We start from the raw sequence: 57,671 nt of genomic DNA on the forward strand, positions 1-57,671 counted from the left end.
GTCCCGCCGCTTATCGACGCCGCGTACACCTCGCGGGCGACCTCCTCCGCCCGGCCCCCGTCGTGGCCGACACCCAGCACGATGCGGTCCGGGGAGATGGTGTCCTGGACCGCGAAGCCCTCGCGCAGGAACTCCGGGTTCCACGCGATCTCCACGCTCGTGCCGGGCCCGGCCAGGCTGTCGGCAAGTTCCTGCAGATCGTCTGCGGTGCCCACCGGCACGGTCGACTTGCCGAAGATGATGTGCTCACCGTGGAGCAGCGGCACCAGATCCTCGATCACCGCGCGGACATAGGTCAGGTCCGCGGCGTAGGAACCACGCTTCTGCGGGGTGCCCACCCCCAGGAAGTGCACGTGCGCGAAGTCCGCGACCCGCTGGTAGTCGGTGGTGAAGTCCAGGCGGCCGGACTCCAGGTTTCGGGCGAGCACCTCCGGCAGGCCAGGCTCGAAGAACGGGACGGTACCCGCCTTCAACGAATCGATCTTGGCGGAATCCACATCCACGCCCAACACCTCGTGGCCGAGCTCGGCCATGCAGGCGGCGTGGGTTGCACCCAGGTATCCGGTGCCGATGACAGTCATACGCATAACAACAAGTCTTACCGGTCGTACATGAACTGGGGATTAAACGGGAATGAATGTCAGCAATTGAGCGGTTCCGTCAGAGAAAATTCAGGTACGCCTTCGACGGCGTCGGGCCGCGCTGCCCCTGGTACTTCGACCCCAGCTTCCCGGAGCCGTAGGGCACCTCAGCCGGCGAGGACATGGCGAACAGGGCCAGCTGCCCCACCTTCATCCCCGGCCACAGCGTCATGGGCAGGTTGGCGACATTCGAGAGCTCCAAGGTGATGTAGCCGGAGAAACCCGGGTCGATGAACCCGGCCGTCGAGTGCGTGAGCAGCCCCAGACGCCCCAGGGAGGACTTGCCCTCGAGGCGGCCCGCCAGGTTGTCCGGCAAAGTGAACTTCTCCAGCGTGGAGGCGAGCACGAACTCCCCCGGGTGCAGGACGAAGGACTCCCCCTCCTCGACCTCCACCAGGCTGGTCAGCTCGTCCTGCCGCAGCTTCGGGTCGATGTGGGTGTACTTGGAGTTGTTGAACACCCGGAAGAAACGGTCCATGCGGACATCCACGCTCGAGGGCTGGATGTTGTCCGGGTCGAAGGGCTCGATCCCCAGGTCGCCGGATTCGATGGCTGAACGGATGTCACGATCGGAGAGAAGCACGTCGGCCAGTCTACGTCAGCCCCGGCCCCGACATGCCCACCAGGGGAATTCCCGCCTGCGGCCGAGCCGGTGCTAAAGTGATCGTCAGCGCATGTGAGCAGCGTCGATGCCGGCGTAGTTTAGTGGTAGAACATCAGCTTCCCAAGCTGAGAGTGCGAGTTCGATTCTCGTCGCCGGCTCCACGAGAAGAAGGCCGGGCCCAGGAATATTCTTGGGCCCGGCCTTCTTTGCACGGGAGGAGAAATCCGCGGCGGCATGGACCTCGGGGCCGGAATGATCGGTTTCAGGCCGCGAGGTCCACTCCACCGCGGATCCGGCCCCGGCGGCGCAGCCGTTCAGCCCCGCAGAATGTTGGACATCTTCTTCCCGCGGGCGAGCTCGTCGACGAGCTTGTCCATCCAGCGGATCTGCTGCATGAGCGGGTCCTCGATGTCCTCGACCCGCACACCGCAGACGACGCCCTTGATCAGGCCGACGTTGCTGTTCAGGGCCGGCGCCACGGCGAAGAAGTCGCGCAGATCCCCCTCGAAGGTGCGCAGCTGGTCACCGGTGTAGCCCGTGAGCCACCCGACGACCTGCTCGAGTTCCGCCACGGTCCGGCCCTTGCGCTCGACCTTGGCCACGTAGAGCTGCCAGATGTCGGCGAAGGGGTAGGCGAAGAGCCGCTCCGACATCTAGGAGCACCTGACGATGGGCTGCGGGTCGTAGACCGTGGTGTTCGTCTCGCGGGAGATCTCGTTGCCGGAGAGATCGCGGATGATGCGGGTGTCGGAGGTGGTGAAGCCCGGGGCACCGCCGGAGGGGATGCAGTCGTCGCCGGAGACGGTCTGCGCCTTCGGCTGGGTAGGCGCCCAGCGGCCGCCGTTGACGGACTCGACCTCGACGGTCTTCACGCCGGTGAGCCGGACGACGACGTCGCCGCCGCCGACCGAGGTCTCGATGCGCACCGGGTACTGGGAGGTGTTCTTGAAGCGCAGGTCGATGGCACCCTCGTACACGGTGGCCTCCCGGCCAGCCGGGTAACGGGAGATGTAGTAGCTGTGCGGGGTGTGGGCGACGTCCTCCATGCCGGCGAAGTAGGCGGCGTTGTAGAGGGTGGTGGCGAACTGGCTGATGCCGCCGCCGATCGCCTCGCCCGCGCGGCCGTCGAGGATGATCCCGGATTCGACGTAGCCCTGGGCGGCGCCGCGGGGGCCGGTGAAACCGTTGAGGGAGAAGGTGGCCCCGGGCGCGACGATGGCGCCGTTGACCGTGGATGCGACCTGGGCGATGTTGACGCCGGAGGCCTCCGAGTAGCCGGAGGTGGTGAACTCGCCGACAACCTCGTCGAAGGTGGCGGTCTGCGCCATCTCGGTGGTGAATTCGGCCGGGTCGTCCTCGTAGACGGCCTCCCATTCGCGGTCCTCGGGGACGGCGCTCAGCAGGCGTTCGTTGAAGCCCTCGAGGGTGGCGTCCCAGTCGAGTTTCACGCCGTCGATGTGCGGGGTGATCTGGCGGGAACCGCCGGCGAAGCTGATGCGGGCGTCCTGCCGGATGGATTCCGTCCCCGCCAGATCCTGGGCGAGGATGACCTGCGCGGCGTCGACGTCGATCTCCGTGCGCAGTGATTCCCCGTCGGGGACGAAGGTGACGACCTCGCCCATGCGGGCGGGCTCGATGACGCCGGCGACGTCGTCGCGCCCGCGGACGGTGAGGGGTGCGGAGACGGCAGCGGCGGCGTCTCCATCGGCGGCTGCCTGGACGGCCTCCTCGCCGACGGCGGGTGGGGTGATCTCAGCGTCGACCTCCACGCCCTCCGGGTCGAGCCAGTCGGTGGTGACCGCGGTCCGCAGGGCGGCGGGGTCGACGGCCTGGCCGTTGACGGGGTCGGTGACGTCCACGCGGCCGTCGACAAGCGCGACGGCGCCGTCCGCTGGGTCGGCGCTGAGCTCGGTATGCATGCGGCCGAGCTCGGGTTCGAGGGCGGCGTCGTCGGCGGCGGAGACGATGTCGGTCTCCTTGGGGGAACCGACCAGCCCCTCCAACCGGAGGAAGGGGTTGGCCGGTTCGGTGCCGATCTGTGCGACCGTCTCCGCGAAGTCGAGGCTGAGGCCGGCCTGCGCGGGCACGAACTCGCTTGTGCGCTCGCCGGCGGCGACAGCCACGGGCCGGTCGACCACGCCTCCGAGCTCACGCTCGAGGGTCGACTGCGCCTCCTCCGGGCTCATGCCCGAGATGTCCACACCGCCGACCGTGGTGCCGCGGGGGACGTTTCCCTTGGTCAGGGTGTAATCCACCCCGTACGCGATGGCGGCGAGAGCGATCAGGCCGAGGACCACCCCGAGGATGATGCGAAGCCCCCGTCCACCGCTGCGCTGGCTGCTTGACTGACTCACACACCTCACAGTAATGGCCACGTGCAGGTTTGCCTACTTCTTTCACCCGCCGGAACCCGCCGGAACCCGCCGGAACCCGCGGGAACGGCGCCGCCGGAAGTCTCTCAGGCCCCGGAGGACAGCAGCTGGAGCTGGACGCGGTGCGCGGCGTCGTCGAGACGCTCCCCGGGAACCTCCCCGGCGGTGACTGCGGCATCGAGGGCGTCGATCGCCGCGACGAGCTGCCCGCCGCTGGAGAACAGGGGCTGATCGGCGCCGGCGCGGACGGCGGCGACGACGGCCTGCGGAAGGGAGTAGCGGTCGGTGACCGCGCGCATGCCGGTCAGGTCGTCGGTGTAGGCCACCCCTTCGAAAGGGACGCCGCCGGGGTAGTTTCCGCTGCGCAGCAGCGTGTAGGTGGCGGGGTCGAGGCTGGCGGGGGTCGTCCCGTCACCCAGGCCGGGCACGACCATGTGCCCGACCATCACGGCGCCGCCGCTCTGTCCCAGCGCGATGGCGTAGGGCGGCAGATCGTGGGCGACGACCTGCTCCACCGGCGGGGTGACCGCCAGCTGGAGATGCGTGTCGCCGCTGGCCTGCCCGTGGCCGGGGAAATGCTTGAACACGGGGGTCACCCCCGCCGCGGCCAGGCCCCGGGCGAAGGCGGCGCCGTATTCGCCGGCCACGTACGGGTCGGTGGAGAAGGCCCGGTCGCCGATGATGTCCAGGCCCGCGGCGTCGACGTCCAGCACCGGCGCGAAATCCACCGTCACCCCGTGCCAGCGTAGGGAATTGCCCAGTTCGAAGGCGTAGTGCTCCACCTGCTCCGGCGACATCGTCGCGGCCATCTCCCGGGCGGACATCCTCGGCCCGATGATGTGGTCGTGCCGCTGCACCCGGCCGCCCTCGAAGTCGATGGAGACGGAGAAGGGCCGCCCGACGGCCTCCCGCAGCGCCACGATATTGCGGCCCGGGGTGGTCAGCAGCTCGGGGTTGGCCCAGCTGGTGATGAAGATCCCGCCGACCCCCTGCTGCAGCTTCCACAGCGCGTCGTCGTAGTTGTCCACCCCGACGACCATCAGCGACGCCGCCTTCGCGCGCTGTTCCTCCGGCACGCGCGCCCGGGCGATGTCGGCGGGTTCAGGCGCCCGGCTCGTGGTGGTCGTCGTGCTCGTGGTAGCCGTCGTGCTCGTGGCGCTGGTCGACGCCGCCGCGCTCTCCGGCGCGGCGTTCTCCTGTGGATCGGCGCAGGCGACCGTGCCGGCTGCCAGCGTCCCGGCCGCGACGAAAGCGGCCAGGAGGCGGGAGGCTGGGCTGCGGTTGATGCTCACGAGGTGCGTCCTTTCCGTGGAATGCTGCGACGCAGCACAATAACAGTGTGCACGAGGTGCCGTTAGACTGGGGCGTCAAACCGACCGGAAAAAAGCGACGCCCGAAGGAATGTGATTTCCCCGTGCCCACGACGATGCTCATCGCCTACGACGGATCCGGGGAGGCCCGGCGCGCCATCACCTTCGCCGCCCGGTTGCTTGCGCCCCGACAGGTGGAGGTCCTCACCGCCTGGGAACCCCTGCACCGCACGGCCGCGCGAGCGGGCAGTATGTCCGGGCTGCACCAGGCGGAATGGGTGACGGACTCCGAGGACGGCGACCCCGCCTACGTGCGGGCCCGGGACACGTGCAACGAGGGCGTGGAACTGGCGGAGTCCCTGGGACTGGCCGCCCGCGCCCATCTGGTGGAGGCGAAGACGTCCGTGTGGTCGGCGATCGTGGACGCCGCGCAGGTGCTGGAACCGGACGTCATCGTCACCGGCACCCGGAGCGCGAGTTCCTGGAAGTCGCTCTGGCAGCCCTCCACTGCGGAGGGCGTGCTGCACAACGCGGGCATTCCCGTGTTCATTGTCCCGCCGGAAGCATAAGGAGTAGGATACGCAGCCATGTCCTCCTACTCTGACTCCGTCAGCCGCCGGTCCGTGAGTTCGGTGATTGCCAGCGCGGTCGTCGGCGTGGCTCTCGGCGTGGTCTCCGTCATCGGGGTCGCATCCTTCTCCGGCCAGGACAACGTGCCGCAGGGCAACGCCGTGCCGGCCGATGACGCCCTGCTCGGCGGCCCGGAGTACGGCACCCGCGGCTGAGTGGCCGCGCCCGGGGAACAGTCGTGCCGCACATCCTCGGCTGGGTGCTCCTCGCCCTGGTCAGCCTCCTACAGCCCCCCGGGCTGGTCGCCGCAGACACCAAACACGACCTGACGGTCGACCCCGCCGGTTTCCTCGCCCAGGCCACGCACGCGTGGACGGACACCTTCACCCTCGGGCAGCTGCAGAATCAGGCGTACGGGTATCTCTTCCCGCACGGGGCCTTCTTCGTGCTCACCGATCCGCTGCCGGACTGGATCGCTCAGCGCCTGTGGTGGCTGCTGGTCACCGGCGTGGGCTATTCGGGGTTCCTGCTGCTCACCGCCCGCATCGGCGTGGGTTCCCCCGCGTTCCGGGTGTTGGCGTCGTTTCTCTTCGCGCTCTCCCCGCGCACGCTGACCACCCTGACGGCCATCTCCTCGGAGACCTGGCCGGTGATGCTCGCACCGTGGGTGGTGTTGCCCTTCCTGGGGCCGCTGGGCCCCCTGAGCCTCCGTGCGGTCGCGGCCGCCACGATCCCGGTGGCGATGATGGGCGCGGTCAACGCCACCGCCACCGTCGCCGCCTGTCTGCCGGCGGGCCTGGTCATCGCCTGGCGGGTCCTGCGGCGGGACCGGGGGGCGGCGGGAACTCTCGCCGGCTGGCTGGCCGGTTGCCTCCTGGTGAGCCTGTGGTGGATCGGCCCGCTGCTGATGCTGGGCCGTTACTCGGCGCCGTTCACGGACTTCATCGAGTCCTCCTACGTGACCACCCGCTGGCTCAACCTCGTCGAGATCCTCCGCGGCACCACCAGCTGGGCGCCCTTCGTGGACACCGAACGCCAGGCCGGCCACCTGCTGGTCTCCTCCCCCGTCTTCGTGCTGGCCACCACCGCCGTCGCGGCGCTCGGCCTGTGGGGGCTGGCGTTGCGCACCACCCCGCACCGCCGCCTGTGGGTGGTCATGCTGCTGGCCGGCGTGGCCGTGCTCGGCGCCGCGCACGGCCCGTTGGCCGGACCGTGGCTGGTGCTTCTCGACGGCCCCCTCGCCGCCTTCCGCAACCTCCACAAGTTCGATCCGCTGGTGCGCATCCCGCTGCTCATCGGGGTCGCCGCCCTCGGGGACCGGCTGCGTATCCCCGCCACGTGGCGGGGCTTGCTGACTCCGGGGCGCCGGGAAGCGGCCGCCGCCCTGGTCGTCGTCGTCGGCGTGGCGTCGATGGCGCCGGCCTGGTCCGGCCGGCTGCTGCCGCGCGGCGCTTACGAGCAGGTGCCTTCCTACTGGCAGGAGGCGACCGACCTGCTCAACGCGCAGGCCGGCGGCACGCGGACCCTCATCGTGCCGGAGGCCTCCTTCGCCCGCCAGACCTGGGGTTGGACCCGCGATGAACCCGCCCAGCCGCTGCTCGACGTCCCCTGGGCCGTCCGCGACGCCGTCCCCCTCGTCCCCCCGGAGGCGATCCGCGGGCTCGACGGGGTGATGGCGGTGCTGCACCACGATCCGGCCGCCGGCGCCGACGTCCTGCGGCGCCTGGGCATCGGCGCGGTGCTCAGCCGCGGTGACCTGGAGGGCGGCGGGGAGGAGATCGACGTCGAGAAGCTCGCCGGGGCGGCCGGGGCGCAGATCCACCGCTTCGGGGCGGATGAACAGCTGGCGGTGGTGATCTTCGACCCCGCCGCGGATCTCGCTCTCACCGGGGACAAGCCCGTGCGCGTGGCCGGCGGCGGCGAGAGCCTCGCCGTCCTGGACATGATCCACGGGCCCGGACCGCGCGTGCTGGTGGAGGCGGACGCCGAGATCGTCACCGACACCCCGGCCCTGACGGTGCGGCACTACGGCACGCTGGCGGGCGCGGTCTCCGCCCCGCTGGCCGACCTCGACGAAGGCGTCGGGTCGCGCAACGCCGTGCCCGACTACCCCTCCGCCGGGCCGTTCACCCGCGTGCGGTCCCGCGGCGGGACCGTCAGCGCCAGCACGTCCGCGGCCGACGCCGGGAACTTCGGCGGCGCCGACCCCGCCCGCTCGGTCACCGCCGCCGTGGACGGCGAGCCGGGCACCGCCTGGTGGCCCGCCCCGGGGCCGCCGGACGGGCAGTGGCTGGAACTGGCCCCGGACGGGACGCTGCGCAACCCCGCCGTCACCCTCTCCGCCACCGCAGACACCACCGTCGACCTCAACGGCCGCACCCTGGAGATCGGCGAGGAACCCACGACGTTCCACCTGCGCGGCGACCACGACACCATGCGCGTCACGCTCACCGGCCCCGAACCCGTCGGCCTCTCCGAGATCGCCGTGGCCGGCCACCCGGTCGAACGCGTGGTCACCGTGCCGGACACCTCCCCGGACGTGCGCCAGTTCCTCTTCCAGCGTCTCACCCTGGACACCGGGCACATCATCCGCGATTTCACCGCGCCCCGCCCCATGCGGCTGGTTGTCGGCTCCCCCTCCGGCACCGTCACCGTCGACGGCGTCGACCACGCCCCCGGCGACGTCGTGGAACTGGCCCCGGGCGTGCACCGGCTGTCCACCGCGGCGGAGTGGGTGACCCTCGCCGAGGAGGGTTTCGACCCCTCCCCCGCCTTCGAGCCCACCGGCCGGGAGATCGCCGCCGCCGGTACCGAGCGGATCCTGCTGACCGGCCGGGCCGCCAACCCCGGGTTGCAGGCGAGCGTGGGGGATCTCGCGCTGGAACCCCTCGTCGTGGACGCCGCCGCCCAGGCCTTCCGCGTGCCCGCCGGCGCCGCGGGGACGGTGGAGTTCTCCTTCGCCGGCGACCCCGCCTACCGCGGGCTGCTCTTCGGGGGCGGCGCGTTGGCGCTGCTCACCGTGCTCGTGGCCACCGCGGTGGTGCTCCGCGGCGGGCGGGCGGGGTGGGCAGCGCCGGGGCCCGGCCTCGGCCCCGGACAGGGGCCCGGCCTGCTGGTGCCGGGTGCGCTGACGGCCTTCCTCGTCGCCGGCTGGCCGGGCCTGCTGGCCGCCGGGGCGGCGCTGCTGGTGCTGCGCGTCACGCTGTTCCCGCCCGGCCTCCTGGCGTTCGTGCTGGCCGGAGTGGCGGGAGCCTGGCTGGCACGGGGCCCGTGGCCGAGCGGCGACTACGCCGGCGACTCCGCCGCCCTGGCCCTCCTCCTCGTCGCGGCCCTGACCAGCCTGGTGCCCGGTTCCTCCAGGAACACGTAACTGGCGGCCGCCGCCGGCAGCGTGAGCGCCAGCGTCACCGCCAGCACGGGCCAGAAACCTCCCGAGAAGTAGTTCAGGCCCAGCAGCGGGAAGGCGAGCGAGAGCATCGCCACGTGCCACAGGAAGATGGAGTAGGACCAGCGCCCCAGTGACTGCATCACCGGGCTGGACAACCAGCGCGACCCCGGGGCCAGGGCCTCGGGCACGACGACGGCGAAAGCGAAGACCGTGCCCGCCAGCACCCGGCGGACAAACTCCCCCGGCTCCGGGTGGGTGAGCCCCACCGGGCCGAACCACTCCTGCCCGGCGACCCACGCCGCCGCGAGGGCGAGCCACCACCACACCCAGCGGACGCCCAGCACCCGGCGCGCCCAGGCGGGGGTCCGGCCCGAGAACTCGGCGGCGAGCATGCCCACCGCGAACCACGGGGCGTAGGCGACGGGCCAGATCTGCCGGTTGGGGATTCCGGCCGCCACGTCCGGGCCGGCCGTGACGAAAGGAAGCCAGGCCCACCCCAGGCTGAGCACCGCCAGCCCGAGGATCACCAGTATCCGGAGGCGCCGGGGCAGCCGCCCGACGGTCAGCGCCAACAGGGGGAGCGCCAGGTAGAAGGCGACCTCCACGCTCAGGGACCACAGGTGGGTGAGCCCCGGCGCCAGGCCGTCGGCGACGTAGATCTGGGTGAGGGTCAGGTTGGCCAGGATCTGCCCGCCGCTCAACCGGGCGGCCTCGGGCAGCAGCAGGATCACCGCGACGACGCACGCCAGGTAGGCCGGCATGATCCGGCCCGCCCGGTTGAGCAGGTAACGGCCGATGGTGGCGGAGTCGTGGTCGTCGTGGTGGTTGCGCCACAGCAGGAACGCGGAGAGCGCGAAGAACACCGGGACGAAGAAATCGAAGCGGGCGAGCAAGGAACCGGCCACCGAGCGGGGGTCGAGCCCCGTCTGGAAGGCCACGTGGGTGAGGACGACCCCGAGGGCCGCGACCGCGCGCAGTCCTTCCAGCCCGGGGAGATGGCGCGGTTTGTAGGATGGAGCGGACATGCGGCACACCTCCCGCTCGGCTGTTCGTCATCGGGGCACGCCCGGGGGCGTTTCCGGCGATCTTAACGAATAGGACCGTGCAGACATTGACTGAGAGTGCTTTCCGGCGCCCACCGATCCGGCTGCTGCTCTTCGCCGCGGCCGCTTTCCTGCTCGGTTCCCTCCTGCCGCCGCTGGTCATCGGGCAGATGAAACCCTTACCCGAGGACCTGCGGGAAAGCTTCGCCAGCCGCCCGGCCGACACAGTCATGCTCGCCCCCGCGGCCCTGGAATCCGGGACGGTCCCGGAGGAGAACCGGGACCGTCCCGGCTGCGGCGCAGGCACGTTCCCCGAGGTCGACTACTCCTGCCTCGTGGTCGAGACCACCACCCACCGCGACCTGCAGGTGGGCACCGCGGCGGCGGAGGAGTCCGGGGAGGTAGAGGTCCGGGCCACGACCCGGCTGCTCGAGGGGGAGACGGTCCTCGCCGAGGTGCGGGACTCCCTGCGCGTGGACCGCCGCTCGACCTATCCCGTGGCGGATCCCGTCAGCCGGGTGGAGACGTCCGTGACCGGTCTGGCCGGCGACGCCGCCTCCACCGGCCCCTTCGTCCGGGAGGGGCTGCAGTACTTCTTCCCCTTCCCGCCCGAGCGGCGGTCCTATCCCCGCCACGACGTCATCGCCGGGCAGCCGCTCCTGCTGGACTACGTCGGCGAGGTGCAGCGCGGGGGGCTCGAGACCTTCGAGTTCCACCACACCTTCACCGCCCTGCCCCTGGCAGACCCGGACGACAACCGCCCCCGGCCGGCGGAACCGGAGGATGGCGGCCCCGACCCGGTCCAGGCGCTCGACCGGCTCGGTATGGGGTCCCCCTGGTACGCCGTCGACCGCACGGTGTGGGTGGAGCCGAAGTCCGGCACGCTCGTGGACGTCGAGGAGCGGACCCACATCTACTTCGCCGCGGACCGTTCCGAGGCGGAGGAACGCGCCTTCGACCCGGCGCCGGAGTTCACCGTCCTGCACACCACCTCCGCCTGGGACGACGGGACCCTCACCCGGCAGCACGACAAGGCCGCCGGGGTGGTGTCCTCGCTGCGGGCGCTGCAGATTCTCGCCGTGGTGCTCAAGGCGGCCGCACTGGCGGCCGTGATCTGGGCGGTGGTGCTGCTGCTGCAGGAACGCCGGGGGCAGCCATCCTGACGCGCGTGAGCTGGCCGGTCCTGTGGGCGGGTGTGCTCATCGCCGCCCTGCTGTGGCCGCTCGCCTGGCCCGGTGAGCTGGCGCTGCGCGACATGCTGGTCCTCGACTCGCCCGCGCTGTCGCCCGCCGCGCTGGGCACCGGCGATCTGCCGGCCCGCAACGCCCCGCAGGACGGGCTGCTGGCGCTGCTCGGCACCTTCCTGCCCGCCTCCTGGGTCGCCCGCGGACTCATTCTGGCCGGGGCGGCCGCCGGCGCGGCCGGCGCGATCTGGCTGGCGCGGCTGCAGGGCGCCGGCCGCCTATCGACGCTCGCCTCCCTCACCCTCGTCCTGTGGAACCCTTTCGTGGTGGAACGGCTCCTGCAGGGCCACTGGTCGCTGGTGATCGCAGGCTGGTTGCTGCCGCTCATCGCGGCCGCCGCGCTCTCGGGGCGCGCCGGGGTGGCCTGGCTGGCCATGTGGGCGGCGTCGTTGACCCCCACCGGGGCGCTGTTCGCGTTGGCCACGGGCGTGGCCACCGGCCGGGGTCGCCGGTGGCCGACTCTGGCGGTCGGCGTCGCGTGTTCACTGCCCTGGCTGGTGCCGGGGCTGCTGGGCGGCGGGTCCGCCAGCGCAGAGTCGGCCGCGGCGTTCGCCCCGCGCGCGGAAACCCACGTGGGCACGCCCGGCACGCTGGTGGGCCTCGGCGGCATCTGGAACGCCGAGGCGGTGCCCGCCTCCCGGGAGGCGGGGTTCGCCCTGGCCGGGGTGCTCCTGTTCGCCCTGCTGCTCACCGCCGCCCGCCGTGTGCCCGCTCCCCTGCTGTGGTTGGCGGGCATCGGCCTGGGCGGCGCGGTATTCGCGTGGCTGGCGCCCGGGGTGCTGAGCTGGCTGGTGGCCGCCGTCCCCGGGGCGGGTCTGCTCCGCGACGCCGGCAAGCTGACCGTCCTGGCACTGCCCGCCTACGCGGCCGCGGCGGCGTCGACACGCACCTGGGCCGCCGGCCTCGTGCTGGCACTGGCGCTGCTACAGGTCCCCGACGCACCCCGGGCCCTGGCGCCGCTGGCTCCGCAGCCGGTGGCGGTCGACGGGTCGCTCGTGGCGCTGGCCGACGGCCGCGACGTGCTGCTCGTCGATGAACCCCCGCTCGTGCGGCGCGCCGACGGTGCCGTGATGCTCAACCCCCTGGGCAAGGCGCTGTCCACCGTCGAGTCCGGCGCACTCGTCGTCGACGGCGTGCTCGTCGACGCGCCCTCCCCCCGCTGGATGTCCGCCAGGTCCGCGTGGGAGTCCGGCGACCTGGCCGCGCTGGAGCAGATGGGTGTCGGAGTAATCGTCGACGGGGGCCGGATCGTGGAGACCGCCGCCGGGCCGCAGCCGCGCGGCCCGGGTCTCATCCTGCTGGCGGTGTGGCTGCTCATCCCCGCCGGGGTGTGGCTCGCGCGGCGGCGGTGAGCAGCTCCTCGAATCTCGCGCCGGTCTGCGCCCAGGAGAAACCCTCGGCGCGCTTCCGGGCGGCCTGCCCCAGACGGCGGGCGAGTGCGGGGTCGGCCAGCAGCCGGGCGGTCAGCTCCGTGAGTTCGGCCGGGGAATCGGCGAGGAGCCCGGTCTCCCCGTCGACGACGGAGTCGCGCAGGCCGCCGGCGGTTCGGTACCCGATGGTGGGCACCCCATGCTGCGCGGCCTCCATCACCGCCAGCCCCCAGCCCTCCTTCCGCGAGGGCATCAGGTGCACCGCGGCGCGCGCCAGCAGCGCGTGCTTGTAGTCCTCGGTCACCTGTCCGTGGAAGCTCACCCGGTCGACGACGCCGCGGGCCTGCGCGTACTCCCGCAGCTCGTCCTCCCACCAGCCGGAACCGATGACGTCGAGGACCACGTCCCCGGGCAGCCGGGCGAGCGTGTCCATCGCGTGTTCGATCTGCTTGTGCGGCACCAGCCGGGACAGGGTCACCAGGTGGGTGGCGCCGTTGCCGTCGAGGCGGGGGATGCTGCCGGGGACCGGGTCGACGCCGTTGTGGATGATGGTGATGTCCTCCCCGCGCACCCCCAGTTCCAGCAGGTCCGCCCGCGAGGACTCCGAGACCGTCACGTAGGGCGCGCCCCGGTAGACGCGGGGGGCCACCTGCGACTCCAGGAACCAGCCCAGCGCGGCCAGCGCCCGGCCCGCCACCGGCCACTGCTCCTTGTGCCGGTGGTGGGTCAGCAGCACCGTCGGCCGGCCGGCCACCAGGCGCGCGAAGAAGGGGATGCCGTTCTGGGTGTCCACCACCACGTCGATGTCCCCCAGCGTTCCGATGCCCGCCCGGCCCAGCAGGATCCCCGCCCACGCCCGCGGGTAGACCGTGAACTTGCCGCCGCTGCGGGAAAAACGCACGCCGTTGCGGTGGGAACGCCGGGGCGCGTCCGTATGCCCGGCAGTCCGGTACACCACCTCGTGCCCGCGGGCGGCGAGGTACTCGCCCACCCGCTCCAGGTAGCGCTCCGAGCCACCCCCCTGCGGGTGAGTGGAATCGCGCCAGCACAGCAGAAGGATCTTCATGGTCCGAACAAGCATACCTGTGCCACCATGTAGTGCGTGCTGCCTGAAACCCGCCGCCTGGCCACCCTCCGCCGCTCTTTCTCCCTGCTCCGCGCCCTCCGGCACGAGCAGAGCCGGCCCGACCTGTTCTACCGGCCGCTCGCCGAGGACACCGCGTCGCTTCTCGACGCCCTCCGGGCCGACCTCGCCGGCCTTCCACTGGCCGGAGCATCGGTCCTCGACGTCGGCGGCGGCCCCGGCTACTTCGCCGACGCCTTCGCCGCCCGCGGCGCGCATTACGTCCCGGTGGAACCCGACGTGGGCGAGATGGCGGCCGCCGGCATCACCGTCCCCGGGTCCGTACGCGGCGACGGCCGGGCGCTGCCCTTCCGCGGCGGGGCCTTCGACGTGGTGTACTCCTCCAACGTCGCCGAGCACGTCGCCGACCCGTGGGCCATGGGCGACGAGATGCTGCGCGTCACCCGCCCCGGCGGCCTGACGGTCCTCAGTTACACCGTCTGGCTCGGCCCCTTCGGCGGCCACGAGACCGGCGTGTGGGAGCACTACCTCGGCGGGGGCTTCGCGCGCGACCGGTACGCGCACCGGCACGGGCATCCGCCCAAGAACGTCTTCGGTGAATCCCTCTTCGACGTCTCCTGCGCCGAGGGACTGCACTGGGCCCGGCAGGTCGAGGGGGCCTCCCTGGTCGCCGCCTTCCCCCGCTACCACCCGGCCTGGGCATGGTGGCTGGTCCGGGTGCCGGTGCTCCGCGAGTTCCTCGTGTCCAACCTGGTGGTGGTTTTGCGCCGGTGAGCGGGGTTTCCGGAACGCCGCGGCCCCCCGGAAAAGCGCCCGCCCCCAGGGACCGTAGTCAGCCTGGGGGCGGGAGGTTCGTGCGAGCCGGGGAGTACTAGGCTGTGGCGGCCTCGATGCGCTCCTTCAGTCCGGCCAGCTGCTCGTGCACCTCGCTGGGCACGCGCGGGCCGAGGAAGGCGAGGTACTCCTCATTCGAGGCGACGTCGCGGGACCAGTCAGCGGCGGGAGCGGACAGCGCCTCCTGGACGTCCTCGATCGGGGTGTCCAGTCCGGTGAGGTCCAGGTCCTCGGCGCGGGCGGTGTGGCCCACGACGGTGGTCTCGGCGCCGACGCGTCCCTCGATGCGGTCGATGATCCACTTGAGCACGCGGGAGTTGTCGCCGAAGCCCGGCCACAGGAAGCGGCCGTCCTCGCCGCGGCGGAACCAGTTGACCAGGAAGATGTCCGGCATGCGGTCGCCGCCCTTGTTGCCCATGTCGATCCAGTGCTGCAGGTAGTCACCGGCGTTGTAGCCCATGAACGGCAGCATGGCCATCGGGTCGTGGCGCAGGGAACCGACCTTGGCCTCGGCGGAGGCGGCGGTCTGGCCGGAGGACAGCGTCGCACCGATGAAGGTGCCGTGCTCCCAGCCGAAGGACTGGGTCACCAGCGGGACGGTGTCGGCGCGGCGGCCACCGAAGAGGATGGCGTCGATCTTGACGCCCTTCGGGTCGTTGAACTCCGGCGCGGCGGCCGGGCTCTGCTCGATGGCGACGCAGTAGCGGGAGTTCGGGTGCGCGGCGTTGGTGCCGGACTCGGGGGTCCAGTCGTTACCGTGCCAGTCGATGAGGTGGGCCGGCTTCTCGCCGTCCATGCCCTCCCACCAGATGTCGCCGTCGTCGGTCAGGGCGACGTTGGTGAACAGGGTGTTGCCCGGCTCCATGGTGCGCATGGCGATCGGGTTGGAGGCGTAGTTGGTGCCCGGTGCGACGCCGAAGAAGCCGTTCTCCGGGTTGACGGCGTAGAGGCCGTCCTCGCGCAGCTTCATCCAGGCGATGTCGTCGCCGACGACCTCGGCGGTCCAGCCCTCGATGGTCGGGGTGATCATCGCGAGGTTGGTCTTGCCGCAGGCGGACGGGAAGGCCGCGGCGATGTGGTAGCTCTTGCCCTCCGGGGAGTTCAGCTTGAGGATGAGCATGTGCTCAGCCATCCAGCCCTCCTCCTTGGCCATGACGGAGGCGATACGCAGGGCGTAGCACTTCTTGGCCAGGATGGCGTTGCCGCCGTAACCGGAACCGTAGGACCAGATCTCCTTGGTCTCCGGGAACTGGGTGATGTACTTGGTGTCGTTGCACGGCCACGGCACGTCCTGCTCGCCCGGCTCCAGCGGGGCGCCGACGGAGTGCAGCGCGCGGACGAAGTCGCCGCCGGTGCCGATCTTGGCCAGGGCCTCAGCACCCATGCGGGTCATGATGGCCATGGACAGGACGACGTAGGCGGAGTCGGTCAGCTGGACGCCCAGCTTCGGCTCCGGGTCGGTGATCGGGCCCATGCAGAAGGGGACGACGTACATGGTGCGGCCCTTCATGGCGCCGCGGTAGACCTCGGTCATCTCCGCCTTCATCTGTGCCGGGTCGACCCAGTTATTGGTCGGGCCGGCATCCTCCTCGTTCTCGGAGCAGATGAAGGTGCGGGACTCGACACGGGCGACGTCGTCCGGGTTGGAACGTGCGAGGTAGCTGTTGGGGCGCTTCTCCTCGTTGAGTTTGATCAGGGTGCCGGCCTCAATGAGCTCTGAGGTGAGACGGTCCCATTCCTCTTCCGAGCCATCGGCGAAGACGACCGCCTCGGGCTCGAACAACTCGACTGCCTCCGCAATCCAGGAGAGCAGCTTCTCGTTGTCGGTCGGGGCGGGGCCCACCAGGCCCTTAATTGCAGTCGTCATTAGTGCTCCTGATTAATTCTTCACTCGGCAGAGATCTCGCCCTACAGGTTATCCATTCCCACACGTCTAGGCTACGGAAGTGACAATTGATTACGTGTCATACGTCATAACCTGCCAGTTTATCCGCGTTCAATCCGATGCCACCCGGGTTTTCCCGAGTCTCCCCCTTGCCCCTCCAACCCCTTTTCGGGGGTGGCATTCGGCACCAATCCCCACTCCGATCCCCCGCCTGGCGGCGGTTTTCCGGGTTCACCCGCGACCAGACCCCAGGCCGCGCGGTGCGGATCAGCGGTGAAGATGTCATACCCGCCGTCGTGGTGGACCGAGGAGATGTGGTCGACGACGCCGTCCCCGTCCAGGTCCGCGTAGACGGTCGTGCCGCCGGGATCCGCGAGGGTGACGGAGTCGCCCGCGGCGCCGTCGAGTTCGAGATGCTCATCGCCGAGCGGCAGCCGCAACCGGTCGCCCTCCCCCGCCGCCGCCAGATCCTCCAGCCCGTGCAGGCTCAACCACCAGTCGTTCATTGCATCTCCTCTGCGAGTGTGCGGCGCAACCAGAGCGCCGGCGTGTGCGCGGGCGCGCGCCGGATCCGGGCGGCCTCGCCGGCGGCACGGACGGCGTGCGCTTCCCGACGCCCCCTCCGCCACCGCACCCCTCCCGCCGCCAGCGCCGCGAGAACCCCCGCGAGGACTCCGGCGGCGGGTCCCGCCGGCCACGCGGCCCGCCCGGCGGCAGCTCCGGCCACGAGCGCGATGAGCAGTGCCTGCCCGCCGACCTCCCGCAGGTCCGGGGACGGGGCGGGCTCGAGCCCGTGAGCGCGGGCGAGGTCGGCCAGCTCGGCGGCCGCGCGGCGGGCCACGAGGTCGGTGAGGTGGGCGTCGAGAAGCAGACGACGCCGCCGTTCCATCTGGTCAGCGGCCCGCAGCCAGGTGCCGGGTCGAGGGGCCGGCGGCGGGGCCGCGGGAAGGGTGAGGGCATGCCGGACGGCGTCGACGAGCGGGCGGCCGGGCCGGGCGACGGTGCCGGGGAGGCCGGCAGGCAGTGGTGCGGTGGAGACCAGCCGCCCGGCGCGGCGGGCCGCGTCCCGCAGGGTCGGATGGTCGGCCGGGGCCCAGCCGGCGGGCGGGGCCACGGCGAGGACGGCGTCCACCTCCGCGTCCGCGACGATCTCCATGCCGGGAAGCTCCACCCTCACCGCCGGGTCGGGGCTGATCACGGCGATCCGCGGCGCGGCGGCCGAGTACCCGGCCGAGCGCCCGGCCGACCCTGCGATGGCCAGGAGTTCTTCGGCGGCGTGCGGATGCCGGGCGGCCAGGGCGCGGAGTTCGCCGCGGAGGAGGCGGGCACGGACGGCGAGAAGCTGTTCCGGGGAGAAGGGGAGGGACTCCGGGAGGGCGGGGACGGTGATGACCGCCTGGGGGCCGGCCGCGACGCGGGAGCGGATGGCGGAGGTCAGGGGGCCGGGATGGACGAGAACCAGCACATCGACCCCCGGGGTCGTGGCGGGCCAGGTGACCGCGACCCCCTTGACCTGCCAGGACGTCGGCACCGGGACGGGGCCGTCCAGGGTGCAGGCCCCGACGCGGGGCGGCCCGGTCAGTTCCAGCAGCACCCGGCGGAGGCCGATGCCCGCCGCGCAGCCGAAGTCGCGCGAGTGCGCCCAGTCGGCGGCGCGGATGAAGATATCCGGTGTCCGCATGACTCACCCCTCCCCCGGGTTGATCCGCGCCCATCGTCACCCGCGGGCCCGCGGACCGCAACCGGGGTGCGGAAAATTGAAGTTTCCGCACTGCAAGGGAAGAATAAGTATCGATGTCTATTTCAGATTTTCCCGATAAAGAACGGCCCCTGGGCGATCTGCCCGCCGGCCGCCCCCTGCAGACCGACTTCGGCGACGACGGCCGCGACTACCCGCGCCTGGGCACGGTGGGCTTCCGCCGCGGAACTCTCACCGACAACCAGGAGAAACTCTGGGAGGAGAACTGGCCGCGCCTCGGCCGCGTGCTCTCCGACGAGCGGATCGACGTCGATGAATGGTTCGGCCGCCCCGGCGCACCCACCATCGTCGAGATCGGCTCCGGCACCGGCACCTCCACCGCCGCGATGGCTCCCCTGGAGGCCGGCACCAACATCCTCGCCGTCGAGCTGTACAAGCCCGGACTGGCGAAGCTGCTCGGTTCGGTCGTGCGCGGCGGGATCGGCAACATCCGCATGGTGCGCGGCGACGGCGTCGAGGTCCTCGCCCGCATGATCGCCCCCGGTTCCCTGGACGGCGTCCGGATCTTCTTCCCGGACCCGTGGCCGAAGGCCCGTCACCACAAGCGCCGGATCCTCCAGACCGGAACGCTGCACCTCATCGCCACCCGCCTCAAGCCGGGCGGCGTCCTGCACGTGGCCACCGACCACGCCGACTACGCGGAGTGGATCTCCGAGCTCGTCGACGCCGAGCCGCTCCTCGAGCACAAGGCCTGGCCGTGGGCGGAATGTCCGCAGCTGGTTGACCGCCAGGTCATCACCAAGTTCGAGGGCAAGGGTCTGCAGAAGGACCACACCATCACCGAATTCCTCTGGCAGCGCACCGACGCGCCCGCCTGATTTTTCCTCATTTAAGAGAAGAGCACCCACCGTGAGCGACCTTCACGAATCCACCCACCACTACGGCGCCCAGGAGACTCCCGGCCCCGCCAACCTCCTGCTGGTCTGGGACGCCCCCAACCTGGACATGGGGCTCGGTGCCATCCTCGGCGGCCGCCCCACCGCTGCATACCGGCCGCGTTTCGACGCCATCGGCCGGTGGCTGCTCGCCCGCGCCGGGAAGCTCTCCCACGACACGGGCAGCCGTGTCGAGGCGGAGGCGACCGTGTTCACCAACGTCACCCCGGGCGGCGCGGACGTCGTCCGCCCCTGGGTCGAGGCGCTGCGCAACGTCGGTTTCGCGGTCTTCGCCAAGCCGAAGACGGACGAGGACTCCGACGTCGACCCCGACATGCTCGCCCACATCCGCCGCCGCCACGCCGAGGGCGTCCTGCGGGGGCTGGTCGTCGCGTCGGCCGACGGGCAGAACTTCAAGGAGACCATCGACGAGCTGATCGCCGAGGGCCTTCCCGTCACCGTCCTCGGTTTCCACGAGCACGCCTCCTGGGCCGTGGGTTCCGACACGATCGACTTCGTCGACCTGGAGGAGATCACCGGCGTTTTCCGCGAGCCGTTGCCCCGCATCAGCCTGGACCAGCTCCCCGACGAGGGCGCCTGGCTCCAGCCCTTCCGCCCGCTGTCGGCCCTGCTCGCCGGCCGCAACCACTGACAGAACAACCACTGACAGAAAGGGGAAGGCCGATGTTCGAGAAATGGGGACATTTTTCCTACCGCCACCGCCGCCTCGTACCCCTGATCGTCATCGCCGCGATCCTGGTGCTCTACGTGGCTTTCGGTCTCCGGCTCGGCGACCGGATGAGCCAGGAGGGCTGGGACGACCCCGGTTCCAGCTCCACCGCCGCCGCCGCCATCGAGATGGAGACCTTCGGGCGCGACAACAGCGGCGACGTCATCCTCATGTTCGAGGCCCCCGAGGGGCGCTCACTCAATGATCCGGCGACGTTCGGTGCCATCTCATCCCACCTGGAGGACCTGAAGTCCTCCCATCCGGGGGAGATCGCCCACGTCACCAGCTACTTCGACACCCGCAACGCCCAACTGATCAGCGAGGACGGATCCGTCGCCTTCGCCGCCGTCGGCCTCGCGGGCGACGGGGAGCAGACCCTGAAGGACTACCGCGCCATCGAGGATCTACTGATCCCCGAGGATCTGCCCGGGGACGTGTCCACCCGGGTGGCGGGCTCCACCGCCGTCGCCGATTCCCTCGACGACGGCATGGCCGGCGACATCCTCCGGGCCGAGGTGGTCGCCCTGCCGCTGGTGGGACTGCTTCTGCTGGTGGTCTTCGGTTCCGTCGTGGCGGCGTTCATGCCCCTGATCGTCGGCGTCCTCTCCATCGCCGGTTCGCTGGGCATCCTGTCCATCCTGGCGGGCACCGTCCAGGTCAACGTGTTCGCCCAGTCGGTGGTCACGCTCCTCGGCCTGGGCCTGGCCATCGACTACGGCCTGTTCATGGTCTCCCGCTTCCGGGAGGAGTTGGACAAGGGCGTCAGTGTGCCCGAGGCGGTGGGCACCACCACCGCCACGGCCGGCAAGACGGTGGTGTTCTCTGCGGCGATGGTCGCGGTCGCACTCTCGGGCCTGCTGGTGTTCCCCCAGGCCTTCCTCAAGTCAGTGTCCTACGGCGCGATCTCGGCGGTGGGCCTCGCCGCCCTGCTGTCGGTGACGGTGCTGCCGGCCCTGTTCGGGCTGCTCGGCCCCAACATCGACAAGTGGTCCGTGCGCCGCACGAAACGCACGGCCCGGAAGCTGGAGGACACCCTCTGGTACGGCATCCCCGCCTGGGCGATGCGCAACGCCAAGGTCGTCACGGTCGTCATCGCCGGCCTGCTCATCGTGCTCACCCTGCCGCTGGCGGGCGTGAAGTTCGGCGGCATCAACGAGACCTACCTCCCGCCGGACAACGACGTCCGCGTGGCGCAGGACGACTTCAACGACACCTTCCCCACCTTCCGCACCGAACCGGTGAAACTCGTGGTCACCGGCGCCACGGAGCAGCAGCTCGTGGACATCTACGTCCAGGCGCGCGACATCGAGGGCCTGAGCTCGCCGTTCACCCCCGACCAGGGCACCGTCGACGGCACGACGGTGCTCTCCGCCGGCATCCAGGACCGCGACCTCAACAGCGACGTCGTCGACCAGCTGCGTGCCATCGAGGCGCCGGAGGGCGTGAGCCTCTACATCGGCGGCACCCCCGCCATGGAGATCGAGTCCATCGAGGCGCTGATGGAGAAGCTGCCGTGGATGGCCGTCTACATCGTCATCGCCACGTTCCTGCTCATGGCGCTGGTCTTCGGCTCCCTGGTGCTGCCGGCGAAGGCGATCATCATGACGGTCCTCGGCCTGGGCGCGACCCTGGGCATCCTCACCGCCATGTTCGTCGGCGGCGTAGGCGCCGACCTGTTCAACTTCACCCCGGGCCCGCTGATGTCGCCGGTGCTGGTGCTCATCGTCGCCATCGTCTACGGCCTGTCCACGGACTACGAGGTCTTCCTCGTCTCCCGCATGGTCGAGGCCCGCGACAAGGGGAAATCCACCGACGAGGCCATCCGTTGGGGCACCGCCCAGACGGGTTCCATCATCACCGCCGCAGCCCTGATCATGATCGTGGTGGCCGGCGCGTTCGGCTTCTCCGAGATCGTCATGATGAAGTACATCGCCTTCGGCATGATCTTCGCCCTGGCCATCGACGCCACCATCATCCGCATGATGCTGGTCCCCGCCGTCATGCACCTGCTGCGCGAGGACAACTGGTGGGCACCCGCCTTCGTCAAACGTGCCTACGCCCGCCTCGGCCACGGGGAGGCCCCGGCGCCAGCCGTGCCCGCGGCGTCCGCCGCAGGGACGGGGGAGCCGGTGGGCGTCGACAAGCACGAGGACCTCCTGCTGGACGATGAAGCCGTCTTCGTCGTCGACGAGACCGAAGCCGCCCGTGGTGGGCGCACCACCTCCGACGACGAGGGGCTCATCCCGTTCAGCGAACTGATGGCCCGGATCTCGGCCGACAGGGACGGCCCCCGCCAGCTGGGTCGCTGAGGTGCTGCGTCGGATCGCCGCCAACCGGTGGGTACGGTGGCTCGGCCCCCTCGTGGTGCTGGTCATCCTCATCGTGGCTTTCCGCGACCAGCTGCCCTTCCTCGGCGACGGCGTCCGGCGACTCCGTGACGCCGAGCCGGCGGGTGTGCTCCTGGCCGTGACCGCCGCCTTCCTGGCACTGTTCGCCATGGCTGAGGTCATGCGGCTGCTTCTCGACGCCGGCGGAACCCGGGTCTCCCCCCACCGGACCACCGGACTCACGATCGCCTCCAACGCCTGGTCCACCTCCTTGCCCGGCGGCCCCGCCTTCTCGGCGGTGTTCACCTACCAGGTGCAGCGCAGCTGGGGGGCGAGCCGCCTCCTGTGCGGCTGGTTCCTGGTGCTCAGTTCCGCGGTCTCCACGATGTGGCTGGTCCTCATCGGTGTCTCCGGTGTCTTCTTCCTCGGCGCACGGGTCAGCGTGTGGTCCCTGTTGATCACCCTCGCCGCCATGACCGCCCTGTCCTGGACGGTCTACTGGGCCTCGCACCACCCGGCGCAGCTCGAACGGTGGATCCGCACCCTGCTTCCGGCGCTCAACCGGGCGCGTCGGCGCCCCAGTGGTGAGGGGGTTGAATCAGCAGTCTCCCAGATCCACCAGTTCGACACTTTCCACCTGAGCCGGGGCCGCTTCCTGACGGTCGCGGGCTGGTCCCTGCTCAACCGGCTCATCGACGCCTTCACCCTCTACGCCTGCGTGTGGGCCGTCACGGGTACGACCCCCGGCCTGGAGTCCGCCCCCGACCAGACCACGGTCATGGGTGTGCTGCTGGCCTACACCACGGCCAAACTGGCCGGCTCCGCCCAGGTCACCCCCGGCGGCGTGGGCACGGTGGATGCGGTGATCATCGCCACCCTGGTCGCCGTCGGAATGACAGCGGTCGACGCCACGGGCGTGGCCGTGGTCTACCGCCTCATCTCCTTCGCCCTGACCACCATCGTCGGATGGGTGATCTACTTCCTCTCCTACGCGGGCCGGGAGACCGGGGAACCGGCGTTAGAGTTGGAGTCATGACAAGGATCTCCGCGCTGTCCGCCGACGTGATCGCCATCGCCGTCTTCGCACTCTTCGCCCGCATCGCCCACCAGACCGACGACATGCCGTTGAACGTCGCCGGCTGGTTGTCCACCCTGTGGCCCTTCCTGGTGGGTGTCGCGCTGGCCTGGGCCGCCATCGCCCTCGCCGGCTGGAACGGCGCCCGGGTCGCGCCGGCCGGGGTCACCACCTGGGTGATCACCGCAGCGGTGGGCCTGGGTATCTGGAGCCTGCGCAACGGCGAGCTCCCCCACTGGTCCTTCATCCTCGTCGCCGCGGTGATGTCCGGCCTGCTCATGCTCGGCTGGCGCGCGGTCGCTGCCGCGGTGGGCCGCAGGCGCACCTGAGTCGGAGCCCCGGGCTTCAGGAGGAACCCCCGGAATCACGGCAACCCCGGCCCTGCACGGAGCGGGTGACCGGGGTTGCCGATGACCTCTGAGCTAGGAGCTCAGGGAGTGGGTGATCTGGTTGACGAACATGACGATGTAGTTGATGATGTCGCCGGCCAGGTCCAGAACGCTACTCAGCATGGGGAGTTCTCCTTACGCGGTTGTCGAGCGGTTACGTTGGGTACATCGTCCCGGGAAACCGGATCCGTTACATGACGGATCCGAAAACCCGGGTGGATCCCCCACCGGCCGATGGCCGGATCATACTCCGTGACACCATACCGGCAGCCGTCTCAGTCCCCGAATTTCCGACTGCACTCCCCCGCCGCGTCCCGGAGATCGAGAAAAGCGGGTTTCGGGTCACCCGGCCCGACCATCAGACCGAAATAGGATTCCGATTCCTCCGCTCCGAGGTCGATGTCGTGCATCGTGTACATGAAGATCGGCCCCAGGCGCGGATCCGCGACGGTCAGCCGCAGTGCCTCCACCACCATGTCCGCCTGGTCCCGTTCACTCACCCCGCGGTCACCACCGGTGGGGGCGCCATATTCCGTCAACCAGATCATCTTGTCCCCGTCACCCCGGGCGGCCATCAGGCTCTTGACCTCGTTCAACCTGCGGAATGCGTTCCATTCTGAAGTGCCCGACGGCAGCTCGGGGAAGGAGTAGGGGTGCATGCCCACCGCATCGGCATATCGCATCACACCGGTCTCGTAGAGCCGTTCCAGGTATTCCAGATCGTCGAGGGAGTAACCCGCCACATTGTCGGCGGGGGCCAGACCGGCGGAGACGATATGGGCACCCGGGTCTTCCGCCGCGATCCTCGGCGCCGCCGCCGCCAGAAGCTCAGCGTAGGCGTCCGGGTCCGGGTCCGGCCAGAACCTGGCCAGGTTCGGCTCGTTCCAGATTTCGTAGGCGTCCACGCGGTCCCCGTAACGTTCCGCGACCTCACCGGCGAACCTCCCGAATTCACCGGCAGCTCCACTGCCCCGCTCACCGAAGCCCCCGAGCCAACCCGGGTGGGTCTGGATCAGCATCAGGGGGGTCAGCCCCGCCTCAACCGCGGCATCGACGCGCTGATCGAGGCCGTCCCACGCGTACACCCCCCGCCCGGGTTCGATGTCCTTCCAGACCGCCGACAACCTGATCCAGGTGGATCCCAGGAGAACCTGTTCATCCACCATGGCCCGAAAATCCCGGTCGGACAGCTCCTCCCAGGCGGCCGGCCCCGCGATCCCCAGTTCAGGGCAGCCGGACACGACCTCCTCCGGCATCGTCACGCGGGTGTGTTCGCCGGGGCCTGAGGTGGAGGTCGAGATGACGACCACCAGGGCCATCGACACCATGACGGCAAGGGCGACAATAACCCAACTTCTCCGGTCCGAGTGCCTCCCCGGTGCCCCGACGGTGTCAGCCACGGGACAAAGCCTCCAGCATCGCGGGGACGGTGGTCTTCGCGTCATGACGTGCCAGCACCGCGGAACGGGCGGTGTCCCGCAGCTCACGGGCCAACACGGGGTCGTCGAGAAGAGTGCGGATCGCCTCCGCCAGGGCGGGTGCATCCTCCGGCGGAACCAGGATCCCCGCCCCTCCCCGCAGGTATTCGGCGGCACCACCGTGATCGGTGGCGACGACAGGCACACCGTGGGCCATGGCCTCGAGAACCCCCAACGGTCCCGCCTCGGGGGAGGTTGAGGCGGAGACGAGGACATCCCAACGAGGAAGCACATCCCGCTTGTCGACGTGCCCGAGAAAATGCACCCTGCCGGCCAGGTCCGGCTGCGCGGCGCGTGCCCGGAGCAACCTTTCAAATTCCTCCGACCCGGGAAAGGCGGTGCCCGCGATGTCCAGCTGAACGTCCGGCAACTGCGCCAGCGCCTCGAGGAGGACGTCCTGTCCCTTCCATTCCGTCAGCACCGCCAGGATCCCGGCGACGGGACGACCTGGAACGCGGGCAGTGCCGCCGCTCATCTCCTCCGGGACGACAACTCCGTTCGGTCGCACGACGGTCCTGCGCACCCGAGCCCGGATCGAGTCGGCGGTGACCTGCGAAACCGCGACCGCCACTGTCAGGGCGTGTGCCCCGAGGCGGAGCGCCGTCCGCTGTTTCCGGGAATGGATGGTGTCATGGACCAGCCAGGAAACCCGGGGCCGCCGGTCCGGACGGAGGGAGTGCAGCGGGAACGCCAACCCGATCGCAGGCAGAGCGAATGTCGAGTTGACGATCACCGCCTCGGCGCCCCGAGCCGCGCGGCGGACCCGCCGCGCAGTCCTCCACCAGTCGCGGGGGAGCGAAGCCACGGCCCGGAGGCGACGCACCCCGCGCTCCCCACCCAAGCGGTGAAGAGGAACAGGGACGTGCACGATTCCTGCGCCGAAGCTCTCCGGAAGCGCCCCTGGCGGGCAGAGGAGAGTCACCCGATGACCGTCAGCCACCGCTGTCTTCAGCAGTTCAGCGAGGACCCTCTCCGCCCCTGAAACTTCCGCGCCTGCATTCACCGCCAGGATGTGCATGGTGGAACCTCCAAGGTTCTCGGCTCCCCATGTATTACCCGTGGAGTGGGCGCAGGTCTCCCTAACCACCCAGATCGCGCGTGTCCGGACTCTGGAGGAGCGATTCAAGTTCATTCTTGAGCTAACCGCAACACTACCCCACCCCCGAGTGCGGGCAAGCCCCCGGAAACACCTCACAGGCCCCGCACACACGTACGCATCAGTCCACCACTCCCCCTGACCCCCGGACCCGGGAACCGGCGCCCGGGCACCCCGGAGAAACAACTGGACACAACCATGCCCCGAGCGACTGCCGGCCGCCCCGGCCGGACCGCCATGCAGCACAGACCACCGCAGGGAAGGGAAAGGAAAGAGGAGACCCCCCCCAGAAAGCACCCCCCATACCCGCCCACTGAATGAAAAATCTTCTCAGCTTAAGAGACTGCTGAGATGCCCAAGTCAAGCAACAGATCCGCCATTGTGCCAGCACACAACATGCCGTTCCCGAGGAAACTATCCTGCACTAGTTTCTCCGGAAAGTCGATTCGGTGAGGGTGGTGATCCTATAATGAACCTACAACTGGACAAACCGCCGGACAGCAGCTAGTCGCCCCCTCGTGAAGGACGACCCATCTGACCTTCCGACAGGAGCACATGCCGCCAACCGGCCCGAGCCGCTCGCCGGACTAATTCGCCCGCAGCAAGAACGCCCGATGAACTGTCGGGTTAAAGCAAGTGTTCTAACGTTTGACTGGCCGCTTCCCGGAAGCAGGCAAGTCTCCTGTACGGAAGTCAGTGGAGTTTATGGTTCCGATAAACCCGAGTGCATCACCCCGTCAGATCCGGGTGGCTGGAAGCGTGTTCCACCGAGCGGAAAACCGCTCAGTCGGAGTCCGGTTCGCCCACTACGTACCGGATCCGTGGCAACGCCTGGCGGATGGCTTCGCCATCCTCATGGTGTGCCTCCTCGCGGGTCTCCCCCGGCCGGTGCTGACAGCCGCGGCAACGTCCCTCGGCCTGATGGCGGTGCCGCATCTCTACCGCTTCAGACTCGGCCTGTCAGTGCTCGATGACCTTCCACGACTTCTCGTGGCCGGCACCGTAGTCCCCTTTGTGGCCGTCTCAGTGTTCAATCCGGAGCTGGATGTACCCCAGACCGTGTACTTCTCACTGGCCATGGCCGCGAGTCTGGTGGCTTTCAAGACCATCGTGTCCGTCTCCCTCGGCATCCGACGCCGGCGGAGCCCGAAAATTCTGAGCAGGACACTCATCCTGGGCTCCGGGCCGATCGCGCGCCAGCTCAGTAACAATCTCAAGAACATGCCGGAATTCGGGCTACTCCCCGTGGCACTCGTCGACCGCGAAATAGAACCGGCCCAGCCCATTCCCGGAGTGGTGACCGGCAAGTTGGACTCCAACCTTCCCGCACTGATCCGTGAACATCGGGCGACGACCGTCATCATCGCCTTCGGTTCTTTTTCCGACGGCGACCTGCGCAAGGCCCTCCGGTCCTGCGTTCGGGAAGCTGCGGAACTCTACATCGTCCCCCGCCTCCCCGAATACCTCGACCGGGACAATCGTACCGAGATGATCGGGGCCCTCCCACTGCGGCGGGTGGCCCGTGCGGCCCACCGCTCGCTCACGTGGTTCCTCAAACGACCCTTCGACATTCTGGTCAGCGGAGTCGCACTGGTGCTCCTCTCCCCTGTTCTGCTGGCCCTGGCTCTGATGGTGAAGATCAACCACAGGACCGCCCCGGTACTGTTCCGGCAGGAGAGGATCGGCATGGACGGGAAACCCTTCGAACTGTTGAAATTCCGGACCATGACGCCAGCTGACCCCGGCGAATCCGATTCGCGATGGAACATAGCCGGTGACGCCCGCCTGACCCGGCTGGGCGCCACGATGAGACGATTCTCCCTCGACGAGCTACCGCAGATCTACAACGTCTTCCGCGGCGACATGGCTCTTGTCGGTCCGAGACCCGAACGCCCCTACTTCGTGGAGAAGTTCAGCCAGGAATTCCCGGACTACCCCGAACGGCACCGCGTCCCGGTGGGGTTGACCGGGTGGGCCGCCATCAACGGGCTGAGAGGGGACACGAGCATCCGCGACCGTGCCCTCTACGACAACTTCTACATCGAGAACTGGTCCCCCTGGCTGGACCTCAAGATCCTCCTTCTCACCTTCCGGGCAGTCGTCGGCGGGAGCGGGGGATGAACCCCGGGATCGTCTTCGGGGCGCTGGCGCTGCGCCCGGACGGCAGCGGGGTGCAGACCTACCAACGTGAACTCATCCGGGCCATGGCCAACCTGGTGACTCTGCCCACGCTGGCTGCGGTGGTGCAGAAGGACGCCGCCGGCGAGCTGCCCGTTTCCGTTCAGCCGTTGATCCGCCCGATCGCCTCCGGAGCGCGGCGGGCCTTCCAGGGCATGATCCCCGTGTCCGGGGGACTCTTCCACGGCCTCGACGTCGACCTCCCGGTAGGCCAGCGTTCCCCCACCGTGTCCACGGTCCATGACCTTTCCGTCTTCGACACCCCATGGGCCATGTCGAGGATGCGGGCCCGCGGCGAACGCCTCCTGATCCGCAGGGCACTACGAAGCGCCGACGCGGTGATCGCGGTGTCCGAGTTCACCGCCGACCGTGTCGCCGCGTTGACCGGCCGGGAATCAGTGGTGACCCCCCTCGCGCCGGGCCCGTGGGCGAGGGTCCCCTCCGACCAGGTCGTCCGGTTGGTCCGCAGGAAATACCGCCTCCCGCCGCGCTTCGTCCTGCAACTGGGCACCCTGGAGCCACGGAAACGGCCCGACGTGGTCAATGAGGCCCTGCTGGGGACCGGGGTCCCCCTCGTCCTGGCAGGGGGAGGCACCGACGGCCCCCGGCGCCCCGCCGGATCGATGGGGTTGGGCTACGTAGACATGGAGGACATACCGGCCCTCTACCGGGCCGCGGATGTCGTGGCCTACGCCTCCGCCTACGAAGGCTTCGGGCTGCCCCCGGTGGAGGCCATGGCCTGCGGGGCGGTCGTGGTGGCCAGCGCCGTGGGCGGCATCCCCGAGGCGGTCGGCCAGGGTGCCGTTGTGGTCCCGGGGCTGAATACCTCCCGCTGGCGCGCGGCTCTCCGGACGGCCCTCGACGACGTGGATGCCCGTACGAGGCTGCTTGCCGACGCCGCCGTCCGCACCCGCAGCCTAACCTGGGAGAAAACCGCCGCCGCCACCGCCCAGGTGTACACCTCCCTCCTCTGACTCCGGGGGTGAAAAGGTCACAGCACCCCGGCGACGACCTCTGCCATCTTCCGGCGGAATTCGGCCGGTGAAAAGGTGTCGGCCCATGACGTGAGAGCTTCCGTGCCGTAGCGGGAATCATCGAAACTCCGTAGGGCGTCAGCGAAGTTGTGGACGACCTCCCGATGGTCGTCCCCGTCCACCAGGACCCCCGTCTCCCCTGGCCGTACGGTGTCCACCGCTCCCCCTCGCCCCAACGCAATCACGGGGGTACCGCAGGCCATCGCCTCCACCGGAACAATCCCGAAATCCTCTTCGCCAGGCAGGAGGAGGGCACGCGCACCCCGCACCAGATCCCGCATCTCCGCACCCGGCAGACGACCCCGAAATTCAACCCCCGGCCCCGCTGCCGCGCGGGCGCGATCCATGTCCCGGCCTTCACCGACGACGATCAGCCTGACCCCTGCCTCAACCGCGGCTGCCACTGCGAGAGGAACCTGCTTGTACGGCACCAGCCTCCCCACCGCCACAAAGTAATCTCCCTTCTTCACGCCGTGGTCAGGGGAGAAGAATTTTGTGTCCACCGGAGGATGCACCACGGTCGCCGCCCTGTCCCACCACTGCTCGATGCGGCCCCGGACAGCAGTGGAATTAGCCACGACAGCGGTGACGCGGGGCGCCCACTTCCTTTCGTTGCCCCGCGCCCGGGCGGCAAGGGTCCACAGCGCCGCGGACTTGGGGAAGCCGGCCGCCTCGTCCCGGCGGAAGGAGCTGTCCCATGCCCACCGTGCCGGAGAGTGGACATAGGCCACTGACGGGGCGTCAACGGCACCGATCGCCGCGAGTGCGAAGGCATGATGGCTGACCACGACCGCATCAACCTCAGCCGACCGTAGACTCCCGTGTCTCAACGCCCACGGTACGAGGGGGAGCAGGGGTGCGTAGGATTTCTCGCCCGATGCACGGTAGACCCGCTGCAGCGGACCGGTCCGGACCCGGTCCGCCAACCCCCCGGGAATGCCTTCTGCCCGCGCGAAGGGCACGTGGACCTCCGCCTCCGGCCAGATTGCCGCGAGCTCGGCGACGACATGCTCACTGCCGGCGATGTCGGTCAGTCGCTCATGAACGATCGCGATCTTCGATGCCACCGCTGCTCTCCCTTTTCTTTCCGGACCGGACCACCACGAAAGTGGGGACACCGCTCTTGACCAGCCTTTCCACTGCTGTGCCAGCCAAGTTGGCCCGCCGCTCCCCCTTGTCGACCACCACGATGCCCAGCTGTACATCCGAAGGCGACAGTTCCCGCCACCAGGAAGCCGACCAGCTGGTCTGGTGGAGATGCCCCGGGCCGTGGGAGTGGAACGTCTCTCCGGCGTCTGATTCCCCGAGGACAAGGACGTTCCCGCCATCCGCCAGCACGGCGGCCGTCCTCGCCTCCGCCAAGGGTGTGAGTCCCCCGCCCGCCGCCGCCATTTCCCGGTCCACTTCGAAGCGTCGACCGATCATCCGGAGCCAGAGTTCATCCGCCCGCCGGTGTCGTCGCAGCCGCCATATCGTGAGCGGAATCTGCGCGAGAAGGAATATCAGCATCGCCACCACCAGGGTGGTGGACCATATCCTGGGCCACACCTGTTCACCGTTGTTGTCGGACTGGGAAAGCACGAACGGCTGCACCTGCTGCGGCCGAAACTCCCGGTTCTCCTGACGGATCAATCCGATCTGGTCCTCAAGATCCGCCACGTCCGCCGCCGGATCCTCTGCCCGACGTGCATCGATCTGCTCCTGGATCGCAACGATCCTGCGTTCCGCGTCTTCCGCCCACACTTGCACGGATCGGGAGGAGAAGGCATCGCTGCGGAGGATCATGGATTCGATGACCGACTCGGCTGCGGCACGCGACTGGCCGATGCTCGCCGCGCGGGTGGCGACCTCAATCACCCCTGGCACCGCTGTCTCGGCGGCCATCACCCAAGGATCCCCCAGCCCCGCCTCCTCCTTCACCAGATCCCGCGTTGCATGGTCGTTGGCGATCAACGCGTAGAGGGATCCCAGCCTCGCCCGGGTCTCCGAATCAAGGCTCGCATCGGCGGGGGCGCCAAGGGAGACTTCGGTCTTCACCTCATACACCGGATCCATCCGGGAGAAAACGAGGAAGGAGATCCCGGCCGCGACCAGTGCGATGACCAGAGCAACAGGGACGGAACGAAGAAACGCCGCGAAGATCAGTCCAAGGTCGAGGGGGGTAGGGACGGTGGGGGAGGCCGGAACCCGACCGGATGCCGGCCGCGGATCTGTGGACGCTCTATCCGACATTTTCGGATCCCTTCCCCTTTGATCGGACCATCAGCCTTGATCTGAAACTACTACAGAAAGCGCCCGTGGAAAGTGTTTTCCGTCATAATCGCACCTGTTGCCCTCACTTTCGCGGAACGCCATCACAGCTTTTCGTCCACAACGGACGGGATGCCGTTACGGGGGACCGGCCGTCCGGCCGGGGACCACCCCCCGACCAGGGCGGCTTCTCCCCGGGGCACCGATGCCGCGCAGGCCAGCAGCAGCCAGAAGTAGAAGTCCAAGGGGAAAATCTCGAGGTAGGTGGAGAACGCGGCCGCGGCACAGGCGGCTACGGTCACCCCCAGGACCCCCACGGTGAAGCCCCGCTCGAATGCATCTTTCTGAACCCTGATGAGTCGGAGCAGCACGACGATTGCCACCACGACCACCACCCCGTAGAGGAAAAGCCCCCACACTCCGAGTTCAAGCCCGATCTTCAGATACTGGTTGTCAGGCTGGTACTCCCGGACCAGAGGGCCGACGGTCTCCGCAACCTTCTCTGCGGAGGAACCGGTCGTGCCGAGTCCCCCGCCGAAAGGACGGACCAGCATCTGTGGAAGCGTGAGCGACCAGTGCCCGCCACGTTGCTGCAGGCTGCTCGAAGACACCATGGTTGCCAACACCCCCTGCCGGTCGGCAAGAAGGGCCACCGGCGTCAGGAGCAGGGCGACAACGAGTACGGCAGCGAAATATCCGAGCAGTCGGCGATAAAGAACCACCCCCACCACCACCAACGCCACGATCAACCCCAGGAAACTGGCCCGGACAACCGAGGAGGCCATGGCCAGCAGAAGAATCGGGGCTATCACCCAGAAGAGTCTGGACCGTAACCGGCCGGGCTGTGCCAGGGCCGCAGCTCCCGCGACGGTGAGGACAAGCATCATGTAGAACCCGAAGGGAAACGGCTGGTTGAATGTTCCGAAGCTGCGGAGGAGCGGACCTGCGGTCCGGATATGCTCATTCCACTCGTAACCCAGGGTGGCTAGCCGGTACCCACCCGCCACCTGCTGCCACAGGCCGAAGAGAGCACTGAACAGTCCGGTCCCCATGAGGACGGACACCAGCAGGTCTTTGTCTGCCCGGGTGAAGGGGAAGAAATAGACCACCACAGCTGGAATGAGGTAAAAGAACGCAATCTTCACCGGGAAGGCTGCCGCAGTTCCCAGAACCACGAGGGCGGACACTGCACCCACCAGGACCAGGACCAGGGCCGGGACCAGCCACGGGACGACGGTGAACCGTTCCCTGGGGCGGGGGGCGAAGAAACCAGCCGTGGCGACGGCAAGTACCGCCGCTTCCTTCCAGAACGGGGCTGCCGCGGGCATGATCAACAGAAGGCCATGAAAAGGAACCAGGGCGGCCACGGTAATGAGACCCCACTGCGGTCTTCTGGTGGCCACCAGAAAAAGCAGGACGCCTACCACCGCTGTCACTACGATGGCGGTCATCATTTCCACCAGCTTTCCGGCTCCACGTCTTGCACAGCCGGCCAGGTCCAACGTGGACGAAGCAGCCACTTTACCCAGCCGAGTCCGCGCATGTCATCGCGCATAGCCATCCGACGGAGGGTGAAGGGGTCGTCGTCGGGATGGCACCGTCCGTTGGTGAACGACCATCCGGTGCGGTATCCGGCCTCCCTCGTCAGTTCCCTCACCCACTCATTCTGGTGGCCGAAGGGATAGCAGAGGTCCACGACCTCCCTGCCTCCCCATTCCGATAACAGTTCCCGGGACCGGACAAGTTCATCCTGTGCCCTGCCCCGATCCATGGCCGGGAGCGAGACGTGGTTCGCTGTGTGGGAGCACAACTCCGCCCCGGCGGCCACGGCATCCTGTATCTCGCTCAGGTTCATCGTCCTGTCCGCCTTTCCCCACCAGGGCGGGTGCATGCCTAGGCAAGCGGTCACCGGCAGCAAGGTCCAGGGGATCCGCCTGCTCCGGAGGAAGGGAAGCGCATTTCTGTGGACCCCCACCAGGGCATCGTCGAAGACGATGGCGACCTTTCCGGAGACCGGCTGACCGTTGACGAGATTCTCCGCCAGATGCGAGAGATGAACGAACTCATAGCCGAGCCCGGCGACCGTCGTGACCTGTTCGCGGAACACGGAGTTCCGCACGGCGTAGAGATACGGCACGGATGAATCGGGGAGGATATCATGGTACGCCAACACCACCCCCGACCCTCCGAGACGGTTGGTCACAGGGTCCGCCAGTCTACGGAGTCTCCGTGCTCCGGTGCCTTTCAGGGGTTCGTTTGCCACGTTATCCTCCTTCTTCCCACGTTTGCCGTCAGTCGGCAGGCCGTCTGCCGAGGAACGAACGGGCATGGTCGATAATGGCTGCACTTTCCCGGCCTTCCGCCAGCGCAGAGATGAGAAGATGAACCACTGCACTCACCACAGCGACGAGAATCCAGGCGACACCGGTCTCAAGGACCAGGAGAGTCGCCGGTGTCGCCACCGCCGCCGCGATGAGCGACTGTCGGACGAGCAGACCCCACGGAGCTATTCCGGGGACGCCGAGGCTCTCCTGCAGCAGGAGCAGCATGGTCAGAATCATCGTCAGTTCTGTGATGAGCGTCGCCACCGCCGCACCGTCGATCGACCAGAGCGGAATCAGCACCAGGTTGAGGCCGACATTGAGCAGGAGCCCCACCGCCGCCAGCCAGGGAAAGATGCGGAGCTTCCTCGCGGCGATCAGGGCTGAGGTGACCACAAAGGTGAGGCCTGCCAGGGCGCTGCTGGTCACCAGCAGAGCGGCTGAAGTTGCCGCCCCTGCGAACTGGGGTCCATACAAGAGGGTGATCAGTGCACGGGAGCTGGGCCAGAAGACAACTACGGCGAGTCCACCCAACATGGCCGCCACGGCGACCGCCTGAAAGAGGCGCTCACGGAATTTGTCGGGTTTGTCTGGCCATGACGCGATGAGAACGGTGGTGAAGGGAACCGCGAGGGTGCCGACGACTAGTGCAAGCAGGTCCGAGAACTTGTAGCCGATCGCGTACAGCCCGACGGCTTCGTAGGTGTCGAGTTTCTCCAGCATCATCATGTCGATTCTGCTGGCCATAATCAGCAACCCGAGGCCGAGAGAGATCGGGACGGCCTCTTTCAGCATCTCTCCCCAGTAGCTGGTGGCCGCGCGGAAGGATGGCCGGAAACCGGGCTCGAAGAGGCTCGGCAACCATACCCCTCGGGCCGTAAACACGATGACCGCCCTGATGACCGCAGGAACAATGAAGGCGAGCAGCGTCGGATGCATAACCGCAACGAGGACAGTCAAGGCGAACTGTGCCGCCTGCCCGATTATGTCCCAGACAGCGACATAGGTCAGGCGGAGTCGGCTCTGGTAGAGGACAAAGAAGGCGTTGGCCGGTGTCGCCAGAACGATCGTGGTTCCTGCCAGGGCAGCGGCCGCCATGACGGGGGGAGATAACCCCGAGATGACCACATAGCCGAGGGCCAGGAGGTAACCGATTCCCCCCAGCAGGGCGCGGAGGGCAATGAACGAACCAGCGATCTCCGACTCCTCCTCGGGTCTGCCCGATCCCAGACGGGAAAGCACGACACGGCCCACTCCGAGGTCGGTTACCACGTTCATGATGCCGAGCAACGCGAAGACGAACGAGTAACGCCCCCAGTCATCACCCGTGAGCGTCCGGGCGATAACGACACTTCCCGCCCATCCGAAGACTGCCGTGGTCAGCCGCCCGAGGATGAGCGCTGTGCTGCTGCTAAGCAGGAGTCGGTTCTCCGACCTACCGCCTCTCCGGAGCGCACCGCTCGGCTGCGCAATGGTGTTCATCAGTTCTCACCGGACCGGGTGGCGTCGGGAACCCGGTGACGCACCCACCCCGCCCCGCGGCGGAGGTAGCCCGTTATCTCGTTGATCTTCCTGACCAGGGGAATCATCCGGGAACGGGCGGCTGGGGCCGCCACCACGGTGCCCACCCGGTATTCCGAGGTTTGCCAGTCCTGTTTATAGGCTCCACGTCCAATCATTTCATCGACAACTGTGAACCCCAGATCATCGTGGAGCGCGACCAGGTGCTCGAGCATCTGGTGCCCGGGAAGAAGCCGGTTGTACGCAGGGTCAAATCGGGTGAACCATCCCTCTACCCGCCCCCCCGTCTGGAAGGCGATGTTGACCCCGACCCAGGTGGAGCCCACGGTGAGGCCGACGACCAGGAGTTGGCCACCCTCCGCCTCGCGGGTCAGAAAATGCTCCGCGAAGTCCCCATACCCATCCCCGAGCAGATTGACGCGTCGGTCCGGATCCGCCTCACGGGATATACGGGCCACCCGCGCCATCTCAGGCCAGGCCTCCCGAAGCTCCTCCGGTGTCCGGACCACCACGAAACCCACGGGCCCGAACTGCTCCCCGATGCGTTCCCTCGCAACCCGGAAACGCCGGAGCGTTTTTCCGCTGCGGACGTCGCGCGGCGTACTACCGGGCGGAAGGTCGATGACCGGGCAATGTTCATCCGTCTCGTATTCGACGGTCCACCCGCCATGATCCAGCAGGGCCCTGGTCAATGGCGAATCTTCGGGCAGATGCGTCAACTCCAGCACCACCCCGGCATGGTGAAGCCCCACCACCAGCTCATCCAGGGACGCGGTGTCTTCTGCTAGCGCCTCCCCGATGGTGCCCCGGCCGTGGCCGAGCAGCCGGTGCACGAAGATTCCCGCCCGAGAGCGGGCATGCAGCGGCAGCAACGCCACCAGCCGATTTCCCTGGTGCACGGTCGCCACCGCCAGATCCCCTTTACCCAGGGCCCTGAACCAACTCAACCCGTAAGAGGGGCGGGAAGAGAATCGGGTGGAGTGTCTCTGTGCGAGATCCTCCCACTGCTCCTCGAGCTCCTGATCGACGGTGTCGTGGATCCGGAACCGGGTGGGGCCCGCATCGCCAGGGACTCCCGAGGGGAGGGCTCCGCCCTCCGGGTGGCGCCCAACGGCGGCGAGCAATTCGTTCACGATGACTGTCGCCGTGTCCACCATGTTGTAGCGCCTGCGCACGTGCTGATGTCCCGCCTCACCCATCCGCTGACGCAACCCGGGGTCATCGACCAGTATCCGCAACGCCCGGGCGACCTCCTCCCGTTGACGGCAATCGACCAGAAAACCAGTCTCACCGTCCACCACCATTTCGGGGATCGCCCCCGTCGGGTGGGCGATGACCGGCAGCCCCGCCACCATCGCCTCCAGGATCGCGTTCGGAGCCTGGTCAATCACCGAGGGGAAACACAGGATGTCCACCCCGGCGAGGATGTCCCAGATTCTCCCGTCCCCCGGCACCAGATCGTTGATCACGGTCAACCCCGGTTCGGACGGCACCTTCTCCAGCGTGATCAGGGTCAGATCCGCCCGGTCCTTCAGCTCGTCACGCCAGATATCCAGCAGCAGCCTTCCTCCCTTACGCTCCAGCGTCGTGCCGATGAAGACGATGTCCGTCTGCCGACCGGGATCACGCACGGGGACAGGCTGCGTGAGATAAGGGGAATGCACCCCCTTCTCCAGGTGCGCGACCTTCTGCGGGGAAACGCGGTAATCCGCCGAACACAGCGACTTCATTACTTTCTCCGAGGTCGCGAACACCTTCGTCGCCGAATGCAGTACCGGTCGCTCAAAAAAGGGGTTGACCCTGCTCATCGGCCCGGTGAACCGGGTCGGCTTCCGATAGGGAATGCTGAAGACATTCAGCCGGCCCGTGCTGTCGGTGGTGATCACCGTGGGCACGGAACGCAGCAGACCTGCCCCACCGAGCATCGTGTTCTGCGTGTATACGTGCATCGCATCGATCCCGCCGGCAGCCAACCGCTCCCGCACCCGCCGCCGCATCATCCACGACTGCACCAACTGCCCACGCAACGGCTGAAGGTCGAGGTCAAACCGTGCCAGACCTGGAACCGGGGCACGCAGCAGCTTGCCGAGCAGACCCGGCTCCCCACCGTCCAGGAACTCCACCTCGATGTCGCCCCGGTCCGCGAAAATCCTCCGGAACGCGCGGTGCACGGTCCGGTGCCCCCCTATGTTCTCGTTGACGAAAAGGAACCGGGGTCTGGTATCCGCACCTCGCATGAGCTTGATCCTTCCGTGGCCTGACTCCACCGGCAGACCCCGGAACAAGAGAACTCAACAACAACCGGGGTGATCATCCGTCAGGGTCAGAATAACCCCCGACACCCCGCCCTGTCCCCGACTTGGGCCCCCACACATCTACATCGGCATGATCGTGTGCTTCTTGGACAGATCCTGCTCGTCCTTCGTGGCCAGCTGACGCAACGCCCGACGCAACGCCAGACGCGTCTCACGCGGCTGAATCATCGCATCCAGGTAACCGCGTTCCGCCGCGACATAGGGTGAGGTCATGTTCTCGTCGTAGAAGTCCATGAAGAGCTTCTTCAGGTAGTCACGCTGCTCCGGCGGGGCGGCCGCGAGCTGCTTGCCCTGGATCATCACGACCGCCGCGGCGGATCCCATGACGGCGATCTGCGCGGTGGGCCACGCGAAGTTGATGTCACCGCTGAGGTTCTTGGACCCCATCACGGCGTAGGCGCCACCGTATGCCTTGCGCACGATGAGCGTCACCTTCGGCACGGTGGCCTCCACCAGGGCGAAGGCGAGCTTCGCACCGCGGTGGATCAGGCCGGCCTTCTCCTGATCCACACCGGGCAGGTAGCCCGGGGTGTCCACGACGAAGACGAGCGGGATGTTGTACGCGTCGCAGGTGCGGATGAAGCGTGCGCCCTTGTCGGCGGCGTCGGCGTCGATGCAGCCGGCGAGGTGCATGGGGTTGTTGGCGATGAAGCCGACGGCGCGGCCGTCGATACGCCCGAACGCCGTGATCAGGTTCGGGCCGTAGTTGGCCTGGATCTCCACCAGGTGCCCGTCATCGCCGAGCTGGACCAGCAGATCCAGCATGTCGTAGCCGGCGTTGGAGTCGTCGGGCATGAACAGGTCGAGGGCGGGCTCGTCGGCGACGTCCTCGTCGCTGGGCGCGGCGAACACCGGCGCCGGGTCGTGGCAGGTCAGGGGCAGGTGGTCGAGGAGGTCACGGACGGCGTCGAAGGCCTCGTCCTCCGAATCAACGACCATGGAGATGTTGCCGTTGAGCTCCTGCTGGCGGGCGCCGCCGAGCTCCGCGGAGGTGACGTCCTCGCCGGTGACCTCGCGGATGACGTTCGGGCCGGTGACGTACATCTCGGACTCGCCGTCGACGGCGATGACGAAGTCGGTGGTCACCGGCGCGTAGACGGCGCCACCGGCGGAGCGACCGAGCATGACGGAGATCTGCGGGCTGCGGCCCGAGAGCGGGAGCTGGCGGCGGGAGATCTCAGAGTACATGGCCAGGGACGTCACGGCGTCCTGGATACGCGCGCCGCCGGAATCCTGGATGCCGATGACCGGGCAGCCGACCTTGATGGCCATCTCCATGACCTCGACCACCTTGCGGCCGAAGGTCTCACCGACGGAGCCGCCGTAGACGGTCTTGTCGTGGGCGTAGATGGCGACGGGACGGCCGTCGATACGCCCGTAACCGGTGACCACGCCGTCGGAGTAGACAGCGTCGTCCACGCCCGGGGTCTTGGCCAGGGCGCCGATCTCGACGAAGGAGCCTTCGTCGAGAAGCGAGGCGATGCGTTGACGGGGAGTCGAACGGCCGTCCTCGTCGCGCTTTTTCCGGGCGCGTTCGCTGCCGGGGTCGCGCGCCTGCTCCAGGCGGGCGCGCAGGTCAGCCAGTTTGGCCGCGGTTGACGTGTCAGTCACAGATCACCACTCGATTCGTTTCCGCTAGTCGTCCAGTTGCTCGATGCGCCGGGCCATGTGCGCGCCCACGACGCCGATGGCCGGCTCGTCGGGGACCGCGAGGTGATCGCCCTTCAGCTGGATGATGTCAAGGTCGTCAACGATAGCCGACCAGCCACCGTCGGGGTCAACATGCGCGTACCGCGGCTCGAGCTCGATGGCTCCGTCGTGCATGCGCTCAGAACGGAAGAGCAGGACGGGCGCGTCCACCTCGGCCCAGCGGGCGAAGTCGAGCTTGTCCAGGATCCGGTTGTCCACGAAGCTGGCGCGCTGGTGCTCCAGCACACCCGCCGCCAGGCCGTGCTCGGAAGCGTCGGTGGTGGCCAGGAACTGCTCCAGCATGGTGAGCATGGCTTCTTCGCCGGCGGTCTCCAGGATCTCGAAGGGGACGGGGAAGTCCAGGCCGTAGGTGCGGCTCGCGAAATCGCTGTACCGCTCCCAGCGGGCCTTCGTCTCCTCCATCGTGTCCGGGATCGGCTCGGAGGGCTGCGCGGTGTCGAGCAGCGCGATGTAGGCGACCTCGACGTCGGTGTCCTTGAGCTGGTGCGCGACCTCGTAGGCCAGCGCACCGCCGAAGGACCAGCCGCCGAGGACCACCGGGTGGCCTGCGGAGTACCCGCGGATCTCGTCGACGTAGGCGGCGGCCCGCTCCTCGAGGGTGCCCTCGAGGCGCTCGACGCCGTAGACGGGGATGTCCTCCGGCAGCCGGCGTGCCAGCGGCTGGTACACCACGGAAGAGCCGCCCGCCGGGTGGAACATGAACACGCTCGGCTTCGCGGAACCCTCCGGACGCGCCCGCAGGACGCGGATGTTGCCCTCGACCTCGGTCTCCAGGGCTTCGCGCACGATGTTGGCCAACGGCTCCAGCGTGTCCACGCCGGTGACCTGGCCGGCCGTGATCTCCAGGCCGGCCCGCTCCGACAGCCGCTCGGCGATCCGCTCTGCGACGTCCGCGTCCACCTCGGGCAACCGGGTCGTCACACCCGCCGGCGCCTTGCCGGTGATGGTGGCCCAGGTGCCGAAGACCATGCGCTCGGCGGCGTCGCGCGGGGCGACGCCGACCCCCTGGGAGGATTCGCCCTGCTCCGGCTCGGGGGTCTCGCGCACGTCCTGCTCCGCCTCCTCGACGTCGGCGGCGGACACGACCGGCTCGAGGAGCGGGGTGCCACTGTTCTGCTGCGCGGCGACAGCGTCCTCGACGATCTTGACGACGTCGGAGACGGAGGCGTCGCGGAGCGCCTGGACCTGCAGGGGCGGGATCTGGAAGTCATTCTCCACGCGGTTCTTGATGCGCATGCCCATGAGGGAATCCAGGCCCAGGTCGATGAGGGGGAGCTCACCCGGCAGGTCGTCGACGTCGTAGCCCATCGACTCGGAGACGATGGCGCGCAGGCGCGCCTCGACCGTCTCCCCGGAGGCCGGGTCCCAGCGGAGTTCCTCGATGTCGAGGTCCCCGGCGTCGTCGGCCGCGGCGGCCGCCTCTGCGGGGGTCTCCGGCAGAGGCTGCACACCCGGGAGGGCCGACGGGACGCCCAACTTGAGGGAGGTGGCGAAACCTTCCGCCAGCAGGGTCGTGCCGGTTCCGGAGACGCCGTGGACCGTGACGGTCACGCCTCCCACGCCCCGGGTGACCACCGTGGTGATCTCCCCCGTGGCCGGAAGCATCGCGTACTCCTCGGCGGCGACGAGCTGCGCGCCCGGCTGGACGGCCTCGGCGGCGCGCTCGAGCAACGCCAGGGCGGAGGGCACCTGGTTGGCGTCCGTGCTGAAGGCGACGACACCGCCCGGCAGGGTGACCCGCTGGCCCGGCAGCTCCGCGGGGCGGTGGCTGGCGGGGCGTGCGTTGGTCCAGTAACGCTGGTGCTTCCACGTGATGTGCGGCGCCGGCAGGACCTCGCCGGGGCCGTAGACCAGGGAGAAGTCGACGGGGGCGCCGGCGGCGTAGAGCTTGGCCAGCAGGTCCCGCAGGGCCTCGACCTCGCCGACCTTGCGCTTGAGGGCGAAGAGCAGCTGGGCGTCGGGCTTGCCCACGGAGAAAGCGGTGTTCATCATGCCCATGATCCCCACGGGGTTCGGGGCGATCTCGACGAGCATGGTGTGGCCGTGGGCGAAGGCGGCCTCGGTGGCGTCCTGGAAGTAGACGGCCTGGCGGGTCATGCGCAGCCAGTAGTCGGTGTCGTGGACGGTCTCCCCGGGCTGGTGGAGCACGCCGCGGTCGACGGAGCTGAACAGCGGGGTGTGCAGCGGCTGCGGGGTGATGCCGGCGGTCTCGAAACCGAGCTCGCCGAGCAGCGGCTCCACCGCGCTGGTGTGGCCGGCGCCCTTGACGTTGAGCAGGCGGGCGAACTTGCCCTCGCCCTCGAGCTTCTCGACGAGCGCGGTGACCTGGTCGCGGGGTCCGCCCACCGTGGTCATGCCCGGTGCCGCGTACACGGCCGGTTCGATGTCCGCGAAAGCCTCGTCCGCGTTGAGTTCGGTGAGCTGGCCGGTGGACAGCTCGACCACGGCCATCGCGCCGAGCTGGTCCTCCGGCAGGGACTTCTCCCCCTCGCCCATGAGGCGGGCGCGGTGGCAGGCGATCTGCATGGCGTCGGCGGCGGTGAGGCCGCCGGCGGCGTAGGCCGCGGCGATCTCGCCCATGGACATGCCCATGACGGCCGCGGGCTTCGCGCCGAAGGCGGCCAGCAGGTCGGTCAGTGCGATCTGGATGGCGGTGACGGCGACCTGGGCGGTCTCGGTGTCGTAGGTCTGCTCGTCGTCGGCGACGATCTCCAGGATCGACCAGCCGGACTCGAACTGGACCCGCTCGTCGAGCTCGGCCAGCCGGGCCCGGAACATCGGCGAGGCGGCGACCAGCTCCTTGACCATCTTGCGGTGCTGGGAGCCGAAGCCGGAGTAGACGAATACCGGGCCGGCCGCCGACGGGGAGTCGGCGGCGGTGATCCCCACCGACACCTTGCCGTCGGCGACCTGGCGCAGGCGCTTCACGGCCTCCTCCACGGTCTGCGCGTTGACGACGGCGCGGGAGCGGCTGTGGTTGCGGCGGGCCAGGGAACGCGCCAGCGGCACCAGGTCGGTGTCGGGGCGCCCCTCGAGGAAGTCGGCGACGTCGGCGGCGGCCTGGCGGCGCCGGGAGGGCAGCAGGCCGGAGACCGGCAGCAGGACCGCATGCGGGTGCTCCGGGTCGACGAGCTGCGCCTCGACCGGCGTCTGCAGCTCCGGCTCGTAGTCCGCCGGGTCGAAGGAGCTGACCACCACGTGTGCGTTGGTGCCGCCGAAGCCGAAGCCGGAGACTCCGGCGACCTTGTGCCCGGAGTAACCGGGCCACTCGCGGGGGTCCTCGACGACCTCGAGCCGTTCCGCGTCGAAGTCGATGTAGCGGTTGGGAGCGGCGAAGTGCAGGGAGGGCGGGATCACGCCGTGCTGCATGGCCTGGACGACCTTGATCAGGCCGGCTGCGCCCGCGGCGGACTCGGAGTGGCCGATGTTGGACTTGACCGAACCCAGCAGGGTCGGGTGCTTCGGGTCGCGGCCGTCGCCGAGCACGGCGCCGAGGGCGGTGGCCTCAATCGGGTCGCCCAGGATGGTGCCGGTGCCGTGTGCCTCGATGTAGTCCACCTCGGCGGGGTCGACGCCGGCGTCGTCGTAGGCGCGGCTGAGGACGTCGATCTGGGCGTCCGGGTTGGGGGCGGTCAGCCCGTTGGAGTGGCCGTCGGAGTTGACGGCGGACCCCTTGATGACGGCGAGGATCTCGTCGCCGTCGGCGATGGCGTCCTTGACGCGCTTGAGCACGACCACGCCGGCGGCGTCGGAGCGGATGAAACCGTCGGCGTCGTCGGAGAAGGCGTGGATGTGGCCCGTCGGGCTGAGCACGCCGAGCTCACCGAAGGCGGTGGTGACGAACGGGGAGGCGAGAATGTTCACGCCGCCGGCCACGGCGACATCCGAGTCGCCGTCCCGCAGCGAACGGACCGCCTGGTGGACCGCCACGAGCGAGGACGAGCACGCGGTGTCCACGCTCACGGACGGTCCGCGGAAGTCGAAGGCGTAGGAGATGCGGTTCGGGATGATCGAGCTGGCCGTGCCCGTCAGGGCGTAGGGGTGTGCTTCCGCGGGGTCGGCGGCGATGAGCATGCCGTAGTCGTTGTTCGAGGAACCCAGGAACACTCCGACGGGCGCGCCGCGCAGCGTGTTGGGCGCGAGGTGGGCGTTCTCGAGCGCCTCCCACGTGACCTCCAGCATGATCCGCTGCTGCGGGTCCATGTTGGCGGCCTCCAGGGGCGAGAGCCCGAAGAACTCCGCGTCGAAGCTGGCGAGATCGCTGAGGTATCCGCCGGTCAGGGGCTGCTCCGCCATCTTGGCGGACATGACCTCCTCCCCCGAGTACTCCGACCAGCGGCCGATCGGCAGCTCGCCGGTGCCGTCGCGGCCCTCGACGAGCATGGACCAGTACTCCTCCAGGGTGTCCGCGCCCGGGAACCGGCCGCCCATGCCGATGATGGCGATGTCGTGGGTCCCCGGGGTCTGCGAGGAGCCGCCGGCGTGGCGGGCGCGGGGGCGGGTGCGTTGGCGGGAGGCGGGCTCACCGTCGACGAGCCGCTGCGCCAGTGCCTGGATGGTGGGGTATTCGTAGGCGATGGTCGCGTCCAGCTGCACGCCCAGGAGGTTCTCCAGTGCGCCGGACAGGATGACCGCGTCGCGGGAGGAGAGGCCGAAGTTCTCCATGGGTTTGGTGTCGGTGATTTCCTCCGGGCTCAACCCGGACACCTGGACCACCCAGTCGCGGAGCCACCCGCGGAGCTGCTCGACGGTCATCGTCGCGGGGGTGGGGCTCTCACTCATGTGCGCGGTCTTCCTTTTCCATCTTTTGTCCAGCACAGTTTTTTCGTACGGGACGCTATCGCCTGTGTGGATCCCTTCGTTACATTTGTCTGGTCGTTCCAGTCCGGGTCAGGCCTCGGACAGATACGCCTTCTGAATCACCCGGCGGGCGATTTTGCCGGCGGAGGAACGCTGGATCTCGTTCGGGCCGACGAAACGGATGTCTGCCGGGGTGACGCCGTGGGCGGCGGTGACCGCGGCGCGGATCGCCTCGGCGGCGGCGGCGTCTCCGGCGGGATCTGCCTTCTCATCCCGCTCGATCACCAGGACGAGCTGCTCGGTGGACTCGGCGGAGTCCTCGCTCGTCACCGAGAACGCCGCCAGGGAGTCCGGGCGGACGTGGTCGGAGGCGTTCATCACGGTGAACTCGATGTCCTGCGGGTAATGGTTACGGCCGGCGATCACGATGAGGTCCTTGAGACGGCCGGTGATGTAGATTTCGCCGTCGACGATGGCCCCCAGGTCACCGGTGGCCAGCCAGCCGTCGTCGGAGACACCTTCCACGCGGGACTCCGGCAGGCGCTCGCCGAGGGTGTTCCGGAAGGTTTCCGCGGTCTCGGCCTCGCGGCCCAGGTAGCCTGCGGCGAGGTTATCGCCCTTGACCCAGAGCTCGCCGACCTGCCCGTCGGGCAGCTCGGCCTTCGTCTCCGGGTCGACGATGGTCAGGGCCTGCGGGCGGACGACCTGGCCGTTGGAGGCGAACGCCACGGCCAGCTCCGAGCCCTTCTCCACGAACTCCACGACGCCCTCCGCGAGCTTCTCGCGGTTGAAGTGGGAGATCAGCGGGCGCTCGGCGGTCTGCGGGGTGGTCACCAGCAGGGACGCCTCAGCCAGGCCGTAGGACGGGCGCAGGACGTTGGTGGCCAGTCCGTGCTGGCCGAAGGCCTCGGTGAAGGAGTTGAGGGCCTTCTCGGTGACCGGCTCGGAACCGATGATGATCCCGTCGATGGCGGAGAGGTCCAGGGTCTCCCCATCCTTGGGCTTGCCGTAACGGGCAGCGAGCTCGAGGGCGAAGTTCGGGATGACGGTGTAGATGGACACACCGTCATCGGAGTCGCGGCGGTTGAGCTGGTCGATCCAGCGCTTGGGCTGCTGGATGAAGTCCCGCGGGGCCATGATCTCGTTCGGCAGGCCCAGGATGGTGACGAACACCGCCAGGATGATGCCCATGTCATGGTGCAGCGGCAGCCAGGCCACCAGCCGCAGCGGCATCCGCAGGCGCGCGGCGGTGAAGATCTGCAGCACGTTGGTGAGGATGGAGCGGTTGGTCAGCTGCACGCCCGCCGGGGTCCGGGTGGAACCGGAGGTGTACTGCAGGAAAGCGGGCTGGTCGACCGGCATGGTGCTCGCCGAGGCCATGAGCTGCTGACCCTGCAGCGTCATCATCGGGTTCATGTAGGACGACGCGAGGGTGTCCGGCAGGGAATCGACCGAGAGGATGCGGGGGCGCTCACGCGACGGAAGGTCCGCGAAATGCTCGCGCACCGCCGCCGCCGAGGCCGTGTTGGTGAGCACGAAGGTCGGCTCACAGTCGGCGAAGACGGCCTTGAGGTGGTCGGCGTGGCCGGGCTCGGAGGGGTCGTAGAGCGGGACGGGGGTCATGCCCGCGTACAGCGCGCCGATGAATCCGAAGAGGTATTCCGGCGAGTTGTTCGCCAGGATGGCCACGCGGTCGCCGATCTTGCCCACCTGCTGCAGACGCGCCGCGACAGCCTTGATGCGGGTGTTGATCTCGGTGCGGGTGAAATCGACCGGGACACCTTCGCGGGATTCGGAGAAGTCCCAGAACCGCAGGCAGTGGCGCTCGCCCCCGCCGAGCTGCAGATCACCCTGGTACATCAGTTCGGCCAGGCCCGCCAGGGTCAGCTGCGGCGCAAGGACGATCTCGCCCTTGTCGTTGAAGAACTGGCTCATCGCCGCTTGAAGGTCCATGCTTCTCCTTGTCGAATTCCCGCTGGCGGGACGATACGTGTGTTTATTGTGCCAACCTAACAGAGCAGACACCCGTCCTGTTAGTCCCCGGCCGAGATCCATTCGTTACAAAACGGAGCGTAGCCGCCGTTACCCCCGTCACTGGTTGATGAGGCCGCTGGCCCACTCCACCACCCACGCGTTCGCGGTGGTGCCGGGGATGACCTCGGGGTTGCTGGCGTAGAGCGCGTGCACTCCGTTGGCGGAGGCGAGCTCCAGCGCCCGGTCCAGGGCGTTGCCTACGTCCCGGGGTGCGTCGCAGATACTGTCGTTGGGTGCGCAGATGTCGAAGGTGCGGTCCTGGAGTTCCCCGAAGCCGCCCACGCGGCCTCCGCGCATGGTGGCGCCGGGGACAACCGGCTGGACGAGCAGGTTGAGCGGCTGAAGGGCAACCTCCGCGCCGACTCCGTCGACGTACGTGCCGGGGTTCTGGCCCACACCAGGTTCCCGGCGGCCGTCCGCGATCAGGGCGACACCCCTGATGCGGTCGGCCGGGATGACACCGGCGCCCTGCCCGATCTGGCTGGCCACGTCGCCGAGGATGACGGCGCCCTGCGAGAAACCGGCGAGAACATACTCCGTGCGGGGGCACTGCTCGTGCATGGTGACCAGTTCGGTCTCCAGGACGGCCTGCCCCTCCTGCCGGGATTCGTCGTAGGTCATCTCCTGCTGCGAGTTGATGGAGCGGAACTGCGCGGTGTACGGCAGCGTCCATACTTTAACGTCGTCGGGGTTGAAACGCTCCTGCAGCGGCCGGGTGATCGACAACATGAAGCTGTATTCGTTGGCCGTCGGGTTGAAGGGGTCGTCTCCGGGGGCAGATTCCCAGGTGCCCGGAGCGGCGATGATCTCGACATCCGGGCACCATTCGGGCTGGAGCAGTTCCGTCGGCTCCGGCAGCCCGGGCGGCAGGGGGATATCCCCGCTGTCCCCCGAGCGCAGGAAGCGGAACGTGCCGACGCCGATGAGGAGCACCAGGATCAACACCGACAGAATGGTCAACAGCTTACGCATGTGTCAGGTCTCAGTTTCCGCTAGCAGTAGGTGTTCTTCGCGGCGGATTCGATGAGCGCCGCCACCTCGTCGACGGTCTTGTCCGTCCGGCCCTGTTCCACGAGCTGGCCGGCCACGGCCGGCAGGGTCGCCGCGGTGAGGGCGTTGCCGCCGTCACCACACACGGTCGCGGCAGTGCCGATGAGCTGATCCTCGACCCCGTCGATGTCGATGCCCTCGTCCGAGAGGTCACCGAGGAAGGCGACATCCTCCGGTGAACGCGGAACCTCCTGCGGGGGGATCTCGTCGACTTCACGGGCGCCCTGATCCTGCGGCTGCGGGTCGGCGGGCCGTACGGGGGTGCGCTGCGTCGTCGTTGTTTCTTCGCTTTCCGACGCGGCCGCGGATGTCGTCTTCGGGGCACGTTCGAGCGGAGCCACCGAGGTGGCCGTGGCGGGCTCATCCTCGACCGTGGCGCCGCCGCAGGCGGTGAGGGTGAGTACGCCCGCCAACGCGGCGGCGAGCAACCCGGTCTTCGCCGGAATTCGCATGATTAGTTCCGCTCCTCCTGGATTCGGCCGTTGACTTCGCTGATGGCGCCGTTCTCGAAGCGGACGGTTTCGCCGCCGGCCGGGATGGTGGTCTGGTCGGCGGTGGGCCAGCCGAACTCGCCCTGCTCCCAGCCCTTGGTGCCCCAGTGGTCGAAGATGGCGCCGTCCTTGATCATGCGGGCACCCGTGACCGGGGACCAGTAGATGTTGCCGTTCTCGAACTCCTGGTAGGCGCCGCCGCGGATGAGCCGCTCGTCGGAGGTGGGCAGGCCCAGCGCGGAGTTCGCGGTGTCGAGCGCGCCGTACTTCTTGGCGATCTCGCCCTTGACCCAGTGAGTCTGTCCGTCGGCGTCCACCGTGATGAAGCCGTTCTGGAACTGCTGGATCTGGCCGCCGGCGGCGTCGATCGGCGCGGCGACCGGGTAGCCCAGCTCGCTGCGCTCCCAGCCGAGGGAACCCCACTTCTCGAAGATCGGGGCCGGAATCTCGTAGGCGCGGGTGGCCGGGGTCCAGTAGATGGAGCCGTTCTCGAAGTGGACGTAGCGGCCGACGCCGTCCGGGGTGACCTGCTCGCTGGTTTTCGGGAAGCCGAGCCAGCCGGAAGGGCCGCCGATGTGGTGGTAGCGGGCGTTGATCGCGCCGACGAGGGCATGGGCGCCGGTGTCCGGGGACCAGTAGGCGACGCCGCTGCGGAAGTCCTGGCGAACGCCGTCCTCGACGGCGTACTCGTCGTTCACACAGGAGCCGATGACGCCGGACTTCGTGGCCTCGGCGATCGCCCCGATGGCGATGCAGTCGGCGCCGCGGTCGGTCTCGGACAGGCCCAGGGCATTGGCGATCTCCGTCCACGACTGGGCCATCTCGAACTGCCAGTAGGGCCAGGCGTGGACGCCGGACGGGCGGAAGTGGACGGTCGGCTCGATCCCCGCGGCGCGGGCGCGGTCGACGAAGGTCTGGGAGGTCATGCGGGAGAGGATCTCCAGGCTGATGCCGGCGGCGTTGGCGGGGCCGGTGGCCACGGAGTTGGCTTCGCCGAAGTCATCGCGGCCGGAACCGGCGGAGACGTAGACCTTCATGTCCTTGAGCGCCTCGATGCCCAGCTTCGGGTCGTGGTCGACCCAGCCCTGGCTGCCTGGCGCACCCCACATGGCACGGCCGTCGTATCCGCCGGCGTCGGTCTGCGCGGCGAGGATCGCCTCCGGCATGCCCGGCGAGGTGGTGTCCAGGTAGCCGGAGAAGGAGCCGACGAACTCGAACATGTGCGGGTGGCGCTGCGCGAGGTTCATCGCGGCGGTGCCGCCCATGGACAGGCCGAAGATGGCGCGTTTCTTGCTGGAGCGGAAACCGTTGTCGAGGACGGGGACCAGCTCCTTCATGAGGAACGACTCCCACTTGTAGTGCTTGCCGTTGTTCGGCTCCTGCCAGTCCGCGTAGAAGGAGGACTCGCCGCCGACGGGGAGGATCACGTTGACGTTCTTGTCGGCGTAGAACTGCTCGATGTTGGTCTCGATAGTCCAGCCGCTGTCGTCCTCACGGGCGCGGAGGCCGTCCATGGCCCACACCTCCGGGAAGGTGCGGTCCTTGTCCAGGTGCCAGTCGCGGGCGAGCAGCATCTGCACCTGGATCAGCTCGTCCGGCATTGCCGCGGACTGGATGAACAGGGCGATGCGGCGGTTGGTGATCCACTCGATGCGCTGGACATCGACGCCCTCCGGCAGCCCCTGGACATCCGGGTACTCCGTGGAGACGGGGGTGCGCTGCGGCGGGTCGGAGGGGCGGATCGAATCGGAGAGGCTGCTGCCGGAGGAGATCTGGGCGGGGGCCGCCGGCGCCATGGAGATGCCGAGGGCCACGGTCGTCGGGAGGACGGCGGCGGCGAGCCAGGTTCGGCGGCGCTGCGGGGAACGGGATGCGGTGTCGCGCATGGGATCTGTCCTTGTTTGCTGCTCGAGGATGTGGGTGCAGGCGGGGACGGGGGCCGGAAGGGGCCGCCACCGTCCGGGGGTTCCCCTCCCCCGGACAATGCGCGTATCGACGCCCGCTTCCGTCCCGACGTCTCCCGTCGGCGGAATGTCTGTTGAGTTGTCTCACCGGAGGCGAAGGATGTGGGTCCCAGCCGTGGTCGAAGACAAGTTTAAGTTGTACTTGAGAGTTTAGGGTAGGCCACGCCGATAGGGGGCGGAAGAAAAATGACCCCCGGAAGGCGGTGTGCCGCCCTCCGGAGGTGCCCGTCCCACAGGACTGCGGCTACCAGGCGTTCATGACGTCCAGGACGCGGCCCTTGGTCTTGTACAGCTGGCTGCCGAACTGGTTCCAGTTGTGGATGCCCGTCAGCGGGTAGTCGGTGGTGACGTTGACGCCGGTGGCCAGGGCCTTGCCCTCGAACAGGCGGGTGGACACGCGCGCCAGCATCTCGAGCGGGGTGGCGGAGAGCTTGAGGTTCACCGGGTAGTTGGCGTCCTCCGGGCCCCACAGGCCGGTGGCCGCGGAGATGTAGACGTCCTTGCCGCGCAGGCCGTCCATGTTGAGGAAGGGATCGTTCTCGAAACGGCGCGGGCTGACCATCGAGCCGTACATGGCGTTGATGTTGAAGCCGCCGGCGTCGAGGAGCGCGACGCGCATCATCGTCTGCATGCCCGGCATCGTGGTGGACAGGTACCCGGACCAGGACAGCGCCTGTCGGAACTGGCCGGGATGCTTGGCGGCGAGGTTGAGCGCGGCGGTGCCGCCCATCGACAGCCCCGCGATGGAGTTGTTGTCCGGCGCCACGCCGAAGTTCTGCGCCAGGTAGGCCGGCAGTTCAGAGGTGAGGAAGGTCTCCCACTGGTAGGTGACCGGGTTGTTGAGGTCGTAGGTGGCCGGCTGCTCCCAGTCCGCGTAGAAGGAGCCCGCGCCGCCGATCGGCATCACGAGGGTGATGTTGGAGTCGTTGTACACCGCCGGGGCGTTGACGTCCACGGTCCAGGCGTTCGCGTTGTTGGTGGCGCGGAGGCCGTCGAGCAGGTAGAAACCCGCGTTGCCGCCGCGGGCGGCGGGCTGGATCTGGACGCCGATGTTGGCCCCGGTCGACGGGGACCAGACGTCGCAGCGCTGGACCCAGTGCGCGACCGGGTCCCAGTCGCAGGATCCGGTCGAGTCCGGTCGCAGCCAGCCGCGGTTGTCGGCGTTCGCGACGCCGGCACCGACGGACACCATGAGGGCGAGTGCGGTGGCGAAGGCGGTGAGCGCCGCGAGGGCTGTTCGGCTCACGCGACGGGCTCCGGTTAGATGGGACATGATTCTCCTCGGCTGGGCGTTGTGCAGTTGTGGCGCTGTGGGGTTCATCGACGATGCCTGCCAGTTCGTTACCGAGCGGGTAGCGCTCATCTGTCTGCCCCTACTGCGTGTAACTCTAGAGCAATACGTAACGAAAAGCTCATTTGTTCGTTACTGAACCGTGACTTTCCGGCGCCTCACCTGGGCTTTTCAGGTGAAATTTCCCCCCGGCCACGCGACCCTGACACCGGTTTGGACGGGACCGTGCTCCTCAATGACCTCCGCCGGATCGAGGCTGAATTCCAGCGTACGACCTTCTGTGAGCGAGAAGCGGAGGTTCGCCAGGAAACGGTCCACGCTCATCGGCTCGCGGTAGGTGGCCAGAAGTTCCGCCACGGCCGGGGTCTGCAGGGCCTGGCGCGCCAGCCCCGTAGCCTCCCGGTCGTACCAGCCGTGCAGGCCGTCCAGGGGAACCGCCGTGTCGGCGGCCTGCCACTCATGCGGCAACCACTTGTCGTGGCCCACGCGGGCGTCCGGATCCCGGGGCTGACGGGCGGCGAGCGGGGTGGTCAGGCCGACGGTGTCGAGCACGCGCATCTCGAGCGGTGCATTCATACTGGTCATGCCCAGATTGACGTGGTAAACGGTCGGCTGCAGAGACGCCAGCCCGGACGTGTCCTCGGCCGCCGCTGCGCGGGGGACGCGGGGGGTGGTGGTCCAGGAGAACGGCGCCGACTCCGAACCGGTGAGGATCTGGGACATCAGTCCGGCGTCCTCCGCCAGAGTCCGCTGCGCCACGTCGACATAGTCGTTCATGGCCCGCGCCGTCAGGAAATCCTCCGAGACGAGAGGCGGGTTCCCCTTCTCGCGGTACGTGGCAAAGGTCCAGAAGTCCCGCTCGTCGACGATACCCAGCTCCTCGTAGTCGGTCTCCCAGTCGATGGGGTGCCCGGTGATGACGGTGCTCACCGCCCACGCGGAGAGCACCGAGAACCCGGCGGCGGCCAGCAGGTCGAAACGCGGCAGGGAACGGCGCAGGTCGGACAACGGCACGACGGCCACCGGCAGCAGCAGCGCGAACAGCGGCAGCAGCAGCATGCGCCCGTGCATGAAATCTCCGCCGACCCGCAGCACGTAGAGCAGGTGGATGGTGCCGGCGAGGAGGATGAGGCCGATCGCGGCGGCGGGGGTGCGCAGTCGAGCGCGGCCGGTGACCGGCGCGGCGGGGGTGCCGGAGGCGGGCGTGGAGAAGCGCCACAGGGTCACCGCCCCCAGCATGAGGACGACGACCAGCGCCAGCCACAGCCAGTAGGGGTCGACGAAGTCCCGGGCGTAGGCCCAGCCGTCGGCCCACTCGGCGTCCCCGGCGGACTTGGCCACAGCCGTATGCGGGGTGATCAGGCCGTAATAACCCATGCGGAAGATCTGGTAACCGGCGGGCACAGGCAGGGCGGCCGCGAGGATCAGCCCCCGTTGCCGCCAACCGGCGGCGGAGAACAGGATGAGGAGCCCGGTGAGGCCGCCGTAGAGCGCGAGCTCGGGACGCACCAGCCAGGACAGTCCCGCCCAGAAAGCCAGCCAGTAGGTGACGGTCTCCGGCCACGGCCCGGAGTGGTGCCGGCCCGTGGGCTCCTTCCGGGTCGCCCAGCTGACCAGCAGCCACCACAGGCCGGCGATCCACAGCAGGCTCAGCCCCCACTCCAGGCCGGAGGTGGCGAAATCTCTCGCCGGAGGCAGCGCCAGGTAGACCAGCCCGCCGGCCGGCAGGAGCAGCAGGGAGACCCGGTGCCGGTAGAGGCGGGTGGTCCCCCACGCCGCCAGCCCCAGGGCCGCGGTGGTGAACAGCAGAGCCAGCCACAGGGCGATGATCTCCAGGCGGGCGTCCGTGACCAGGGCCACCAGGTAGATGAGGTACTGCCACAGCGTGGAGGTGTTGGCCTCGACGCGCTCCCCCGCGTTGAACACCGGGCCGTTGCCGGCCAGCAGGTTGCGCACGGTGCGCAGGACGATGAGCCCGTCATCGCTCATCCAGCGGCGCTGCCAGCCCCCGGCAAAGGCGAGGACGGCGACGAGGACCGCGCTGGCCACCCCGGTCCACAAGGTCAGGGATGCCCGGGCGGTCCGGTTCTGGCGCGTCGTGCTGGGAGAGTGACCGGACAACCCGGCAGCCGTGGTCATGCGGCAGATGTTAGCAGGGGGACGGGTGCGGTCCGGGAACCACCGGGGACCGTCCCGCGCCTACAGCGCCGGCACGAGGTAGACGGCCATCACGATGCACACGATCCACAACAGGGCGAGCGCCTGGAGGACCCGGTCGGACAGCGCCATCTCGTCCGGCGCACCGCCGTCGCCGCGGTCGACGTCCGCGGCGTAGCGCAGGATAGCGATGGTGAACGGCACCATGGAGACCTGGTACCAGATGCTCGCCATGCCCTCGACAGCGTTGGAGAGCTGGAAGCCCCACAGGGCGTAGCTCATGACCACGGCCGTCGCCGCCAGCGTCCATACGAAACGAAGGTAGGTCGGGGTGTAACCCTGGAGGGAACGGCGGATCTTCTTGCCGGTGCGTTCGGCGAGCAGCAGCTCGGAGTAGCGCTTGCCGGAGGCCATGAACAGTGAACCAAAGGCCGCGACCAGCAGGAACCACTGCGAGAGCTCGATGCCTGCGGCGACGCCGCCGGCCATGGCGCGCAGCATGAAACCGGACGAGACCAGCGCGATGTCGATGACCGGCAGGTGCTTCCAGCCGAAGCAGTAGCCGAGCTGCAGCGCAATGTACACGCTGACCACAGCAGCCAGCCCCCAGCCGGAGGAGGCCAGGAAGGACAGGCCCACGGCGGCGACGATGAGGATGACCGCCATCGCATACGCCAGGTTGATGGGCAGCATGCCCGAAGCGATCGGGCGATAGCGCTTCGTCGGGTGCTCGCGGTCGGCGTCGACGTCGCGGGCGTCGTTGACCAGGTAGATCGATGAGGCGGCCAGACAGAAGACGACGAAGGCCAGGAGGACGTCGAGAAGCGTGCGCCCGTCGGTGAGGGCCTCCGCGCCGGCCGCGGCGGGGGCCGCGACGACGAGGACGTTCTTCACCCACTGCTTGGGGCGCAACGCCTTGAGCATGGCGTCCGGGAGGTTCTTCGGCGGACGCCGCTTGCGGGTGTTGTCGATGCCCTCGGTGTGCGGTTCCGGGTAGAAGATCCCCGTTCTTTCCTCCGCCAGGTGTTCCTCGCTCACGCGGTTTTCCTCTCGATTGTGGAGACGACCCTGGCAGTCGCGGCACCCAGCACCGCCCCTGCCAGTGTGTCGGTCGGGTAGTGCACTCCCAGCACCATACGGGACACCATCATCACCGGAATGCCCAGAAGCGGCAAGCGGGAACCGGTGAGATCCGCCAGCGACGTCAGCGCCGCGGCGGTGGAGGTGGCGTGGGAGGAGGGGAAGGACATCCGCGAGGGCGTGCCGACGCCCACCCGGATGCGGGGGTCGTGGGGACGCGTGCGGCGCACGATGCGCTTGATCACCACGGAAGCCGCGTGGGAGGTGAACGCAGAGGCGCCCAACGCCAGCCACTGGCGGCGGCGGCGCCCGTCGACGGCCGCCCCCGTCCCCGACAAAGCGAACCAGCCGAGGGAATGCTCCCCGAAATGGGACAGCGCCGTGGCGGTGCGCACCACGCCCGGCCGCTCGAAGAGTTCATCCTGGAGCCGGACCAGGAGATCCACTTCCCGGCTCATCCGAAGATCCTCCGCCAGGACTCCCGGCTGACCAGCTCCGGCTGGGCGGCGCGGTAGGTGCCGCGCAGCTCGTCGAACCGCCCGGTGATCTCCTTCTGGAGCGCCCGGCTCTCCTTGAGCAGCTTCTCCGCCAGCTCGCGGTCGCGCCGCCGGTAGGCGACGCCGTTGTTGCCGGCGGTGGTGACGGTCGCGCCGTCGAGACGAGAGAGGGAGAACCAGCGGGCCTCGATGGGCGAGAGGTTGGCCTGCGGCGTCTCGTGGTGCCGCGGGTCCTCCTTGCCCAGGGAGTGCTTCAGCCCCTTGAGCAACCAGGCCGCCTTCTTCACCTTGGCCAGGCGTCCGCCGATGTCCCTGGTCGGGACGCCCGGCGCCCCGGAGGGGGCGGGAAGGTCGGTGGCGGACGGGAGGACCACCGCGTCGGAGTAGTTCTTCCGGATCGCGGCGATGCGCGGCAGGGAGGTCTCCAGGATGTCGAAGAGCTGGCCGGGGCCGGCGAGGAAATCCTTCATGGCCTCGTTCTGGATGGCCACGGTGGAATACTCCAGGCACAGCAGATGCTTGATGGTGGCCTTCTGCATGGAACGGATGATGCCGTCGACGGAGCCGTCGTGGTAGAGAGCGGCCACGATGAGGCGGTTGCGCAGGTGGAAGTATGCCTGCCAGTCGATGGCGTCGTCCTTGTCCGACCAGGCCATGTGCCAGATGGCGATGCCCGGCCAGGTCGCGGTCGGGAATCCGTGGACCCCGGCGCGCAGGCCGTACTCGGCGTCGTCCCACTTGATGAACAGCGGCAGCGGCTGGCCGATCTTCTCGGCGACCACCCGCGGGATCATGCACATCCACCAGCCGTTGTAGTCCACGTCGATGCGGCGGTGCAGGTCGCGGGAGTTCGGGGCGTCCGGGTCGTCGCCGTAGGCGCCGCGGTCGGACAGCGGGTGCCGGGAGAAGTCGTGGTCGTAGTGGACGTGCGGCGCGGAGGTCCACATGAAGTCGCGGCGTCCGACCACTTCGCCCATCGAGTGCAGGTGGCTGCGCTCCTGGAGGTTGAGCATCTGCCCGCCGACGAGCATCGGCGACTTGGCGTAACGGGCGACCTGCAGGGCACGCAGGACAGAGTCCGGTTCGATGGCGATGTCGTCGTCCATGTAGAGGATGTACGGGGACTGCGCAGCGCCGGCCGGGCCGTCGCCGAGAGCCTCGTACATGATGCGGGAGTAACCGCCGGAGCCGCCGAGGTTGCCCTGGCGGAACTCGTGGAAACGGTCCCCGAAGTGGGCGACCGCCTCGTCGTAACCGGGTTCGTCGGCAGGGTGCCGGTTCCCCTGGTCCGGCATGACGACCGCGTCGATGGCGGCGTCGACGAGCGGATCCTCGCCGAGTGCCCGCAGGGCTGCGACGGCATCGTGGGGGCGGTTGAACGTGGGGATGCCCACGGTGGCGCGCTTCTCGAAGGGTCCGACCTCCGTGCCGTCCGGCATGATCTGCGGACCCGGCGCGCGGTCGGCGAACCAGCCCGCCTCGGTGATGGTGGCGTCCGTTTCGGCGGTGACGTCGAACCACACCCAACCGCCGTCCTCGAAGTGGGACAGCGGAATGGTGAATTCCGCCACATCGTCAGTAATCAGGTTCCCGGCGACCGCCACGCGGGCCCCGTCGATCTTGGAGCGGTACACCTCAATGCTGGCGGTGCCGGCCACATTCATGCGCAGGAGCACATGCTCCAGCTGCGACCAGCGGCGCCAGTAGCTGGCGGGGAAAGCGTTGAAGTAGGTCTGGAAGGAGGCCTCCGCACCCGCGGGAACGGTCACGGTGACACGATCCCCCCAGGTCAGGCGCTCTTTGTTCTGCTCCGCCTCAATAAGGTAGAGCATCCGTACATCGTGCGGTTCGCCCTTCCTGGGCAGCAGGATTCGCTGCAGCATCTCGCGCACGTCGTCGTCTCCGTTGTTTTTCACTTCTGGTGGCTCCACCTTTCGAGTCATCTCCGGAACTAGGGTAGTGCCCCCGGCACGAATTTCGGGGCGCACTCACCGGGAGCGCTCTCAACCCGCGTCTGTTCGGGCGGCTGTTCCTCGGGGTGGGCCTGCCGGTCACTTCCCCCGCCACCCTCATGGCGCCCTGCGCGTCCGCCTGGGGCGCCGCACAAGCGGTGCGAGATGATCGATCTGACGGATGGGGCCTGTTCCGGAGACGGGGAGCTGGCGCCCGAAGGGATCCCGGGGGTCCGCGTGGGGTGCCGGGGTCGACGACGACAACCTCGACGGCACGGTGCGGGAGTTCGGCGGGGACGGGCGCCCCCGACCTCATCAGCGCGGAGCGTGACAGGCGGGCGGCGGAGCGGAAGAAAGTCCGGATCGCACCGGGAGGTGCGGGATCCGGACTGTCGCCCAGCCTGCGGCTGCGGCAACTACGCGCCTCCCGCCGTGGCGGACACGTGACATACCGCCGGCCAGCGGGCGGTCACGGTTCCTGCGGTTTCTAGGCGGCCAGACGCTGCGCGGAGAGCGGGACGAAGGGGATGTCCAGGTCGGTGAGCAGGCCGGCGACGCGGGCCTCGAGGTCGTCGGCGAAGGTGCGGATCTGCTCCGCGTTCATGCCGTCAGTCTGCGGCACGTCCCACCGGAGGAAGCTGCGGCCGGGCAGATCGGGGGTCTCTTCGCTGTCCAGGTAGACCACCAGGTCGGCGGCGGACACGGTGCGCCGGCGGTCGCTGTCGTAGCTGACGGAATCGGCGCGCAGGCCGCGCTCGTCCATGACCCATTCGATGAGGCTGTCGCTGCGGTTCTCCGGATGGGTGTCCGCGACGGTCGCCACGACTGCGTTGTCACTGATGCGCCGTGCAGTGGCCGCAGCGAGGATCGCGCGGGCGGCGTTGGTCCGGCTGGCGAAGAGGATCCGCTTGCGCGGGGTGCCGATCCGCCCGTGGCTCCACAGGTGCGCCTC

Annotated in this window: 43 protein-coding genes and 1 tRNA gene (2 of these 44 cut by a window edge); 14 read left to right on the forward strand and 30 right to left on the reverse strand. The window is 68.8% G+C overall.

What is annotated here, in order from left to right; genetic code table 11:
* A protein-coding gene (locus B840_RS11305) for a UDP-glucose dehydrogenase family protein (RefSeq protein WP_042622216.1) crosses the window boundary here: on the reverse strand, nucleotides 1–587 show its start. Its footprint begins 736 nt before the window's first position; the window shows 587 of its 1,323 coding nt (coding positions 1–587); the start codon lies at nucleotides 585–587; the stop codon falls past the left edge of the window.
* A gap of 73 nt (nucleotides 588–660) precedes the next feature.
* On the reverse strand, nucleotides 661–1,224 hold the full coding sequence (dcd, locus tag B840_RS11310; RefSeq protein WP_042622217.1) for a dCTP deaminase: 564 nt from the start codon (nucleotides 1,222–1,224) through the stop codon (nucleotides 661–663).
* Between the two features lie 108 nt (nucleotides 1,225–1,332).
* Here dcd and B840_RS11315 point away from each other — a divergent pair.
* Nucleotides 1,333–1,406 (forward strand) — tRNA-Gly (locus B840_RS11315).
* A gap of 153 nt (nucleotides 1,407–1,559) precedes the next feature.
* Here the strand turns inward: B840_RS11315 and B840_RS11320 are convergent.
* The 3 genes from B840_RS11320 to B840_RS11330 all read right to left on the reverse strand — a co-directional run bounded on the left by B840_RS11320 (nucleotide 1,560) and on the right by B840_RS11330 (nucleotide 4,903).
* Complete coding sequence (locus tag B840_RS11320) at nucleotides 1,560–1,898, reverse strand: DUF2200 domain-containing protein (protein ID WP_042622218.1); 339 nt, start codon at nucleotides 1,896–1,898, stop codon at nucleotides 1,560–1,562.
* The gene (locus tag B840_RS11325) at nucleotides 1,899–3,599 is read right to left on the reverse strand and encodes a VanW family protein (RefSeq protein WP_042622219.1); all 1,701 of its coding nucleotides are present in this window, start codon (nucleotides 3,597–3,599) and stop codon (nucleotides 1,899–1,901) included.
* Nucleotides 3,600–3,703: 104 nt separating this feature from the next.
* A complete protein-coding gene (locus B840_RS11330; protein ID WP_042622751.1) occupies nucleotides 3,704–4,903 on the reverse strand; it encodes a glycoside hydrolase family 3 N-terminal domain-containing protein in 1,200 nt (399 codons plus the stop codon).
* A 140-nt stretch (nucleotides 4,904–5,043) separates the two neighbouring features.
* On the opposite strand from B840_RS11330, the gene B840_RS11335 reads away from it, so the two are divergent.
* The 3 genes from B840_RS11335 to B840_RS11345 are packed head-to-tail and all read left to right on the forward strand — an operon-like array spanning nucleotide 5,044 to nucleotide 8,867.
* On the forward strand, nucleotides 5,044–5,496 hold the full coding sequence (locus B840_RS11335; RefSeq protein ID WP_042622220.1) for a universal stress protein: 453 nt from the start codon (nucleotides 5,044–5,046) through the stop codon (nucleotides 5,494–5,496).
* An 18-nt stretch (nucleotides 5,497–5,514) separates the two neighbouring features.
* A complete protein-coding gene (locus B840_RS11340) occupies nucleotides 5,515–5,712 on the forward strand; it encodes a DUF2613 domain-containing protein (RefSeq protein WP_042622221.1) in 198 nt (65 codons plus the stop codon).
* 23 nt (nucleotides 5,713–5,735) lie between these two features.
* Entirely contained in the window at nucleotides 5,736–8,867 is a 3,132-nt protein-coding gene (locus tag B840_RS11345; protein ID WP_042622222.1) for an alpha-(1->3)-arabinofuranosyltransferase domain-containing protein, read from the forward strand.
* On the opposite strand, the gene B840_RS13255 is transcribed toward B840_RS11345, so the two are convergent.
* Nucleotides 8,783–9,910 (reverse strand): acyltransferase family protein, encoded by a 1,128-nt coding sequence (locus tag B840_RS13255; protein WP_084603010.1) that lies wholly within the window; start codon nucleotides 9,908–9,910, stop codon nucleotides 8,783–8,785. The genes B840_RS11345 and B840_RS13255 overlap by 85 nt on opposite strands.
* An 86-nt stretch (nucleotides 9,911–9,996) precedes the next feature.
* Between B840_RS13255 and B840_RS13260 the strand changes: the two genes are divergently transcribed.
* Together B840_RS13260 and B840_RS11360 are read left to right on the forward strand one after the other, a co-directional pair.
* Nucleotides 9,997–11,091: a porin PorA family protein gene (locus B840_RS13260; protein WP_169745280.1), complete on the forward strand. Its 1,095-nt coding sequence runs from the start codon at nucleotides 9,997–9,999 to the stop codon at nucleotides 11,089–11,091.
* A 5-nt stretch (nucleotides 11,092–11,096) separates the two neighbouring features.
* Nucleotides 11,097–12,524 carry an MmpA family trehalose lipid delivery protein gene (locus tag B840_RS11360; protein ID WP_229676618.1) on the forward strand — a complete coding sequence of 476 codons (1,428 nt, stop codon included), beginning with the start codon at nucleotides 11,097–11,099 and terminating at the stop codon, nucleotides 12,522–12,524.
* On the opposite strand, the gene B840_RS11365 is transcribed toward B840_RS11360, so the two are convergent.
* A complete protein-coding gene (locus tag B840_RS11365; protein WP_042622225.1) occupies nucleotides 12,487–13,608 on the reverse strand; it encodes a glycosyltransferase family 4 protein in 1,122 nt (373 codons plus the stop codon). The two genes, B840_RS11360 and B840_RS11365, sit on opposite strands and share 38 nt — an antisense overlap.
* Nucleotides 13,609–13,644: 36 nt before the next feature.
* Between B840_RS11365 and B840_RS11370 the strand changes: the two genes are divergently transcribed.
* Nucleotides 13,645–14,400: a class I SAM-dependent methyltransferase gene (locus B840_RS11370; protein ID WP_042622226.1), complete on the forward strand. Its 756-nt coding sequence runs from the start codon at nucleotides 13,645–13,647 to the stop codon at nucleotides 14,398–14,400.
* A 97-nt stretch (nucleotides 14,401–14,497) separates the two neighbouring features.
* Here B840_RS11370 and B840_RS11375 read toward each other — a convergent pair whose 3' ends face one another.
* From B840_RS11375 to B840_RS13985, 3 genes are all read right to left on the reverse strand, one after another.
* Nucleotides 14,498–16,327 (reverse strand): phosphoenolpyruvate carboxykinase (GTP), encoded by a 1,830-nt coding sequence (locus tag B840_RS11375; RefSeq protein WP_042622227.1) that lies wholly within the window; start codon nucleotides 16,325–16,327, stop codon nucleotides 14,498–14,500.
* Between the two features lie 119 nt (nucleotides 16,328–16,446).
* Entirely contained in the window at nucleotides 16,447–16,851 is a 405-nt protein-coding gene (locus tag B840_RS11380; protein WP_042622228.1) for a DUF6802 family protein, read from the reverse strand.
* Entirely contained in the window at nucleotides 16,848–18,026 is a 1,179-nt protein-coding gene (locus tag B840_RS13985; protein ID WP_052491187.1) for a hypothetical protein, read from the reverse strand. Before B840_RS13985 ends, B840_RS11380 begins: the two co-directional genes overlap by 4 nt.
* A gap of 113 nt (nucleotides 18,027–18,139) precedes the next feature.
* Between B840_RS13985 and trmB the strand changes: the two genes are divergently transcribed.
* The 5 genes from trmB to B840_RS11410 are packed head-to-tail and all read left to right on the forward strand — an operon-like array spanning nucleotide 18,140 to nucleotide 23,440.
* A complete protein-coding gene (gene trmB, locus B840_RS11390; protein ID WP_042622229.1) occupies nucleotides 18,140–18,922 on the forward strand; it encodes a tRNA (guanosine(46)-N7)-methyltransferase TrmB in 783 nt (260 codons plus the stop codon).
* Between the two features lie 31 nt (nucleotides 18,923–18,953).
* Nucleotides 18,954–19,631, forward strand: coding sequence for an NYN domain-containing protein (locus tag B840_RS11395; protein WP_042622230.1), 678 nt, complete (start codon nucleotides 18,954–18,956; stop codon nucleotides 19,629–19,631).
* A 32-nt stretch (nucleotides 19,632–19,663) separates the two neighbouring features.
* Nucleotides 19,664–22,018 (forward strand): MMPL family transporter, encoded by a 2,355-nt coding sequence (locus B840_RS11400; protein WP_042622231.1) that lies wholly within the window; start codon nucleotides 19,664–19,666, stop codon nucleotides 22,016–22,018.
* Nucleotide 22,019: 1 nt separating this feature from the next.
* Nucleotides 22,020–23,072 carry a lysylphosphatidylglycerol synthase transmembrane domain-containing protein gene (locus B840_RS11405; protein ID WP_373285103.1) on the forward strand — a complete coding sequence of 351 codons (1,053 nt, stop codon included), beginning with the start codon at nucleotides 22,020–22,022 and terminating at the stop codon, nucleotides 23,070–23,072.
* Nucleotides 23,069–23,440, forward strand: coding sequence for a DUF3054 domain-containing protein (locus B840_RS11410; protein ID WP_042622232.1), 372 nt, complete (start codon nucleotides 23,069–23,071; stop codon nucleotides 23,438–23,440). The genes B840_RS11405 and B840_RS11410 overlap by 4 nt, the downstream gene beginning before the upstream one ends.
* A gap of 335 nt (nucleotides 23,441–23,775) precedes the next feature.
* Here the strand turns inward: B840_RS11410 and B840_RS11415 are convergent, their stop codons facing one another.
* Both B840_RS11415 and B840_RS11420 read right to left on the reverse strand, forming a co-directional pair.
* Nucleotides 23,776–24,900, reverse strand: a complete 1,125-nt coding sequence (locus tag B840_RS11415) for a glycoside hydrolase 5 family protein (RefSeq protein ID WP_042622233.1) — start codon at nucleotides 24,898–24,900, stop codon at nucleotides 23,776–23,778.
* The gene (locus tag B840_RS11420) at nucleotides 24,893–25,996 is read right to left on the reverse strand and encodes a glycosyltransferase family 4 protein (protein ID WP_042622234.1); all 1,104 of its coding nucleotides are present in this window, start codon (nucleotides 25,994–25,996) and stop codon (nucleotides 24,893–24,895) included. The genes B840_RS11415 and B840_RS11420 overlap by 8 nt, the downstream gene beginning before the upstream one ends.
* Nucleotides 25,997–26,833: 837 nt before the next feature.
* Here B840_RS11420 and B840_RS11425 point away from each other — a divergent pair.
* Both B840_RS11425 and B840_RS11430 read left to right on the forward strand, forming a co-directional pair.
* Complete coding sequence (locus tag B840_RS11425) at nucleotides 26,834–28,195, forward strand: sugar transferase (protein WP_052491188.1); 1,362 nt, start codon at nucleotides 26,834–26,836, stop codon at nucleotides 28,193–28,195.
* Nucleotides 28,192–29,226, forward strand: coding sequence for a glycosyltransferase family 4 protein (locus tag B840_RS11430; RefSeq protein ID WP_042622235.1), 1,035 nt, complete (start codon nucleotides 28,192–28,194; stop codon nucleotides 29,224–29,226). Before B840_RS11425 ends, B840_RS11430 begins: the two co-directional genes overlap by 4 nt.
* Nucleotides 29,227–29,243: 17 nt before the next feature.
* Here the strand turns inward: B840_RS11430 and B840_RS11435 are convergent, their stop codons facing one another.
* The 18 genes from B840_RS11435 to B840_RS11520 all read right to left on the reverse strand — a co-directional run.
* Nucleotides 29,244–30,353, reverse strand: a complete 1,110-nt coding sequence (locus B840_RS11435; protein ID WP_042622236.1) for a glycosyltransferase — start codon at nucleotides 30,351–30,353, stop codon at nucleotides 29,244–29,246.
* Nucleotides 30,325–31,323, reverse strand: a complete 999-nt coding sequence (locus B840_RS13910) for a hypothetical protein (RefSeq protein ID WP_229676619.1) — start codon at nucleotides 31,321–31,323, stop codon at nucleotides 30,325–30,327. Before B840_RS13910 ends, B840_RS11435 begins: the two co-directional genes overlap by 29 nt.
* Before the next feature lie 317 nt (nucleotides 31,324–31,640).
* Complete coding sequence (locus B840_RS11445) at nucleotides 31,641–32,990, reverse strand: O-antigen ligase family protein (RefSeq protein WP_042622238.1); 1,350 nt, start codon at nucleotides 32,988–32,990, stop codon at nucleotides 31,641–31,643.
* Nucleotides 32,987–33,799, reverse strand: coding sequence for a polysaccharide deacetylase family protein (locus B840_RS11450; protein WP_229676620.1), 813 nt, complete (start codon nucleotides 33,797–33,799; stop codon nucleotides 32,987–32,989). The genes B840_RS11445 and B840_RS11450 overlap by 4 nt, the downstream gene beginning before the upstream one ends.
* A gap of 28 nt (nucleotides 33,800–33,827) precedes the next feature.
* The gene (locus B840_RS11455) at nucleotides 33,828–35,339 is read right to left on the reverse strand and encodes an oligosaccharide flippase family protein (RefSeq protein WP_084603018.1); all 1,512 of its coding nucleotides are present in this window, start codon (nucleotides 35,337–35,339) and stop codon (nucleotides 33,828–33,830) included.
* Nucleotides 35,339–37,549, reverse strand: coding sequence for a GNAT family N-acetyltransferase (locus B840_RS11460; protein WP_229676621.1), 2,211 nt, complete (start codon nucleotides 37,547–37,549; stop codon nucleotides 35,339–35,341). The genes B840_RS11455 and B840_RS11460 overlap by 1 nt, the downstream gene beginning before the upstream one ends.
* A 204-nt stretch (nucleotides 37,550–37,753) precedes the next feature.
* On the reverse strand, nucleotides 37,754–39,304 hold the full coding sequence (locus tag B840_RS11465) for an acyl-CoA carboxylase subunit beta (RefSeq protein ID WP_042622240.1): 1,551 nt from the start codon (nucleotides 39,302–39,304) through the stop codon (nucleotides 37,754–37,756).
* Nucleotides 39,305–39,328: 24 nt separating this feature from the next.
* A complete protein-coding gene (gene pks13 / locus B840_RS11470) occupies nucleotides 39,329–44,185 on the reverse strand; it encodes a polyketide synthase Pks13 (RefSeq protein WP_042622241.1) in 4,857 nt (1,618 codons plus the stop codon).
* Nucleotides 44,186–44,293: 108 nt separating this feature from the next.
* Complete coding sequence (locus B840_RS11475) at nucleotides 44,294–46,156, reverse strand: FadD32-like long-chain-fatty-acid--AMP ligase (RefSeq protein ID WP_042622242.1); 1,863 nt, start codon at nucleotides 46,154–46,156, stop codon at nucleotides 44,294–44,296.
* A gap of 138 nt (nucleotides 46,157–46,294) precedes the next feature.
* A complete protein-coding gene (locus tag B840_RS11480; protein WP_042622243.1) occupies nucleotides 46,295–47,209 on the reverse strand; it encodes a cutinase family protein in 915 nt (304 codons plus the stop codon).
* A 20-nt stretch (nucleotides 47,210–47,229) separates the two neighbouring features.
* On the reverse strand, nucleotides 47,230–47,739 hold the full coding sequence (locus B840_RS11485) for a DUF732 domain-containing protein (RefSeq protein ID WP_042622244.1): 510 nt from the start codon (nucleotides 47,737–47,739) through the stop codon (nucleotides 47,230–47,232).
* 2 nt (nucleotides 47,740–47,741) lie between these two features.
* The gene (locus tag B840_RS11490) at nucleotides 47,742–49,664 is read right to left on the reverse strand and encodes an alpha/beta hydrolase-fold protein (RefSeq protein ID WP_042622245.1); all 1,923 of its coding nucleotides are present in this window, start codon (nucleotides 49,662–49,664) and stop codon (nucleotides 47,742–47,744) included.
* A 322-nt stretch (nucleotides 49,665–49,986) separates the two neighbouring features.
* A complete protein-coding gene (locus tag B840_RS11495; RefSeq protein WP_042622246.1) occupies nucleotides 49,987–51,015 on the reverse strand; it encodes an alpha/beta hydrolase in 1,029 nt (342 codons plus the stop codon).
* A gap of 189 nt (nucleotides 51,016–51,204) precedes the next feature.
* Nucleotides 51,205–53,172, reverse strand: a complete 1,968-nt coding sequence (locus tag B840_RS11500) for an arabinofuranosyltransferase AftB family protein (RefSeq protein WP_042622247.1) — start codon at nucleotides 53,170–53,172, stop codon at nucleotides 51,205–51,207.
* 60 nt (nucleotides 53,173–53,232) lie between these two features.
* The gene (locus B840_RS11505) at nucleotides 53,233–54,228 is read right to left on the reverse strand and encodes a decaprenyl-phosphate phosphoribosyltransferase (RefSeq protein WP_052491189.1); all 996 of its coding nucleotides are present in this window, start codon (nucleotides 54,226–54,228) and stop codon (nucleotides 53,233–53,235) included.
* Nucleotides 54,225–54,728: a phosphatase PAP2 family protein gene (locus B840_RS11510; protein WP_042622248.1), complete on the reverse strand. Its 504-nt coding sequence runs from the start codon at nucleotides 54,726–54,728 to the stop codon at nucleotides 54,225–54,227. Before B840_RS11510 ends, B840_RS11505 begins: the two co-directional genes overlap by 4 nt.
* Nucleotides 54,725–56,710 (reverse strand): glycosyltransferase, encoded by a 1,986-nt coding sequence (locus B840_RS11515; protein ID WP_042622249.1) that lies wholly within the window; start codon nucleotides 56,708–56,710, stop codon nucleotides 54,725–54,727. Before B840_RS11515 ends, B840_RS11510 begins: the two co-directional genes overlap by 4 nt.
* A 496-nt stretch (nucleotides 56,711–57,206) precedes the next feature.
* Nucleotides 57,207–57,671, reverse strand: partial view of a three-helix bundle dimerization domain-containing protein gene (locus B840_RS11520; RefSeq protein ID WP_052491190.1) — the 3' portion only. 177 nt of this gene lie beyond the right edge of the window; the window shows 465 of its 642 coding nt (coding positions 178–642); the start codon falls outside the window, past its right edge — the gene reads right to left on this strand; the stop codon is at nucleotides 57,207–57,209.

It is taken from the genome of Corynebacterium marinum DSM 44953 (genome assembly GCF_000835165.1).
In the GTDB taxonomy this organism is placed as follows: domain Bacteria; phylum Actinomycetota; class Actinomycetes; order Mycobacteriales; family Mycobacteriaceae; genus Corynebacterium; species Corynebacterium marinum.

What these genes read in the sequence shown, in the direction of transcription:
- B840_RS11320 (WP_042622218.1), bottom strand. Translation starts at nt 1,898, where the DNA reads ATGTCGGAGCGGCTCTTCGCCTACCCCTTCGCCGACATCTGGCAGCTC.
- B840_RS11335 (WP_042622220.1), top strand. Translation starts at nt 5,044, where the DNA reads ATGCTCATCGCCTACGACGGATCCGGGGAGGCCCGGCGCGCCATCACC.
- B840_RS11340 (WP_042622221.1), top strand. Translation starts at nt 5,515, where the DNA reads ATGTCCTCCTACTCTGACTCCGTCAGCCGCCGGTCCGTGAGTTCGGTG.
- B840_RS13255 (WP_084603010.1), bottom strand. Translation starts at nt 9,910, where the DNA reads ATGTCCGCTCCATCCTACAAACCGCGCCATCTCCCCGGGCTGGAAGGA.
- B840_RS11365 (WP_042622225.1), bottom strand. Translation starts at nt 13,608, where the DNA reads ATGAAGATCCTTCTGCTGTGCTGGCGCGATTCCACTCACCCGCAGGGG.
- B840_RS11375 (WP_042622227.1), bottom strand. Translation starts at nt 16,327, where the DNA reads ATGACGACTGCAATTAAGGGCCTGGTGGGCCCCGCCCCGACCGACAAC.
- B840_RS11380 (WP_042622228.1), bottom strand. Translation starts at nt 16,851, where the DNA reads ATGAACGACTGGTGGTTGAGCCTGCACGGGCTGGAGGATCTGGCGGCG.
- B840_RS13985 (WP_052491187.1), bottom strand. Translation starts at nt 18,026, where the DNA reads ATGCGGACACCGGATATCTTCATCCGCGCCGCCGACTGGGCGCACTCG.
- trmB (WP_042622229.1), top strand. Translation starts at nt 18,140, where the DNA reads ATGTCTATTTCAGATTTTCCCGATAAAGAACGGCCCCTGGGCGATCTG.
- B840_RS11400 (WP_042622231.1), top strand. Translation starts at nt 19,664, where the DNA reads ATGTTCGAGAAATGGGGACATTTTTCCTACCGCCACCGCCGCCTCGTA.
- B840_RS11410 (WP_042622232.1), top strand. Translation starts at nt 23,069, where the DNA reads ATGACAAGGATCTCCGCGCTGTCCGCCGACGTGATCGCCATCGCCGTC.
- B840_RS11420 (WP_042622234.1), bottom strand. Translation starts at nt 25,996, where the DNA reads ATGCACATCCTGGCGGTGAATGCAGGCGCGGAAGTTTCAGGGGCGGAG.
- B840_RS11430 (WP_042622235.1), top strand. Translation starts at nt 28,192, where the DNA reads ATGAACCCCGGGATCGTCTTCGGGGCGCTGGCGCTGCGCCCGGACGGC.
- B840_RS11445 (WP_042622238.1), bottom strand. Translation starts at nt 32,990, where the DNA reads ATGATGACCGCCATCGTAGTGACAGCGGTGGTAGGCGTCCTGCTTTTT.
- B840_RS11455 (WP_084603018.1), bottom strand. Translation starts at nt 35,339, where the DNA reads ATGAACACCATTGCGCAGCCGAGCGGTGCGCTCCGGAGAGGCGGTAGG.
- pks13 (WP_042622241.1), bottom strand. Translation starts at nt 44,185, where the DNA reads ATGAGTGAGAGCCCCACCCCCGCGACGATGACCGTCGAGCAGCTCCGC.
- B840_RS11475 (WP_042622242.1), bottom strand. Translation starts at nt 46,156, where the DNA reads ATGGACCTTCAAGCGGCGATGAGCCAGTTCTTCAACGACAAGGGCGAG.
- B840_RS11480 (WP_042622243.1), bottom strand. Translation starts at nt 47,209, where the DNA reads ATGCGTAAGCTGTTGACCATTCTGTCGGTGTTGATCCTGGTGCTCCTC.
- B840_RS11485 (WP_042622244.1), bottom strand. Translation starts at nt 47,739, where the DNA reads ATGCGAATTCCGGCGAAGACCGGGTTGCTCGCCGCCGCGTTGGCGGGC.
- B840_RS11490 (WP_042622245.1), bottom strand. Translation starts at nt 49,664, where the DNA reads ATGCGCGACACCGCATCCCGTTCCCCGCAGCGCCGCCGAACCTGGCTC.
- B840_RS11495 (WP_042622246.1), bottom strand. Translation starts at nt 51,015, where the DNA reads ATGTCCCATCTAACCGGAGCCCGTCGCGTGAGCCGAACAGCCCTCGCG.
- B840_RS11500 (WP_042622247.1), bottom strand. Translation starts at nt 53,172, where the DNA reads ATGACCACGGCTGCCGGGTTGTCCGGTCACTCTCCCAGCACGACGCGC.
- B840_RS11510 (WP_042622248.1), bottom strand. Translation starts at nt 54,728, where the DNA reads ATGAGCCGGGAAGTGGATCTCCTGGTCCGGCTCCAGGATGAACTCTTC.
- B840_RS11515 (WP_042622249.1), bottom strand. Translation starts at nt 56,710, where the DNA reads ATGACTCGAAAGGTGGAGCCACCAGAAGTGAAAAACAACGGAGACGAC.